The sequence below is a fragment of the Nitrobacter sp. MLSD-S21 genome, assembly GCF_058809865.1.
On record NZ_JBXASZ010000002.1, the window covers coordinates 1 to 56,087 of the forward strand.

The 56,087-nt window shown below is 58.9% G+C and carries 55 protein-coding genes, 1 tRNA gene and 1 pseudogene (1 of these 57 running past the window's edge); 27 read left to right on the forward strand and 30 right to left on the reverse strand.

The features are described 5' to 3' along the window. Window positions 1-643: 643 nt before the first annotated feature. Window positions 644-1,096 carry a tRNA (N6-threonylcarbamoyladenosine(37)-N6)-methyltransferase TrmO gene (gene tsaA, locus AC1RT6_RS05680; RefSeq protein ID WP_079447857.1) on the forward strand — a complete coding sequence of 151 codons (453 nt, stop codon included), beginning with the start codon at window positions 644-646 and terminating at the stop codon, window positions 1,094-1,096. Window positions 1,097-1,173: 77 nt separating this feature from the next. Here tsaA and AC1RT6_RS05685 read toward each other — a convergent pair whose 3' ends face one another. Next, window positions 1,174-2,442, reverse strand: a complete 1,269-nt coding sequence (locus AC1RT6_RS05685) for a P-loop NTPase family protein (protein WP_079447858.1) — start codon at window positions 2,440-2,442, stop codon at window positions 1,174-1,176. A gap of 396 nt (window positions 2,443-2,838) precedes the next feature. On the opposite strand from AC1RT6_RS05685, the gene AC1RT6_RS05690 reads away from it, so the two are divergent. The 3 genes from AC1RT6_RS05690 (at window position 2,839) to AC1RT6_RS05700 (ending at window position 5,068) form a co-directional block, all read left to right on the forward strand. Next, window positions 2,839-3,036 carry a hypothetical protein gene (locus AC1RT6_RS05690; RefSeq protein ID WP_158081545.1) on the forward strand — a complete coding sequence of 66 codons (198 nt, stop codon included), beginning with the start codon at window positions 2,839-2,841 and terminating at the stop codon, window positions 3,034-3,036. A 438-nt stretch (window positions 3,037-3,474) separates the two neighbouring features. Further along, window positions 3,475-3,747 carry a hypothetical protein gene (locus tag AC1RT6_RS05695; protein ID WP_079447859.1) on the forward strand — a complete coding sequence of 91 codons (273 nt, stop codon included), beginning with the start codon at window positions 3,475-3,477 and terminating at the stop codon, window positions 3,745-3,747. Window positions 3,748-4,015: 268 nt separating this feature from the next. Further along, the gene (locus AC1RT6_RS05700; protein WP_079447860.1) at window positions 4,016-5,068 is read left to right on the forward strand and encodes a CobW family GTP-binding protein; all 1,053 of its coding nucleotides are present in this window, start codon (window positions 4,016-4,018) and stop codon (window positions 5,066-5,068) included. A 935-nt stretch (window positions 5,069-6,003) separates the two neighbouring features. On the opposite strand, the gene AC1RT6_RS05705 is transcribed toward AC1RT6_RS05700, so the two are convergent. Together AC1RT6_RS05705 and AC1RT6_RS05710 are read right to left on the reverse strand one after the other, a co-directional pair. Beyond that, on the reverse strand, window positions 6,004-6,165 hold the full coding sequence (locus tag AC1RT6_RS05705) for a hypothetical protein (protein WP_244553541.1): 162 nt from the start codon (window positions 6,163-6,165) through the stop codon (window positions 6,004-6,006). Between the two features lie 1,382 nt (window positions 6,166-7,547). Beyond that, on the reverse strand, window positions 7,548-8,228 hold the full coding sequence (locus AC1RT6_RS05710) for a hypothetical protein (protein ID WP_244553542.1): 681 nt from the start codon (window positions 8,226-8,228) through the stop codon (window positions 7,548-7,550). A gap of 756 nt (window positions 8,229-8,984) precedes the next feature. On the opposite strand from AC1RT6_RS05710, the gene AC1RT6_RS05715 reads away from it, so the two are divergent. After that, window positions 8,985-9,392 carry a DUF59 domain-containing protein gene (locus AC1RT6_RS05715; RefSeq protein WP_079447863.1) on the forward strand — a complete coding sequence of 136 codons (408 nt, stop codon included), beginning with the start codon at window positions 8,985-8,987 and terminating at the stop codon, window positions 9,390-9,392. A 658-nt stretch (window positions 9,393-10,050) separates the two neighbouring features. On the opposite strand, the gene AC1RT6_RS05720 is transcribed toward AC1RT6_RS05715, so the two are convergent. The 4 genes from AC1RT6_RS05720 to argH form a co-directional block, all read right to left on the reverse strand. Further along, window positions 10,051-10,605: a c-type cytochrome gene (locus tag AC1RT6_RS05720; RefSeq protein WP_079447864.1), complete on the reverse strand. Its 555-nt coding sequence runs from the start codon at window positions 10,603-10,605 to the stop codon at window positions 10,051-10,053. Between the two features lie 376 nt (window positions 10,606-10,981). Then, on the reverse strand, window positions 10,982-12,247 hold the full coding sequence (gene lysA / locus AC1RT6_RS05725) for a diaminopimelate decarboxylase (RefSeq protein ID WP_079447865.1): 1,266 nt from the start codon (window positions 12,245-12,247) through the stop codon (window positions 10,982-10,984). Between the two features lie 158 nt (window positions 12,248-12,405). Then, window positions 12,406-12,687, reverse strand: a complete 282-nt coding sequence (gene lptM / locus AC1RT6_RS05730; RefSeq protein WP_374708889.1) for an LPS translocon maturation chaperone LptM — start codon at window positions 12,685-12,687, stop codon at window positions 12,406-12,408. 92 nt (window positions 12,688-12,779) lie between these two features. Continuing rightward, window positions 12,780-14,168 carry an argininosuccinate lyase gene (gene argH, locus AC1RT6_RS05735; RefSeq protein ID WP_079447867.1) on the reverse strand — a complete coding sequence of 463 codons (1,389 nt, stop codon included), beginning with the start codon at window positions 14,166-14,168 and terminating at the stop codon, window positions 12,780-12,782. 111 nt (window positions 14,169-14,279) lie between these two features. Between argH and tlpA the strand changes: the two genes are divergently transcribed. From tlpA to AC1RT6_RS05750, 3 genes are all read left to right on the forward strand, one after another. Next, a complete protein-coding gene (tlpA, locus tag AC1RT6_RS05740; RefSeq protein WP_244553543.1) occupies window positions 14,280-14,951 on the forward strand; it encodes a thiol:disulfide interchange protein TlpA in 672 nt (223 codons plus the stop codon). A 90-nt stretch (window positions 14,952-15,041) separates the two neighbouring features. Beyond that, window positions 15,042-15,401 carry a DUF1428 domain-containing protein gene (locus AC1RT6_RS05745; RefSeq protein WP_079447869.1) on the forward strand — a complete coding sequence of 120 codons (360 nt, stop codon included), beginning with the start codon at window positions 15,042-15,044 and terminating at the stop codon, window positions 15,399-15,401. A 26-nt stretch (window positions 15,402-15,427) separates the two neighbouring features. Further along, window positions 15,428-15,826, forward strand: a complete 399-nt coding sequence (locus tag AC1RT6_RS05750; protein ID WP_079447974.1) for a VOC family protein — start codon at window positions 15,428-15,430, stop codon at window positions 15,824-15,826. Here AC1RT6_RS05750 and AC1RT6_RS05755 read toward each other — a convergent pair. The 6 genes from AC1RT6_RS05755 to AC1RT6_RS05780 form a co-directional block, all read right to left on the reverse strand. Further along, window positions 15,823-16,014, reverse strand: a complete 192-nt coding sequence (locus AC1RT6_RS05755; protein ID WP_079447870.1) for a YjfB family protein — start codon at window positions 16,012-16,014, stop codon at window positions 15,823-15,825. The genes AC1RT6_RS05750 and AC1RT6_RS05755 overlap by 4 nt on opposite strands. Window positions 16,015-16,169: 155 nt before the next feature. Then, window positions 16,170-17,042 carry a 3-hydroxybutyryl-CoA dehydrogenase gene (locus AC1RT6_RS05760; RefSeq protein ID WP_079447871.1) on the reverse strand — a complete coding sequence of 291 codons (873 nt, stop codon included), beginning with the start codon at window positions 17,040-17,042 and terminating at the stop codon, window positions 16,170-16,172. A 112-nt stretch (window positions 17,043-17,154) separates the two neighbouring features. Next, entirely contained in the window at window positions 17,155-18,099 is a 945-nt protein-coding gene (locus tag AC1RT6_RS05765; protein ID WP_079447872.1) for an electron transfer flavoprotein subunit alpha/FixB family protein, read from the reverse strand. Next, complete coding sequence (locus AC1RT6_RS05770; protein WP_079447873.1) at window positions 18,099-18,848, reverse strand: electron transfer flavoprotein subunit beta/FixA family protein; 750 nt, start codon at window positions 18,846-18,848, stop codon at window positions 18,099-18,101. The genes AC1RT6_RS05765 and AC1RT6_RS05770 overlap by 1 nt, the downstream gene beginning before the upstream one ends. 149 nt (window positions 18,849-18,997) lie before the next feature. Beyond that, the gene (locus AC1RT6_RS05775) at window positions 18,998-19,570 is read right to left on the reverse strand and encodes a cob(I)yrinic acid a,c-diamide adenosyltransferase (protein ID WP_079447874.1); all 573 of its coding nucleotides are present in this window, start codon (window positions 19,568-19,570) and stop codon (window positions 18,998-19,000) included. A gap of 29 nt (window positions 19,571-19,599) precedes the next feature. Continuing rightward, window positions 19,600-19,794: a twin transmembrane helix small protein gene (locus AC1RT6_RS05780; RefSeq protein WP_079447875.1), complete on the reverse strand. Its 195-nt coding sequence runs from the start codon at window positions 19,792-19,794 to the stop codon at window positions 19,600-19,602. 143 nt (window positions 19,795-19,937) lie between these two features. On the opposite strand from AC1RT6_RS05780, the gene AC1RT6_RS05785 reads away from it, so the two are divergent. Beyond that, window positions 19,938-20,831, forward strand: a complete 894-nt coding sequence (locus AC1RT6_RS05785; protein ID WP_079447876.1) for a YihY/virulence factor BrkB family protein — start codon at window positions 19,938-19,940, stop codon at window positions 20,829-20,831. Here AC1RT6_RS05785 and AC1RT6_RS05790 read toward each other — a convergent pair. Together AC1RT6_RS05790 and gluQRS are read right to left on the reverse strand one after the other, a co-directional pair. Then, the gene (locus AC1RT6_RS05790; protein ID WP_079447975.1) at window positions 20,758-22,014 is read right to left on the reverse strand and encodes an ATP-binding protein; all 1,257 of its coding nucleotides are present in this window, start codon (window positions 22,012-22,014) and stop codon (window positions 20,758-20,760) included. The genes AC1RT6_RS05785 and AC1RT6_RS05790 overlap by 74 nt on opposite strands. A 120-nt stretch (window positions 22,015-22,134) precedes the next feature. After that, window positions 22,135-23,007 carry a tRNA glutamyl-Q(34) synthetase GluQRS gene (gene gluQRS, locus AC1RT6_RS05795; RefSeq protein ID WP_079447877.1) on the reverse strand — a complete coding sequence of 291 codons (873 nt, stop codon included), beginning with the start codon at window positions 23,005-23,007 and terminating at the stop codon, window positions 22,135-22,137. Between the two features lie 45 nt (window positions 23,008-23,052). On the opposite strand from gluQRS, the gene AC1RT6_RS05800 reads away from it, so the two are divergent. From AC1RT6_RS05800 to AC1RT6_RS05815, 4 genes are all read left to right on the forward strand, one after another. Then, window positions 23,053-23,706, forward strand: coding sequence for a DNA-3-methyladenine glycosylase family protein (locus tag AC1RT6_RS05800; protein WP_079447878.1), 654 nt, complete (start codon window positions 23,053-23,055; stop codon window positions 23,704-23,706). A 107-nt stretch (window positions 23,707-23,813) separates the two neighbouring features. Further along, on the forward strand, window positions 23,814-25,334 hold the full coding sequence (locus AC1RT6_RS05805) for an ATP-binding protein (protein ID WP_472791389.1): 1,521 nt from the start codon (window positions 23,814-23,816) through the stop codon (window positions 25,332-25,334). Between the two features lie 304 nt (window positions 25,335-25,638). Continuing rightward, on the forward strand, window positions 25,639-26,196 hold the full coding sequence (locus AC1RT6_RS05810; RefSeq protein WP_079447880.1) for an HNH endonuclease: 558 nt from the start codon (window positions 25,639-25,641) through the stop codon (window positions 26,194-26,196). A gap of 129 nt (window positions 26,197-26,325) precedes the next feature. Beyond that, window positions 26,326-27,297 (forward strand): S1C family serine protease, encoded by a 972-nt coding sequence (locus tag AC1RT6_RS05815; protein ID WP_079447881.1) that lies wholly within the window; start codon window positions 26,326-26,328, stop codon window positions 27,295-27,297. A 79-nt stretch (window positions 27,298-27,376) separates the two neighbouring features. Here AC1RT6_RS05815 and AC1RT6_RS05820 read toward each other — a convergent pair whose 3' ends face one another. Further along, window positions 27,377-27,829: an RrF2 family transcriptional regulator gene (locus tag AC1RT6_RS05820; RefSeq protein WP_079447882.1), complete on the reverse strand. Its 453-nt coding sequence runs from the start codon at window positions 27,827-27,829 to the stop codon at window positions 27,377-27,379. Window positions 27,830-27,933: 104 nt separating this feature from the next. Here AC1RT6_RS05820 and AC1RT6_RS05825 point away from each other — a divergent pair, with 104 nt between their 5' ends. Both AC1RT6_RS05825 and AC1RT6_RS05830 read left to right on the forward strand, forming a co-directional pair. Beyond that, entirely contained in the window at window positions 27,934-28,116 is a 183-nt protein-coding gene (locus AC1RT6_RS05825) for a hypothetical protein (RefSeq protein WP_158081546.1), read from the forward strand. 17 nt (window positions 28,117-28,133) lie between these two features. After that, a complete protein-coding gene (locus AC1RT6_RS05830; protein WP_472791508.1) occupies window positions 28,134-28,535 on the forward strand; it encodes a group III truncated hemoglobin in 402 nt (133 codons plus the stop codon). Window positions 28,536-28,686: 151 nt separating this feature from the next. Here AC1RT6_RS05830 and AC1RT6_RS05835 read toward each other — a convergent pair. Beyond that, window positions 28,687-29,353 (reverse strand): annotated as a pseudogene (locus AC1RT6_RS05835) (DsbA family protein). A gap of 6 nt (window positions 29,354-29,359) precedes the next feature. Next, window positions 29,360-29,797 (reverse strand): hypothetical protein, encoded by a 438-nt coding sequence (locus AC1RT6_RS05840; RefSeq protein WP_079447976.1) that lies wholly within the window; start codon window positions 29,795-29,797, stop codon window positions 29,360-29,362. A 184-nt stretch (window positions 29,798-29,981) separates the two neighbouring features. On the opposite strand from AC1RT6_RS05840, the gene AC1RT6_RS05845 reads away from it, so the two are divergent. Then, complete coding sequence (locus AC1RT6_RS05845; protein ID WP_079447886.1) at window positions 29,982-30,245, forward strand: PsiF family protein; 264 nt, start codon at window positions 29,982-29,984, stop codon at window positions 30,243-30,245. Between the two features lie 245 nt (window positions 30,246-30,490). Here the strand turns inward: AC1RT6_RS05845 and AC1RT6_RS05850 are convergent, their stop codons facing one another. Next, window positions 30,491-31,030 (reverse strand): disulfide bond formation protein B, encoded by a 540-nt coding sequence (locus AC1RT6_RS05850; protein ID WP_087881201.1) that lies wholly within the window; start codon window positions 31,028-31,030, stop codon window positions 30,491-30,493. A gap of 216 nt (window positions 31,031-31,246) precedes the next feature. Here AC1RT6_RS05850 and AC1RT6_RS05855 point away from each other — a divergent pair. Further along, a tRNA-Leu gene (locus tag AC1RT6_RS05855) sits at window positions 31,247-31,331 on the forward strand. Between the two features lie 373 nt (window positions 31,332-31,704). Here AC1RT6_RS05855 and AC1RT6_RS05860 read toward each other — a convergent pair. Then, entirely contained in the window at window positions 31,705-32,523 is an 819-nt protein-coding gene (locus AC1RT6_RS05860; protein WP_244553547.1) for an AMP nucleosidase, read from the reverse strand. Window positions 32,524-32,901: 378 nt separating this feature from the next. Between AC1RT6_RS05860 and AC1RT6_RS05865 the strand changes: the two genes are divergently transcribed. Both AC1RT6_RS05865 and AC1RT6_RS05870 read left to right on the forward strand, forming a co-directional pair. Next, window positions 32,902-33,102 (forward strand): hypothetical protein, encoded by a 201-nt coding sequence (locus AC1RT6_RS05865; RefSeq protein WP_079447896.1) that lies wholly within the window; start codon window positions 32,902-32,904, stop codon window positions 33,100-33,102. Window positions 33,103-33,250: 148 nt separating this feature from the next. After that, window positions 33,251-33,394 (forward strand): hypothetical protein, encoded by a 144-nt coding sequence (locus AC1RT6_RS05870; RefSeq protein WP_472791388.1) that lies wholly within the window; start codon window positions 33,251-33,253, stop codon window positions 33,392-33,394. A gap of 301 nt (window positions 33,395-33,695) precedes the next feature. On the opposite strand, the gene AC1RT6_RS05875 is transcribed toward AC1RT6_RS05870, so the two are convergent. From AC1RT6_RS05875 to AC1RT6_RS05885, 3 genes are all read right to left on the reverse strand, one after another. Continuing rightward, window positions 33,696-33,914 (reverse strand): hypothetical protein, encoded by a 219-nt coding sequence (locus tag AC1RT6_RS05875; protein ID WP_493029282.1) that lies wholly within the window; start codon window positions 33,912-33,914, stop codon window positions 33,696-33,698. A 42-nt stretch (window positions 33,915-33,956) separates the two neighbouring features. Then, a complete protein-coding gene (locus tag AC1RT6_RS05880; protein WP_139372926.1) occupies window positions 33,957-34,172 on the reverse strand; it encodes a hypothetical protein in 216 nt (71 codons plus the stop codon). 266 nt (window positions 34,173-34,438) lie between these two features. Continuing rightward, entirely contained in the window at window positions 34,439-36,001 is a 1,563-nt protein-coding gene (locus tag AC1RT6_RS05885; RefSeq protein ID WP_079447899.1) for a L,D-transpeptidase, read from the reverse strand. A gap of 261 nt (window positions 36,002-36,262) precedes the next feature. Between AC1RT6_RS05885 and AC1RT6_RS05890 the strand changes: the two genes are divergently transcribed. From AC1RT6_RS05890 to AC1RT6_RS05910, 5 genes are all read left to right on the forward strand, one after another. Further along, window positions 36,263-37,363, forward strand: a complete 1,101-nt coding sequence (locus tag AC1RT6_RS05890; RefSeq protein WP_079447982.1) for a M15 family metallopeptidase domain-containing protein — start codon at window positions 36,263-36,265, stop codon at window positions 37,361-37,363. 1,058 nt (window positions 37,364-38,421) lie between these two features. Continuing rightward, window positions 38,422-38,838: a DUF1236 domain-containing protein gene (locus tag AC1RT6_RS05895; RefSeq protein WP_079447900.1), complete on the forward strand. Its 417-nt coding sequence runs from the start codon at window positions 38,422-38,424 to the stop codon at window positions 38,836-38,838. A gap of 298 nt (window positions 38,839-39,136) precedes the next feature. Further along, window positions 39,137-39,385, forward strand: a complete 249-nt coding sequence (locus tag AC1RT6_RS05900) for a hypothetical protein (RefSeq protein WP_079447902.1) — start codon at window positions 39,137-39,139, stop codon at window positions 39,383-39,385. Between the two features lie 138 nt (window positions 39,386-39,523). Continuing rightward, complete coding sequence (locus AC1RT6_RS05905; RefSeq protein ID WP_079447903.1) at window positions 39,524-39,841, forward strand: hypothetical protein; 318 nt, start codon at window positions 39,524-39,526, stop codon at window positions 39,839-39,841. 66 nt (window positions 39,842-39,907) lie between these two features. Continuing rightward, entirely contained in the window at window positions 39,908-40,231 is a 324-nt protein-coding gene (locus AC1RT6_RS05910; RefSeq protein WP_472791387.1) for a hypothetical protein, read from the forward strand. A gap of 50 nt (window positions 40,232-40,281) precedes the next feature. Here AC1RT6_RS05910 and AC1RT6_RS05915 read toward each other — a convergent pair whose 3' ends face one another. From AC1RT6_RS05915 to nirB, 3 genes are all read right to left on the reverse strand, one after another. Then, window positions 40,282-40,761 carry a VOC family protein gene (locus AC1RT6_RS05915; protein WP_079447905.1) on the reverse strand — a complete coding sequence of 160 codons (480 nt, stop codon included), beginning with the start codon at window positions 40,759-40,761 and terminating at the stop codon, window positions 40,282-40,284. A 335-nt stretch (window positions 40,762-41,096) separates the two neighbouring features. Further along, complete coding sequence (gene nirD, locus AC1RT6_RS05920; protein ID WP_079447907.1) at window positions 41,097-41,426, reverse strand: nitrite reductase small subunit NirD; 330 nt, start codon at window positions 41,424-41,426, stop codon at window positions 41,097-41,099. Then, the gene (nirB, locus tag AC1RT6_RS05925) at window positions 41,423-43,885 is read right to left on the reverse strand and encodes a nitrite reductase large subunit NirB (protein WP_079447908.1); all 2,463 of its coding nucleotides are present in this window, start codon (window positions 43,883-43,885) and stop codon (window positions 41,423-41,425) included. The genes nirD and nirB overlap by 4 nt, the downstream gene beginning before the upstream one ends. 1,498 nt (window positions 43,886-45,383) lie before the next feature. Between nirB and AC1RT6_RS05930 the strand changes: the two genes are divergently transcribed. From AC1RT6_RS05930 to AC1RT6_RS05940, 3 genes are read left to right on the forward strand one after another with little or no spacing between them, the layout of a single operon-like run. After that, on the forward strand, window positions 45,384-45,890 hold the full coding sequence (locus AC1RT6_RS05930; RefSeq protein WP_079447910.1) for a (2Fe-2S)-binding protein: 507 nt from the start codon (window positions 45,384-45,386) through the stop codon (window positions 45,888-45,890). After that, window positions 45,887-46,903 (forward strand): FAD binding domain-containing protein, encoded by a 1,017-nt coding sequence (locus tag AC1RT6_RS05935; RefSeq protein ID WP_079447911.1) that lies wholly within the window; start codon window positions 45,887-45,889, stop codon window positions 46,901-46,903. Before AC1RT6_RS05930 ends, AC1RT6_RS05935 begins: the two co-directional genes overlap by 4 nt. A gap of 34 nt (window positions 46,904-46,937) precedes the next feature. Further along, window positions 46,938-49,142 carry a xanthine dehydrogenase family protein molybdopterin-binding subunit gene (locus AC1RT6_RS05940; RefSeq protein WP_079447912.1) on the forward strand — a complete coding sequence of 735 codons (2,205 nt, stop codon included), beginning with the start codon at window positions 46,938-46,940 and terminating at the stop codon, window positions 49,140-49,142. 215 nt (window positions 49,143-49,357) lie between these two features. On the opposite strand, the gene AC1RT6_RS05945 is transcribed toward AC1RT6_RS05940, so the two are convergent. From AC1RT6_RS05945 to AC1RT6_RS05960, 4 genes are all read right to left on the reverse strand, one after another. Next, a complete protein-coding gene (locus AC1RT6_RS05945) occupies window positions 49,358-49,528 on the reverse strand; it encodes a hypothetical protein (protein ID WP_173816033.1) in 171 nt (56 codons plus the stop codon). A 134-nt stretch (window positions 49,529-49,662) separates the two neighbouring features. Then, entirely contained in the window at window positions 49,663-51,258 is a 1,596-nt protein-coding gene (locus AC1RT6_RS05950) for a serine hydrolase (protein WP_079447913.1), read from the reverse strand. 170 nt (window positions 51,259-51,428) lie between these two features. Further along, window positions 51,429-51,704 (reverse strand): hypothetical protein, encoded by a 276-nt coding sequence (locus AC1RT6_RS05955; RefSeq protein WP_079447983.1) that lies wholly within the window; start codon window positions 51,702-51,704, stop codon window positions 51,429-51,431. A 239-nt stretch (window positions 51,705-51,943) separates the two neighbouring features. Then, on the reverse strand, window positions 51,944-56,087 hold the 3' portion of the coding sequence (locus AC1RT6_RS05960) for a hypothetical protein (RefSeq protein WP_079447914.1). Its footprint extends 173 nt past the window's final position; 4,144 of the gene's 4,317 nt are visible here — the last part of the coding sequence; the start codon falls outside the window, past its right edge; its stop codon occupies window positions 51,944-51,946.

Below are 56,087 nucleotides of genomic sequence, written 5' to 3' on the forward strand. Positions count from 1 at the left end.
CCCAGAAACCGGCGGCCAAACCGGCGGCCAGACTGGCCCATCGACATCTTCATGCCGCTCGCGCTCCTTGTCATAAACCCGCACAAGCACCTGACGGCCTTTGATACGGGCCTAACAAGCGCGTTACGTACCGGCCGTTTTCTTAAAGGAGTATATTTTAAGATGCAAGCGCCGTTCATGCTGCTATGCGGCAACAACGAAAACGTTCCAATCGCGAGAACTAATTGCATCTTTGCGCTGTATCAAACGTCTCGCCGAGGTTTTTACGTCGATACGTCATCTCGATCGTACGATCAGCGACCGCAAATCTTCTTACTCTTTCTTGACCATGTGCTGAATTCTAATCATCGACGGCGCAAGCGGCGGCGGCGCTGAAACATTTACCGAAGTGCAAACGCGGCGCCTAGGCCCCTTGGAACTTGATCACAACTTGAACTTGATCAGAGCTTCATGTCTCGTTCGCAAGCTTTGACAAACTGAGGATGCGGATGCCGAATGACATCTCCTGTCCTGACTTCTCTCGTGTCTCTTGTCGTGACGCTCGATCTTGGAGCAATGTAAAATGCTCAGCAGACCACGGACCGCAAATGCCTCTCGCCGGACAACCGCTTTGGATCACTCAATTCCACACTGGTAGCCACCCATGACGATTTGTATGCGATCCATCGCTACCGTGCGCAGCCGATTCACAAACGAGATGCGAATATCACGCCGCGACATCGTCGCGGAAATCGTCGTGCGTGAGGATCTTGCGGAGGCGCTGACTGGCATTGAGGAATGGTCGCATCTGATCATCCTGTTTTGGATGGATCAGCTCGTCGGCAAGCCTGTCCCATTAACCACGCACCCTCGGCATCGCACCGACCTGCCGGAAGTGGGTGTATTCTGCGCCCGCGGCCCGGAACGGCCCAATCCGATTGGACTGGCCGTTGTCGAGTTGCTGAAGCGCCACGAAAATATTCTGACCGTCAAGGCTCTGGACGCCTACGACGGCACTCCCGTGCTCGATATCAAACCCTATGATGCATTTGACGCCATCACCGAACTTCGAGCGCCGCAATGGTGGATGACCGCAACGGGCCGGTTAACGCCGTGAGCGACATCGACTTTTCATGAGAACATCGCTCGGCACTCACCCGACGAATGTACTCTATGGCTCTATGGCATGCGCGATCAACGCGACCGCGGGCCCGTCGGAGCCGACTGGCGCCATTGTCGCGACAAGCTAATGAGTCGTTCCCGGGAAATCGTCCCGCCGTGATAGACCGCGCGCGACACAGCGTTCGCGCCGAGCACGGCATCACCAAATTCGTGCCTTCGCAAGAAGGGATGATGCGGCAGATAGATTTGCACCATCGCTCTGTATTTTCCCATGTCAGACGCCGAGAGCCTGACACGGCCGGCACCCTCGAGCGGCTTCGACTCGATATGTTGTGCAAGGAGCGCCAGTTGCTCCTCTACATCATAAACCGCGTTCGGCAACGAGGACTCGCATTGATCTCTCATCCGATCCCGCAACTTGTCCTGTTCGCGACACAGTATCTCGTACAGGACCGCCTCGACTACTCCCCATGCCTCGCGGCCACGGTTTGCTTTAAGGTTTCTGGCGACGGTTGTGAAATCGTCGATCACAGCCAGGATCGACCCTACCGCCGCAAGCAATGGCGCGTAGCCCGCGAATACCTTTCCTCTTCCGTCGTGCCACAGTTCGCCTGCCGACAAGCCAAGCGCAGCTTCGATCGCATCAAAGAAAGTCGTTATGAAATCCTCGGCGAGGTCCGGGTGCTCCAGATAGTGTGAGCCTGGCCTGGCGGCCGCCTTGGCATAAGCGTGGATAAGTTGCCGGGCACCCTCTTTGTCGTAGAACTCGACGTTCGCCGTGACGTGCTTAACTCCAGGCGCGGTGCGTTCAAATTGCTGTCGCGCCAGTTCAATCGACTCGAACCTTCCCAACAGGACCAGTTTGGGCCTTGATGTAACACGCCGGTCCCTCTGCAATAATTCGACACTTGATCCGAGAAACTGCTCGATCCCGGTCTCGTTCGACAGCAATCTCCCTTCGTCAAGAGCGTCGACAATGACGGGAATCCGCCCCTCGTGAAACGCCGCTATCGGTTCGCTCTTATCGGCGGCCTCCAGATCGGCCAACAGGGCATGGAGCGATCCGGCGGAAACGGGCACCTTTGCCAGATCGAGGATCGGGATCTCGAGCTGCGCTGACAATTGTCTTGCCAGGGTACTCTTGCCGGTCGCTGCAGACGCCTCGATCAAAATGATCTCCTTCTCCAGAACCGCCCGATCGCCCTCCTCCGTTTCGAATCTCGGTGGCACGAACGGGGTCGGCGGCTCCGCGATGAAGAGAGATCCAGTCTGGTCAAGCTTCGGAAAATGGACGGGCCGGTTCAATGCATCAACGAGTACGCTCAGCGCGGTATCCGGCATCAGATGACCTCTTGGGGTGAAGGTGGCACGTTTACAATCGCAAACCTTCGGGTTCAATGAATAATCCGCTGCCGAAGGCCAACCCTTGCCGCGCAACACGCTCGACCTGGTTAGTGGAATGCGCCTCCTCCCAAGTCGAGGGCTTGACGCGATAGACGGACGCAATTCGCTCAGGCATCACCAAAACGATCACTCATAGCGAATGAGGCGGCCAGGCGTCCGTTGTTGCTCCGCAATATAATTGTATATCCGTCGCTGCCTCATTCCGGAATAATTGACGGTAATGGTGAAGAACGGGAACGAGCATAACCGGCGTAAAACGAACCCGACGGGATTGTACGCCGGCGCGAATCCATGTCATACTAGGCTATGCTTAAAGGTTGGAAGATCAGCACCGTGAGGCCGGGCAGAGGCGCCAGCGGGGCGTTACGCCGGGAATTCATCCTTGTCGCCATCGCCGACCAGGACGCGGCTGTTCGCGCGGTCAAGGAGACCCTCCCTGACGCGGAAATCAAGGTCGATTCAGAAGCCACTCCAGAGCTTCTTGCCGAATATCAGGTCATCGACGGCGAAATGGTTGTACTCGCCGATTGAATTGATCCGGGAAGGTGCATGCTCGCATCCCTTTTGTAAGCGGCGAATTGCAGAAGCCTGAAAATGCGGCGCGAGGATAGTTCCGCGATCATAAGGTTGTAGCTGACAACCGATTTGGCGCTTTTGGATGGATCAGCCATAAGCGAGCCGAGGTTTATGTTCGGCGTTTACGATATTTGTCGTTTTGGTTGCGAGACGGGCCCGAATGAGGTTCCGTAAAGCGCCGGGATCTCCAAATTCTTCACGGCAGCTGAGAAAAAATAGTTTCCCACGTCGATCGACGGCGCGCGGCGGGAGCGACGCGCCCGGCCAGAGCCGGCGCTATTTCAAGACACATCCGGATCAGGTGTCGATCGCCCTCATGGACAAGCCGTACTCGCCTGTGATTAAGGCTGATGTCGGAGCCCCAGAAACACCTGTCTTAGGAGAAAATAGCCGATGCGATACCGCACCAACCAGGGACTGCTGATAGAGGCCGAAACGTCGGCCGGTGCAATCCGCCGCCTGCGAGAGTCGAGCTGGAACGAACAGAACCTCAGCGATGAGGCGTACATGGAAGCGGTTGCGGATCGCATGTTCCAGGAGGGTATCCACGTTTCAACGCTCAGCCCGGACATGTTCATTGCCGGGTTATTGAGGGGCGGACTACTCACGCGCGAACCGGATGATACGCAGCCGGATGCGGCGAACCAGGAGGCCGATCGCAAGTAGAGCCAGAATCGGCTGGCTCGCCAGGAAAACTGCTACGCTCTGACGGATATCCGTCGAGCCTCTGCTGCTTGCTATTACAGAGACCCAACTTAAGCGCAGCACCAAGCCTAACTTCAGCGGAGCGCGAGATCCGACAGCCCGCGCAAAATCAACATCGGCGCTCAAAGCAAGCGATGGCCGCCAAAACCAACGCCGAGGAAACAATCCCTCGTGATGATTGATGCAAAGAGGCTGGGTGCCTATATAGGCGAACCAGCGGAGGAACAAAATGACTGACAAAATCCCGGTCACCGTGCTGACCGGCTATCTCGGCGCCGGTAAAACCACACTGCTCAACCGTATCCTTTCGGAAGAGCACGGAAGAAAATACGCCGTTATCGTCAACGAATTCGGGGAAATCGGCATCGATAACGACCTCGTCGTCGGCGCAGACGAGGAAGTGTTTGAGATGAACAACGGTTGCATCTGCTGCACCGTGCGCGGAGATCTCATGCGCATCCTGGCCGACCTGATGAAGCGGAATGGCAAATTCGACGCCATCATCGTCGAGACCACGGGCCTCGCCGATCCGGCGCCGGTGGCACAGACCTTTTTCGTCGATGAGAATGTCGGGAAGAAGACCAAGCTCGACGCGGTCGTGACCGTCACCGATGCCAAGTGGCTCAATGACCGGCTCAAGGACGCTCCGGAAGCCAAGAACCAGATTGCCTTCGCCGACGTGATCCTGATTAACAAGACAGATCTCGTCTCGCCCGACGAGCTCAGCGAAATCGAAGCGCGCATCCGCGGCATCAATCCTTACGCGAAGTTGCACAGGACACAGCGAGCGCAGATCCCGCTCAACGAGATTCTAGAACGCAACGCCTTCGATCTCGACCGCATTCTTGATATCGAACCGACCTTCCTCGAAGGCAAGGACCATGATCACGATCATGACCATCATCATCATGACCATGACCATGATCACGACCATCATCATGACCATGGCCACGACCATCATGGCGGGCTCAAGCACTACCACGACGAGGAAATGCAATCGATTTCGCTCAAAACCGACAAGCCGCTCGACGCAGACAAGTTTTTTCCGTGGGTCGAGGATCTGGTGCAGAAGGAAGGCCCGAACATCTTGCGCAGCAAAGGCATTCTTTCCTTCAAGGATGAGGATCGTCGTTTTGTGTTCCAAGGCGTGCATATGATTCTCGACGGCGACCATCAACGGCCCTGGAAGGAGGACGAAAAGCGTCAAAGCCGGATCGTTTTCATCGGCCGCAATTTGCCCGAACAGATGATCACCGAAGGATTCGAGAGCTGCGTCGCTTAAGCGAGGCCCGACCGCGTGCTGTCACGATGAGAGGGTGCGCGCGCACGGGTCGCACGTTGCGATGATTCTGGATCGATCGACCCAAGAAACGCGATCGATCCCATTACTCTAGACCGGGATGCGGACGGTTAAACAGTAAAACACGTCCCCTCATCCCGGCCCAGTTGCGGGCGTACGATTGTTGACGTCCTGTCATTGTTGACGTCCTGTCTTAGCCGTGCCGTCGATGCCTTGCGCTTGGACGACTTGCCGTTTTCTCAACGCGGATGCCGCAAGCGGCCGGAGTCGGAATACGCACCGGACGCAGTGGATCGATACCGGGAAGAGCGGCCGCAATTGACATCGAGCGAAGTCCTTCCAAGCCGAGAACCTGGCACCTCGCGAACAAGTTTGATGGCGCCGGCAAGGATTGAAAATTCCGAGGAGCCAATCACTGCGAATCCTCACTTGTTTTTCGTCGGCTGGTAAAGATGCCCTGCGCGAAAGGCTGTCCGAGCGCCAGTGAAACGGGCCTGCAGGACGATGCTCAAGTAGAGGATGTTGAATCAGGCTCTCCTGCGTGCGTTGCAAATCGCGACAGCAGTCCACAGGGCTTGTGAGGATGTTGGTCCCGGGCGAGGGCAGCCCTGGCTTCAGCAGATCGCAAAAGCCGAAACGGGCAATGAGCCAAGTATCCGCAAGGCCGCGCTTGTTACGGAGTCGATCGCGGGTTGCGTACGATTGCACGCGATGCAGCCGCGCGCGCCATGCAGCGCAAGCGTCAAGACTCAATCAGGACGCTGAACTACGCGAACCCTATTGATGTCTATTCACCCTTCGAAAACACTGAAGCCGAGCTTCAGCGCCGATGACCGGGCGAATAAACAATCTTCTGAGGGCTTGCGATTAGAGCGGCGCCAGAGACGAGGGCGGTTGCAGCCCACCAGCTATGGCGCTTATGGTTCCTCGGAGGGCCTGGAAAAAATGATAAGCAAAAATCCGACGACAGCCATCGCCGCGCCGTAATAGACCCATTCGGTATGCCTGACTATGATGCCATCGGCAGGATAGCCGTAAAAGCGGAAGCCCTGCCCCATAAAGCCCAGTCCGGCGATCAAGGTGATAACTCCGACGATTCTGAATAGAGCGTGCATTCTAAGGCGTTATCCCGGATTATTGAATGAGACCAAAAGCGAGTATGCCATACTATGCGGCCTCGGCCTTCGCTTCAACTCCATTTACGATCGGGATTTCTTCCTCCCCAACACGGTAAGTCCGCATTGAGGAGAGGTCATCTTGGTGAGTTATTCAATCAGCGAGAAAAATTGGCATTCATGTGCGCTCTGGATGCGGAGCCTGAAGAGGTTGTCTCGGTTTGAGCGAGACCACTGATGGGTTGCTTTGAGTACTGTGGGGTCGGTGCCGGTTGTAGATATGTGTCCACATCGGCAGGTTCTGAGGTCCTCGATCCGAGGTTGGTATGCCCGAGCGTAGGCCATTCCCTGAGAGCGGCCTGGCTGAAGCGCTTGGTTCTGGCGTGTACTCATTTATTGTTGCTCGAGTCCATGTTTGCGACAAAGCCGCCCGCTTATCCCGACGCAGGAGGAGCTGATTGTTGGCGACGTGCAGCAAGGCCCGTCCCATGGGGCTCTTCGTGACTGATAACGCTCAAATTGATTGCGTCGTCAGAACGATGTCACCAAGGGCGCGGCGCGAGAATCGTGAACTTGACATTGGGGGAGCTTAGCGAGCACCGCATTGCCTGTGCTAGGCGCTGTGCCATGGCCCGTTTTCGTCAAAACCGCATCATCGCGCTCCAATCATCGCACCTCGGACGTCTCACTGGTCGTGTTGTCGCTTCGCGCTTTTGACCCGATGCGTTATCGCAACAGATGTCGGTGCGAGCATGTTGTTCTGGTTACCGCCTGAAAGGGTCAGAACCTCGTGCGATTGGGAAGAATTAGAAGGCGATCAAAGCCGCTCGACTCCCGCGTTCATATCCGAGAGATTTTGAGCCGACGTTTCCTACGTTGCGCTCGCATGAACTTATCGGTCGGGATGAACTCGCGCCCTACGCGTTGTATCGTGTGTTCGGCTGTCGCGACCCATCGCCGCATCAGAACGCGGCTCTCGCCGCAACGACGGCCACGTGCTTTTCGAATCGCCTAACGGCTTTGCCGAATTGAAAGCTAAGTTAAAGCTCACCCGTGGTCAGCGCGAACCAACCATTCGTGAGTCTGGCGGTCTTGATGGCGAGCTCGGTCAGCGAAGACTTGCAGTCACCATCAACCACGAGGGCAGAACGTGATACGCATCGCCCTATCGACAGGGTCCCATCAACCTATCTTCTGTTTTTTCTTCTGTTTTTGCTCGTTCGGTCGCATGCGCAACCATCTGGCGCCACGCTCTCACCAAAAAAATTAGCGCCCGCTTTTTCGCGGGCGCTAATTGATTTCACTAAGGCGTTCAGCCCTGTCAACTAAACAGCAGTCGAGGGCAACTAGACAGACGAGCCAGCCCTGATCTTTTTCTCCGGCTTCTGAGAAGCAGCCGTCGATGTAACTGTGGGCACGCCGTTCTCGAAGCTTACCTCAGCACCCATGCCTGCCGCCATTTCACCTTCAAGAATCGAAGGCTGCTTCGGCGCGGTGAGACGCTGGAACGACTCTGTCAAAGCGCTCGAAAGGTCAATGGCCCTGCCACGGACTGAATCCCACAACATTACCATGCCCTGGTTGGGCACAAACATTCCTTGCCTGGCAGAGCGGTTCAAGGCCAGACGCGCATCGCGCGCACGCCGACGTCCGGTATGCTCGTGATCGTGTTCGTCCGGCTGCGCATTGACAGGCAGCTGCAATACCGTAGCGGTTTGCCCCGCCACAAGCTGAGCAACCTTCAAAACCTGTCCATTCGGAAATTCCAGTGCGTCGTGCTGGACGTACGGATTATCCGTATCGACTTTACGGAAGCTCGCGACCTTGTGATCAACACGAGCTTTGCCGGAAAACTTTATCCCAAGAAAGCTCCGGGGTTGCTCATACTGAACATTCTCATCAAATGCGAGTTCCGTTCCAGGTAGCAAGCAGACCGCCAGCTCAGGCGGGCTGTCATGAATTACAAGCTTGGGACCGAGCTCGCCCACGGCGGCAAAGCCGCGCACGTTCGATTTTGCGAGCTCCATAGTGACCAGCTTATCGGCGACCTTGGCAGGCCGCGAAGAGACGTGATGCAGACTGTAGTCGCACATGAAGGGCTCCTCTGGTTGGGACTACGCATTACCGCACATCAATACAATACCAACGATGTGAACTCGTTCCGCCAATCTTCCTACCTTGGCGGCTGCGCATTAAGTCCAACTAATCCAACCATGCTAAATTGGTACGGTCCAAAACTTACCATGGTAACAACGTTCGCGTCAACTCAATTTCCCCAGCCCACTTCGTCCATTCGAAGCACAATTCTGCTTTAAAATCAGCGGGTGCGGCCCACGCGCTCGACCAAATCCCCTACTGTAGCCCACAGGCAAAAGCCGGGACATGGCTAGAATTGCTTTAGAATTTCGTTCCACTAAATTCTTCTCGGCGATCGCGCCGGGGGAACTCCATCCCCTTTGAGTCGAGATGCGGCGAGTTCCTTGGCCGAACACATTCTTGCGATCACCCAGGACCACGTGCGATCTCGTCTTATAAAGGGTTGGTCGCGACTTGGCGGCACGAATTTCGAGATGCAGCAAGGCCAACGTTGCTTGCTGCTTGGATAAGGCGGGCAACTGCGCTATGTAGGTTAAACACGCTGGCCTAGGGACTCCCAGTCGGCGAGCCGCTCCAAGAGACGTGCGGCGGAAGACCTATCCGAATTCGAACCTAGCGAGCCGAACTGGGTGGACCTGGGTCAAAGCTTGGCGCGAGCTTTTCGCCACAGCGCAGGAGTTTTTGACATGATGGACGAGGCGAATGTGGCTGGAACCGAAAGCGCCTGCCTAGTCGAGGCTCGCGCGAGTGACGCGACGGATCACTCCTCAAACACTCCGCCTGACGAAATGGCACGGATGGGCGAAGAAATCATCGCCGCGCTCAAGACAGTCTACGATCCGGAAATTCCGGCTGATCTCTACGAGCTTGGTCTGATCTATAAAATCGCAATAGACGACGATCGCGTGGTCAGTATCGAGATGACACTGACCTCCCCAAATTGTCCGTCCGCAGCGGAAATACCTGGCCAGATAAAGAACGCGGTGAAAGGGGTTTCGGGCGTGCACGATGCCATGGTCAACATCGTCTGGGAACCGACGTGGGATGCTAGCCGCATGTCAGACGAGGCACGCACCGTCCTCAACATGTGGTGATGGCCCGCGCTGGCTCGGGATTGATTCGTGAACACACCGCCGGCAACGATCCGGCGATCGATGTTCGCCAGAGGTTCATTTCTCCCTCAGCATGCAGTGTGATGGCTCGGCCTCGCTAACCTGCAGAGCAGCCCGAAACCTTTAGAAAAGGGAGCTTATCAGCCGCCCGGCAGCGGCCGGATCGACGCAAAATCGGATCTTTAAGACCGAAAAGGGAAGCTTGCATCGCGGCCAGCCCCTGCAATCGCAGCTAGTGGCCCATCGCTTGGCTGTCAGTGATTTACGGATAGACCATGGCGATAGAGATAGACCACGGCGAGAGAGAGAGAGAGAGAGAGAGAGAGAGAGAGAGAGAGAGAGAGAGAGAGAGAGAGAGAGAGAGAGAGAGTGGCAGACGTTAGCGTCAATTCGTAACGGCGTATCCGCTTCCGCTAGCCGCCTACCCTCGCTGCGCGAGGTTCTCGAGAAAATCAAAGCTGCGGCAATGATCCGCCCCAACTTTTCTCTTTGGCAAAGAGCAACGCCCGCCAGCAGCAGCCGGCGGGCGTTGTGTTTGACTCACCCTGGCGGTAATCGCGAGCGGAATGCTCGCGAGCGAGCGCCATCGAGTTCGGATCATGCAAGCCTTTTAAGTCCCAAGGCTTGCATGTAAGACGGCCTACTTCGGTAGCGCCGCCGGACTCTTGGAAAGGGTATTGAGATAGGCAACCAAGTCAGCGCGCTTGGTCTCACTCTTCAACCCAGGGAAGCCCATGGACGTGCCCTTGGCGTAGGCCTTCGGGTCATCCAGCCACTTGTTGAGTTCGGCAAAGGTCCACTTGCCGCCAGCCTTGCTCTTCAAGGCGGCTGAGTAGTTGAAGCCCTCCTCCGAAGCGATGGGCCGATTGACAACGCCGTAAAGGCCCGGACCAACCTTCTTGCCCTGGCCTTCTTCAATGGTGTGGCAACTCTGGCACTGCTTGACGAGCCCGGCACCGCGCTCGGCAGAGGCACTGGCTAGCGCCTTGTTGAACGACTCCGCGTCACCGGCGCTCGACGCGGCTGCGGCTTCCTTGGTCTCGGCCTTATGGCTGGCTTCAGCGTGCGACGACTCTGGCGCGCTGAACGATTCGTCGATGATGCGTACCGTTTGCACAAACAACAATGTTCCCAGCAGCGCGCCGAGAATCGCGTTGGACCGGTTCGAATGCACTGTATCACTACCAGAGCTCATTACTACAATACTCCCAGCGGTATGAAGGAGCCAAAGAAACCCGGGATGTCCCGGACGAACTGAAAAGATCGATGGCTGCGGCACCCCCGGCACACCAATCTCGAACAGCCCCACTCTAGCCCGTTTCGCGTGCCTAAAGGGAGCGGCGGGCACACCCATACCAAATAGATGTATATCGTGCAACGGACTCGGCCCGGCGTTGAAGGCCGGCGGATCTTGCCCTGCGAGCGCGGCTTTTGACTCGCGCTCTTGGGCCTTTACTCTTGCATTATCCTCAGCTTGCCCTCATTCGCATGCAGTCGCGAAGCGCCCTCATGTTGCAGCGCAACTGCACGATCGATAGTGACACCATTGGAATTGAGCGAGGCGGCGGCGATCACAGCCAGGGTGCAAGTTTGTCCATTGCAATGAGTTGCTCGACTTCGATGCGCGGGCGGACCACCGCATACTGGTCTTCTTTGACCAACACCTCGGGGATCAGCGCGCGGGTGTTATAGGTTCCTGACTGCACTGCTCCGTAAGCACCGGCGGTCATGATCGCGAGAAGGTCGCCGGCTTGCGGCTCCGGCAGATTGCGCTCGATCGCCAAATAATCCCCGGTCTCACAAACCGGACCGACCACATCGGCAACCATCACCGTGGCATCCTTGGATGCGGCGCGCACCGGCATGATCTGATGATAGGCCTCGTATAGCGTGGGGCGAATGAGATCGTTCATGGCCGCATCGATGATGACGAAATTCCGGGCATTGCCATGCTTCACGTAGATGACGCGCGTCACCAGTATGCCTGCATTGCCGACAATCATGCGGCCCGGCTCGAACATCAGCGTGCAGTCAAGATTGTGGGTCACGCGCTTGACCATGTCGGCATAGGCAAGCGGTTCTGGCGGCGCCGATCGATCCTCGTAATAGGGAATGCCGAGGCCGCCGCCAAAATCGACATGCGAGATGACATGACCATCGGCGCGCAGCGTGGAGACAAAATCCGCCAGCAAACGGAAGGCTGTTTCCATCGGACCGAGATCGGTGATCTGGCTGCCGATATGCATGTCGACGCCGGTGACCTTTATACCAGGCAGCTTCGCCGCTCTGGCATAGACTGCACGCGCCTGGGTGATCGGAATGCCGAACTTGTTCTCCAGTCTGCCCGTTGAAATCTTGGCATGAGTGCCGGAATCAACGTCAGGATTGACACGGACCGAGACGCGCGCGGTGCGACCCGTTTCAATCGCAAGCCGGGACAGCAGGTCGAGTTCTGGTTCCGATTCAACATTGATGCAAAGAACGTCCGCTGCCAACGCCGCGCGTAGTTCGGATTCGGTCTTGCCGACGCCCGAGAAGAGAATCTTGCTCGCCGGAATGTCCGCAGCGAGCGCGCGCTTAAGTTCGCCGCCGGAGACGACATCGGCTCCCGCTCCGAGCTTTGCCATGGTTCGCAGCACCGACTGATTGGAATTTGCCTTCACGGCGTAGCAGACCAAATGGTCGGTCCCTGCGAAAGCCTCGGCAAATACGCGGTAGTGCCGTTCCAGCGTAGCCGTCGAATAACAATAGAACGGCGTGCCGACGACCTCGGCGAGCATTGAAAGATCGACGCCCTCGGCGTGGAGCACGCCGTCGCGATAATCGAAGTGGTGCATAAAACTAGTTTCCCGAATCCGACGTTCGCTTCACCAATGTCGCACCTTCTCTAGGGAACTTCGGATTCAGAAGGACACCGGTTGCGCTTCTGTTGTGATCTCGGCTCATAGGAGTGCAGAGATCATGAGGCAAACGTCTGAACCGCCACGGCCGCATCTCAACGGCTGTCGAGCAGCGGGTCGAGGATGAAGGATTTCTTGGTGCCCTTGGACGCAGCCGGATCACTGTTCATCCCGTAAGACGGATCGAACAAGTTGCCATGGGTTGTATTAACGCGCTCATGGTCCGCCGCCGCCGGGGCGGCGGCTGGCGGCTGTTCCGACGCGGTCGAGGGAGGATCGAGCTCGCCCTTTCGCCCGCAACCGGCGAGCGCCAGCGCAGCTGCTGTCAGAAAAAATAGTGCCCATCTCGCTGAGACGGATCTCGAAGTGCTGTTCACGGCGATTTCCCCAATCAGGGGCACCATACAAAGAATGCCCTGTTCTGGCGAGACCGGAAGACAGGGAAATTCAAGCGAAAAAAGGACGGATTCTATTTTCGCTCTTTCAGCCGCTTGAGCCAGGCCTCGGCTTGCGCGTGAACATTTTTCGGCGCGGTCCCGCCGTAGCTCGTCCGGCTTTTCACCGATGCCTCCACGGATAGCACCATAAGGGCGTCGTGGGTGATGCGCGGCTCCACCTCCTGCATCGCAGACAGCGGCAGCTCATGCAGGGCGACGCCCTGCTTCGATGCAGCGGCAACGATACGCCCGGTGACGTGATGCGCATCACGGAACGGCATCTTCAGCGTCCGGACCAGCCAGTCTGCGAGATCAGTCGCGGTCGCATAGCCGTCGCCGGCCGCGGCCTTCATCCGCGTCTCGTCAGGCACGAGGTCGGCGACCATGCCGGTCATGGCGCGGATCGCCAGCGACAGCGCGCTGAACGCCTCCATCGCACCCTGCTTGTCTTCCTGCATGTCCTTTTGATAGGCCAGCGGCAATCCCTTCATCACGACCAGCAGCCCCGTGAGCGCTCCGACGACGCGACCGGTTTTGGCGCGCACCAATTCGGCAGCGTCCGGATTGCGCTTTTGCGGCATGATCGACGAACCCGTGGTGAACTTGTCGGAAAGTCGTACAAGGCCCACCAGCGGCGACGTCCAGATCACCATCTCCTCCGCGAAACGCGACAAGTGTGTCGATGCGATCGCCGCGGCCGATAGTGTCTCCAGAACGAAATCGCGGTCAGAAACCGCGTCAAGCGAATTCGCCATCGGGCGATCGAACCCAAGTCCCTTCGCGGTGGCATGGCGATCGATCGGAAAGGATGTACCCGCCAGCGCGGCCGCTCCAAGCGGGCTCTCGTTCAAACGCTTGCGCGCATCGGCGAAGCGCCCGCGATCACGGGCTGCCATTTCGACATAGGCCAACAGATGATGACCGAAGGTCACCGGCTGAGCAGTTTGCAAGTGCGTAAAACCTGGCATCACCGTCCCTGCAAACTCCAGAGCGCGCGTCGCCAGAACCTGCTGAAAGGCATCGAGCGCAGCATCGGTCTCGTCGATGACGTCACGGACATAGAGGCGGAAATCGGTCGCAACCTGATCGTTACGAGAGCGCGCGGTATGCAATCGTCCCGCCGCAGCCCCGATCAGTTCCCCGAGTCGGCCCTCCACGTTCATGTGAATGTCTTCGAGCGCTCGCTTGAAGTCGAAGGAATCGTTGCGGATCTCTGACAAAATCGTGTCTAGACCCTTGCCTATTTTTTTCGCATCATCCGCCGCGATGATGCCTTGAGCGGCAAGCATCTCAGCATGGACCTTTGACGCGGCGATATCCTGGGCGTAGAGGTGGCGATCCACGTCGATTGAGACATTGATCTCCTCCATGATCGCATCGGGTCCTTCGCCGAACCGGCCGCCCCACATCTTGTTGCTCATGCCGCGCGCTCATTTTCATCATGCTTGCCGGACGATTGATCCCGTCCGGTTGGTGTAGCCGTCTGAAGCCGACGCCTGCATACCCGTATCTTATACAGGATGACAAACGATATGACCGATACCCCCACGCCACCTCACCGCGCCGAAAGCAAGCTTCCCATAGGCCCGTTGGTCGCAGTCGCTATCGTCGTAGGGGTTACGGCCACTCTTTTAGGTGTCGGGCACCTCAGGCATGCGAAGTCCGCCGCTCACGCCTTCGTACCCTGCGGTACGGCGGTGGAACTGTCCAAAAAGCTCGCCCCGCAGGCCATAGGCGAAGTAGCTTCGCTGACCATGGCATCGAAACCACGTCAGATGCCGGACCTGGCCTTTATGGACGGCGACGGCCAACCCAGGAAGCTTTCGGACTGGCAAGGGAAGACCGTTCTCGTGAACCTATGGGCGACCTGGTGTGTGCCCTGCAGGACGGAAATGCCGGCCCTGGACCGACTTCAGGGCAAGCTTGGCAGCGATAAATTCGCCGTGGTCGCCATCAATATCGACACCCGCGACTCCGACAAACCGAAGGCTTTTTTGAAAGAAGCCAACCTGACTCATCTCGGCAATTTTCATGACGACAAAGCGTCCGTTTTTCAGGCGCTCAAGAGCGTTGGCATGGCGGTCGGAATGCCTACCTCGGTGCTGATCGACGGCCACGGTTGCGAAATCGGCAACATGGCCGGACCGGCTGAATGGGACAGCCCCGACGCGATCAAACTGATTGAGGCATCGTTGGCGCCATGACCCCGGTTCACTACTGACCGGTCAAGCATCACAACGAACGGACGGGTCCCCGCACCTGCGGCTCCCCTGAGCGCACCCGAAAGGAATTCCATGCAGTATGTCGATGGATTCATCGTTCCGGTGCCGAAGAAGCGTCTCAATGCCTACCGTACCATGGCACGCAAGGCCGCCAAGGTCTGGCGCGAGCACGGCGCGCTGGACTATCGCGAATGCGTGGCGGAGGACGTCAAGGTCGGCAAGTGGACGTCGTTTCCGCGCAGCGTGAAGCTGAAGCCGGGCGAAACTGTGGTGTTTGCCTGGATTACCTACAAGTCGCGCAAGCATCGCGACAGGGTCAACACCAAGGTGATGAAGGACCCGCGCCTCGCCGACATGATGGATCCGAAGGCGATGCCGTTCGATGCCAAACGTATGATCTATGGCGGCTTCGAGGTGTTCGTCAGCGCGTGATCGACACAGATACAAAGGAAGATCCAATGACGGGACATGGTCACTTTCACTGGACTGAATTCGTCACCCGCGACCCGGAAAGATTCAAGACATTCTACGCCCGAACGGTCGGATGGACCTATGAGGCGCAGACCCAACCGGATGGCGAATGCTACTGGGTGGCGCTAGCGAATGGCGAGCCGGTCGGCGGCATCTTCCCTACCAACCGTCCCGGCCTGGAGGGCATTCCCGATGGCTGGATGCCGTATCTCGCCGTCGATGACATCGATGCGCGCGTCGCGAAGGCGGTGGCCGCCGGCGCGCAATTGATGAAGCCGATTTTCGATATTCCAAATGTTGGCCGGCTGGCGATCCTGATGCAGCCGGGGGGCGTCGGTGTCGGCTGGATTACGCCGACACAGGACCAAAGCCCGAAATCGACCTAAACTGAAACGTCGAGATGACCGCCGATGCCCGGCGCGTTGTTCGTTGCCGGGCTGGTCTGCGATGGGACGAGCAACTGAAGCACCTGCGCCTGGGCGTCGAGGCTCATCTTCATGACCCGGTTCGCGACCTGCGATTGCGTATTGGCCGCCATCATGCCGGCCGCTGCCGCAACTAAACCTACATACATGTGGACAGCTCCACGTCCGTTCTAGAGGCGTTTTCGAGCGGGATACCGGTTCGCGTGAAGAAAACGCATCAAATCAAAACATAGAATCTTTCACCGTTTCCGTGAAAGGGTGAAAGACTCTAGCGAACTGTGGTTAACAAATCCTGGCGGAACGATTAGCGCGTGGGAACCGGCTTTTCACCGCGATAGTCGTAGAAGCCGCGCTGGCTCTTGCGCCCGAGCCATCCGGCCTCGACGTATTTCACCAGCAACGGACAGGGCCGATACTTGGAGTCGGCGAGTCCTTCGTGCAGCACCTGCATGATAGACAGGCAGGTGTCGAGCCCAATGAAGTCGGCGAGTTCAAGCGGACCCATCGGGTGATGCGCGCCGAGCCGCATGGCGGCATCGATCGCCTCGACGTTACCCACGCCTTCATACAGGGTGTAGATGGCCTCGTTGATCATCGGCAGCAGAATGCGGTTAACAATGAAAGCCGGAAAGTCCTCCGACACGGCAATCTGCTTGCCGAGCTTAATGACGAATTCCTTGGCCGTATCGAATGTCGCATCGCCGGTCGCGATGCCCCGGATGAGTTCGACCAACTCCATCAGCGGCACCGGATTCATGAAATGAATGCCGATGAACTTTTCCGGCCGATCGGTCGACGCGGCCAGCCGCGTAATCGAGATCGATGACGTGTTGGAGGCGACGATGGCCTCGGGCTTGAGCACCGTGCACAGATTATGAAAAATCTTCCGCTTCACTTCCTCCTTCTCGACGGCGGTTTCGATCACCAGATCGCAATCAGCCAACCCGTCGAAAGTTTGGGTTTGCGAAATCCGCGAAAGCGCTTTTTCGCGATCGTCGTCGGTAATGATCTTCTTCAAGACCTGGCGGGACAGGTTCGCGTTGATCGTCGCCATGGCCGAGTTGAGCTGATCGGCGGAAACATCGTTGAGCACGACGTCGAACCCCGAAAGAGCGGTCACATGCGCAATGCCGTTGCCCATCTGGCCCGAACCGATCACGCCGACTTTTCTAATCATTGCCGCATCTCGTCATCTCACCGGTCCTGAACCGCGCAGACCGCGGCGCACTCCATTCTTGCACAAACCCCGGCTGAAGTCCGTTGCTCCGGGAGCACTCCTCGGATCATCGTTAGCGGTCTAGCTTTCCCAGTTCTTCCGTAAGTTCAGGAACCGCCTGATACAAGTCAGCCACCAGGCCGTAATCCGCAACCTGGAAAATAGGCGCATCCGCGTCCTGGTTGATCGCCACGATGACCTTGGAATCCTTCATTCCGGCCAGATGCTGAATTGCACCGGAAATGCCGACGGCGATATAAAGGTCCGGCGCCACCACCTTGCCCGTCTGCCCGACCTGCCAGTCATTTGGCGCGAAGCCCGCGTCCACGGCGGCTCGCGACGCACCAACGCCGGCGCCGAGCTTGTCCGCCAGCGGCTCGATATATTTAGTGAAGTTGGCGCTGCTTCGCATGCCGCGGCCTCCGGAGACGATGATCCTCGCCGAGGCCAATTCCGGGCGATTATTCCTGGCAACCCGCTCGCTGACGAAACTCGACAGTCCCGGATCAGCCACCGCGACGATGGTCTCCACTGGGGCGCTACCGCCCTCACCGGCCGCGGCAAAGGTCGATGTGCGCACCGTGATGACCTTCTTGGCATCCCTGGACCTGACCGTCTGAATCGCATTGCCAGCGTAGATTGGCCGCTCAAAGGTATCGGGCGCGACCACCTTGATGATTTCCGAGATCTGCATCACGTCGAGCAACGCCGCAACGCGCGGCATCACGTTCTTGAAGCGAGAGGTTGCCGGCGCAATCAATGCATCATAACCAGACGCCAAGGAGCGGATCAGCGCGGCGAGTGGCTCGGCGAGATCGTGGCCATAGGCCGGGTTGTCCGCAAGCAGCACTTTCGCGACGCCCTTCAGTCTCGCCGCGCTCTCGGCGGCGCCCTTGGCGTTCTCACCCGCGACAAGCACCTCGACCGGCGAGCCGAGCTGAATGGCAGCGGTCAGTGCCTTGCTCGTGACATCCTTCAGCGACGCGTGGTCATGTTCGGCGATCAGCAACGTGGTCATCAGATTACCCCGGCTTCGTTCCTGAGCTTGGACACCAGCTCGGCGACATCCTTGACCTTGACGCCCGCCTTGCGGCCCGGAGGTTCGGTGGTCTTGAGGATTTCGAGGCGCGGCGCGAGATCAACGCCGTATTGGTTGGCAGCCCTCACGACGATCGGCTTCTTTTTCGCCTTCATAATGTTCGGAAGACTGGCATAGCGCGGCTCGTTGAGCCGCAGATCCGTCGTCACGATCGCGGGCCTTTTCAGCCTGACCGTCTGCAGCCCGCCATCCACTTCACGTGTCACATTGAAATAGGTCCCATCGACCTCGAGCTTTGACGCAAAGGTTGCCTGCGCCCATCCAAGTAGCCCCGCCAGCATCTGACCGGTCTGATTTGAATCGTCGTCAATGGCCTGCTTGCCGAGAATGATCAGCCCGGGGCCCTCCTCTTCGACAACTGCCCTGAGAATCTTGGCAACCGCCAGCGGTTCGACAGGTTCATCGGACGTGACAAGGATGCCTCGGTCGGCGCCCATGGCGAGGCCGGTGCGGATCGTGTCCGCGGCCTGAGACGGGCCAATCGACACCAATACGACTTCGGTGGCCTTGCCGGCCTCCTGAAGGCGCAAGGCTTCCTCGACCGCTATTTCGTCGAAGGGATTTATCGACATCTTGACGTTGGCAAGCTCGACGCCAGATCCGTCGCCCTTGAGGCGGATCTTCACATTGAAATCGACGACCCGCTTGACCGGCACCAGAATCTTCATCGACCTCTTTCGAACCGAGCGTTGGTTGGATCAACCGTGAGTGTGAGCTTCGGCGCGGAACCTAAAGGTCCCGTTTCCGGTGGTCAACGCGGGAAGGCCAAAAAACGCGTCCTCGATGATCCCGGCGCAGGCAGGCTATCGGGCCGCAATCATCTATTTTGACCGGGCACCCAGAGCACGTCGCCCGCGCCCGCGGCGTTCATAAAACGGCTGGCCACAAATAGAAAATCCGACAAGCGGTTCATGTATCTCACGGCGGCATCGCTGACCGGCTCACCGGGCCGCGCGGCGAGTTCCACCATCATGCGTTCCGCGCGGCGACAAACGGTTCGAGCCGAATGGAGATACGCGGCGGCGGGCGTCCCCCCTGGCAGCACGAACGACGTCAGATCGGGCAGCCCTGCATTGAGGCTGTCGATATCGTTCTCCAGACGCACGACCTGGCTGGACACCACGCGAAGCCGCTCGGCTTTGCCCTCGCGCTGAGGCACCGCAAGGTCAGCGCCGAGATCGAACAGATCATTCTGAATGCGGCCCAACATCCCATCAAGATCGGGCGCGCCGGAAAGATGCAACCGGACCACGCCGATCGCGGCGTTGGTCTCGTCAACAGTCCCGTAGGCGCCGACACGGAGATCGTATTTAGGGCGTCGCTCACCGGTGCCAAGCGCGGTCGTGCCGTCGTCACCTGTGCGTGTGTAGATTCGGTTGAGAACGACCATCGGTGCTCCGGTGCCAGGCTATCAATCCGTCACTGCCCAAGCATCCAGATCGTGACCATGGTGACGATGATCGCAACGAACTGCAGGACAACCCGCATTCGCATAAGCTTCTGCGAGAGGTTGGGACTACCGCCCCGCATCATGTTGACCAGACCCATCACCAATACAGTAGCGACCGAGGCCACCGCGACGGGAACCAATACCATGCTGAAAAACACTGTCATGGTTCATACATATCATCGCAACCGCAGCTGCGCCATTGTCGGCAACGAGATTCAATTCCACGCAACAATCTGGTCTTTTATGTATTGATATCAGATAGTAAACGGCGCCGAGGCGGCGCCCCTCGACGTTGTCAGGGTGAAACGTGAGACAAATCCGATACCTCTGTCTGGTCGGAACGGACGCCTTCTACACGTTTCTTGCCGACGACGGCTGGGCAATCGCAAGCCATATCGCGCTATCGGCGCTGATGGCGCTATTCCCGTTCCTGATTGTCCTGACGTCCCTGGCAGGCTTCTTCGGATCCAAGGAGCTCGCCGACCAAGCGGCAGACCTGATGCTACAGATTTGGCCGGATCAGGTCGCCAATACGTTGTCGCGCGAAATCCATGACGTGCTGACGACATCGCGCGGCGATGCGCTGACAGTCGGTCTCGTGCTCGCGGTCTACTTCGCATCGAACGGCGTCGAAAGCCTGCGGGTCGCCTTAAACCGCGCCTATGCGGTGATCGAGATGCGCCGCTGGTACTGGCTACGACTGGAATCGATCGGATATACGCTGGTTGCCGCGGTGACAACGTTGGCGATGGCGTTCCTGATCGTGCTCGGTCCGTTGATCATCGCCGCCGCGAAACGCCATATCCCGCTGATCGTCGAATCGAATGAGAGCCTGCTCAACCTCGCCCGCTATGGCATTACCATCCTTGCGATGTTTGCCGCGCTGCTGATCCTGCACGCGTGGCTGCCGGCGGGTCGGCGATCCTTTCTGCAGATCATCCCCGGCATCATCTTCACCATGCTGGCCTCACTGATGTCGGGCGTCGGCTTCGGCCTTTATCTTGCACGCTTCGCCAACAATTACGTCACAATGTATGCGGGCCTCGCATCGGTCGTCATCGCGCTGGTATTTCTCTATTTCATCGCCGCGATCTTCGTTTTCGGCGGCGAACTGAACGCGGCGATCATCAAGTCGAGGTTGCCGCGCGGTGTTTCGCTTCAAGCAGCGCAGTCGCTAAAGCCCGAGGAGAAACAGGCTTGACCAGAAACGCGTCGCCGCCGGCTGCGCGCGATGCCGCCTCATCGTCGCTCCTGCCGGACACGCCGATGATGGCAACGCGCCCCACGGGCGCATCAAGCGCCCGGATACGTCCGATCGCCTCAATCCCAGTGATCCCAGGCAGCACCATGTCCATCAGCACCGCATCGAATCCTCCTTGCGCGATACGCTGAACGGCATCCTCGCCTCGTCCGACGAACTCGGCCTGATGGCCAAGTTCGGTGAGAATTGTGTTGAGCACGACGCGCCCGAACGGATTATCCTCGACGCTGAGAACGCGGAGTCCGCTCGAAACATCCGAAGACCTATCGAGGTCGTCGCCAGACTGGATCGCTACCGGTCCCTTGGCTGGCGTCAGCAGAACGGTGAAGGTGAACGTGGTGCCGCCGCCGCGCCGCTGCGTCGCCGTGACATCTCCGCCCATCGCGCGCGCCAGTTGCTTCACCGAGGAGAGCCCGAGGCCGGCGCCGCCGAAGCGCGATGCGATAGAGACATTGGCCTGCGAGTACGGCCGGAACAGCCGCCGGATTTCGGCGAGAGACAAGCCGATCCCGCTATCGGATACCACGAAGGTCACGCCGATTTGTTCTCCTGACCGCCGCGGCGCCGTAACCTTGAGGACGACGTCACCCTGCTCGGTAAACTTGACCGCATTGTCGATGAGATTCTCCAGCGCCGCGCGCAGGCGGACGGCATCGCCGGTCACGAACACCGGCAACCTGTCTGAAATTTCGACAGCAGAGCGCAGGCCCTTGGCCGTTGCGCGGCCGGCCAGCGAATCGCCAGCGTTGCGCGCAAGCGCTCGCAGATCGAAGAAATCCTGCCGTCCGCCCGGCGCTGAACGGCGGCTTCGCGCCGCATCGACGAACAACGTCGCCAGACTGGCGAGATGGTCAGCGCCGGCCTTGATGGTCTCAACCCAGCGCCGCTCGCGCTCGCCGAGATCGGAGGTGGCGAGCAGATCACTGATGGCGAGAATCCCGGTGAGCGGTGTCCGCACTTCATGCGCAAACGCGGCAAGCGCAGCCTCGACGACGCCAGACGTGGATTGAGAAGGCGGCCGCCTGGTCTTTGCAAGCTTCGAGGACTTCTTCAAAACCCGCTTTCTCGCCGGTCGCCTTTTAGGCTTCGGCGACCTGCGCAACCCGCGCGATGTCGGCGCCATGATTTTGCTTTCCCCACCCCGCGCCAGCATGCCACGGCTCGAACGCGCGAGTCACGTCGGGGATGATTTGTCGTGCAAAGATGCTTTACGGCCAACCAACGCAGCCGCGTTGCGGCAGTTTCAAGGCAGGCCGACAAAGCTGCGGACCTCCCGGGGCGTCATTCCGCGGGTGCGTAGCTCCCCCAACCCGATCGCCTCTGACGACTTGGACAACTTCTTCCCGTCGCTATCGCGGATTAGATCGTGGTGGTTGTAAACCGGCTGAGGCAAGTCCAGGATTTTTTGCAGCAGCCGGTGCACGGCGGTCGACCCGAACAGATCCTGCCCGCGCATCACGTCGGTAATCCCCTGGAGCGCATCGTCGATCACAACCGACAAATGATAGCTGGTCGGAATGTCTTTGCGGGCGAGAATGACATCACCCCAGACTTCTGGTCGCGCGAGAACCTCGCCGGTCTCCCCGTCCGGGCCGGAGCCCCTCTCGATCCACGTGAGACGGCCTGCGAGCCGGCACGCCGCCTCCATATCCAGGCGCAACGCGAAGGGCGCGCCGGACCGCAGCCGCCGTTCGCGCTCAGTGGCCGCGAGCGATTTCGCTGTACCCGGATAAAGTGGTACGCCATCGGGATCGCGCGGCCAGGCGCCATCTACTTCGCGAGCTTTGACGAGCGCTGCAATCTCGGCGCGGCTCTCGAAACTCGGGTAAAGCACTCCAAGCATAGCGAGGCGGTCGAGCGCTGCGCGATAATCGGCAAGGTGCTCTGACTGCCGCCGCACCGGCATCTCCCATGAAACGCCAAGCCAGGCGAGGTCTTGGTAGATCGCCGTTTCAAACTCGGGACGGCACCGGGTTGCATCAATGTCCTCTATCCGCAGCAGAAAGCGACCTTTCCTCCGCTGGGCGGATTCAAAATTCATGAGCGCCGAAAAGGCGTGTCCGAGATGCAGAAAACCGTTCGACGACGGTGCAAAACGGAGAACGGGTGGCGGCATTGATCTTTGCTTGCATAACCGACCGTGACGCTGAAGTACTAACGAATGACGGTCCGCCTGGAAACCCAATCCGATCTTGACGACGCGGTCAGCGCGTTGGTGAAGCAGGATTCGCGGCTGAAACCGATCCTCGCGCGCACCGGCCTTCCTGCCCTGCGCCGGCGCGAGCCTGGCTTCGAAGGTCTCGCCGCAATCGTCTGCGGCCAGCAATTGTCCACCGCAAGCGCCGGCGCGATCTGGGGACGACTCAGCGCCGCCTTCGAGCCGTTCCACCACGACGCGATTCGCACGGCGCGCACCGACCGACTTGGCCGGCTGGGATTGTCAGCGGCAAAGATCGCCACGCTGAAGCTGCTCGCACGCGAGATCACGGCGAGCCGGCTCAACCTGGATGTGCTCGCCGAAGAGGATGCCGACGCCGCCCATGCGACGCTGGTCCGGCATCGCGGCATCGGACCGTGGACCGCTGACGTTTACCTGCTGTTCTGCCTTGGCCATGGCGATGCCTGGCCCGCCGGCGACGTCGCGCTCCAGGAGGCGATCAAGGTCGGCCTCGGGCTGACGATGCGGCCCACGCCGAAACAGATGGCGCCGCTCGCGGAGCCATGGCGACCCTTGCGCGGCGCTGCAGCGCATTTGTGGTGGGCATACTATAAGGTTATCAAGCGCAGAGAAGGTATCGTTCCCGAACCGAAGTAGACAGGACTGGCGTCGGCAGCGCGGACGGCCTGCGCTCATGCGCAAGATGGGAACTTTTCGACCGAACGCAGATTATACCGACGGGCTGTGGAGTTAAGCGTCGGGAAATGCCAAAAAAACATAATAACAACAAAGGTCTGTTCGACAGCGAGCATCGAATTCTTGTTCAAGGGGTTATCGACTACGCGATCTTCATGCTGGATCCCAAGGGGACCATCATTAACTGGAACGCGGGTGCAGAACGTATCAAGGGATATCATCCCGACGAAATCATCGGCCAGAACTTCGCGCGTTTTTATACGGACTCAGACCGCGCCGCCGGGCGACCCGCCCGGGCTTTAAACATTGCCAGTTCCACGGGGCGATACGACGAAGAAGGTTGGCGAGTCCGTAAGGACGGTTCCTTTTTCTGGGCCAGCGTCGTTATTGACGCCATTCGCGACGACTTCGGAAATCTCATCGGTTTTGCAAAGGTCACGCGGGATATCACGGAACGCCGTGAGGCCCAGCAGAAACTCGAGCGCGTGCAGCGGCAACTCGCAGAATCGCAGAAGATGGATGCGCTCGGCCAGCTCACGGGCGGTGTCGCTCACGACTTCAACAATCTGCTGATGATCGTCAGCGGCAACATCCAAACATTGAAAAAGATTGTCGAGAGCGAACCGAAAGCGCTGCGGGCGGTTCACGCCATCGAGACAGCAACCAAACGCGGGGCCTCGCTCACCAGGCAACTCCTGACGTTCTCCCGACGGCAAAGCCTCAACCCCTTGCCGACCGATGTCTCTGAACACATTCAATCAATCGCCGACGTTCTCCGGAGCGGCCTTGGTAAGGCGATCACCCTGCATATCGACACGCTCGACGACGCGTGGCCGGTCACGATCGACGCAACCGAATTCGAGACGGCGCTGCTCAACCTGGTCATCAACGCGCGCGACGCTATGACCGATGGTGGGCAGGTCATCGTGAAGGCGCGAAACATAACCAAAACGGACGAGCCCGAAGGACGCTATGTCGCCATCTCAGTTGAGGATACCGGAGACGGTATTCCGACAGATATCCTTGCAAAGGTGTTCGACCCGTTCTTTACAACGAAACCCGCCGGAAAAGGAACGGGTCTCGGATTGTCACAGGTGCATGGTTTCGCTCATCAAGCCGGAGGGCATGTCGGCATCGAGAGCGAACTCGGTTATGGTACCACAGTTACGCTCTATCTTCCGCCCACCGACACGCTTTGCGCAGAGGAAAGCGGGTCGAGCCGTCGCGGCACGAGAGCGAGAGGCGGCACCGTCCTGCTCGTCGAAGACAATCCGGATGTCGCGGAGGCGAGCGCGGGACTGCTTGAACAGCTTGGCTATCGCGTGCGAGTCTCCAACAATGCAGAGGCTGCGTTGTTAGAGATCGAGCGTGATGGCATCGATTTGGCCTTCACCGATATCGTGATGCCGGGAAAAATAGATGGTCTCGGTCTGGCCAAGATGCTCCGCGCGACGTATCCGCACTTGCCGGTGTTGCTGGCCACCGGCTACAGCGAAGCTCTTGCTGGACGCAAGCTGGACTTTCACGTTCTTCGAAAACCCTACGAAATTCATGAGCTGAGCCAGGCTCTCGCTAAGCTGTCCTCCTAGCGATTCCGCAACAAGGGTTGGCGGTTTTTGCTTCTTGCCGCGCCGGGAGTGGAAGAGGTCCAGACCAGCTGACGAGCTGGCCCAGCAGAAAAGCCGGGCTTACGCTCTTCACAATCCCGTCACGCTGACTGTACTATGCCATCGTAAGCCGCCTCAAAGCCGATGCGGCTGAACAGGGAACTGGAGCGTGCTCCGCAAAAACGCCGGTTTGCGATCAGAGTGCGCTCAGTCATAGATATTGGATGCATTTTCCACGGCAAACCGGCGTTTCACTTTGTCGGGAAAAGTGCTCTGGAGGCGCTAATTGAACGCGCATGTCTCGCAGGGCGGCTGGCCGGTGCTGGTCCTGAACGCAGACTTCCGGCCGCTGAGTTACTATCCGCTGTCTCTTTGGTCGTGGCAGGATGCGATCAAGGCGGTGTTCCTCGATCGCGTCAACATTGTTGAACACTACGACCGCGCGGTGCGCAGCCCCTCGTTCGAAATGCAGCTTCCGAGCGTGGTGTCGCTGAAGTCTTTCGTGAAGCCGTCGACCCACCCCGCCTTCACCCGCTTTAATGTATTCCTGCGCGACAGGTTCATGTGTCAGTATTGCACAGCTGTCGAGGATCTCACCTTCGACCACATCATTCCGCGCAGCAAGGGCGGTCAAACCACCTGGGACAACGTTGTCGCTGCCTGCTCACCGTGCAATCTGCGGAAGGGCAACCTGACGCCACAACAGGCCGGGATGTTCCCGCGTCAGGCACCGTTCGCGCCGACCGTGCATCAGTTGCACCGAAACGGCAGGTTGTTTCCACCGAACTATCTGCACGACAGCTGGTTGGACTATCTCTATTGGGACACCGAGCTCGATCCTTAGCCGCAACGTCGCCATGCCGCTTTCACGGAGAACGCTTAGCTCACAAGCTGATTGCTCGCATAAGGCATTGCTACATCTTCTGATGCCTACGAACGGCCTGTCCGCATATGCACCGCACGGAGAATCCGCATGGCTTCATTGACCGAATGGAAGGTGCCAAGCTCCGCCCAGCCGCGTCCGGAGGACTACCGCTTCGATCTGGACCGCGCGCTGTCCACCGTCGTCGGACTGCATTCTATTGTTCCGCCCGATGCCCTCACCGCGGACACCCTCGGCACCGAGCGCGCCGGGAATGGCGTCGTGATCGCCGATGGCCTCGTTCTGACGATTGGCTATGTCGTCACCGAGGCGGAATCTGTATGGCTGCATCTTGCGGACGGCCGCGTGGTGCAGGCGGACACGGTTGGCGTCGATCGGGAAAGCGGCTTCGGCCTGGTACAAGCCCTGGGTGATCTCGATCTTGAACCGCTGCCGCTAGGCTCATCGGCCGCCGCCAAAGTCAATGACCCGGTCGTGGTCGCCGGAGTCGGCGGACGGTCCCGTTCGCTCGCGGGCCAGGTCATCTCAAAGGAGGAATTCGCCGGCTACTGGGAATACCTTATCGACGAAGCCATCTTCACTCGCCCGGCGCATCCCAATTGGGGCGGCACCGGCCTGATCTCGGCAGCTGGCGAATTGATCGGGATCGGCTCGTTGCAGCTCGAGCGGGAGGACGCTCGCCGGAACGAGCATCTCAATATGAACGTGCCAATAGATCTGCTGAAGCCCGTTCTCGACGACCTGCGGAAGTTTGGGCAGGTCAACAAGCCGGCCCGACCCTGGCTCGGCATATTCACCGCCGAGATCGAAGACAGGGTGGTCGCCGTCGGCATCGTGCCAAAAGGACCGGCAGACCGCGCCGAACTGCGCGCTGGCGACGCGATCCTCGCGGTGAAGGGAGAAAAGGTGTCGGACGCGGCCCAGCTCTATCGCAAATTGTGGGCGCTGGGTCCCGCCGGCGTCGATGTGCCGCTGACGCTCCATCGCGAGGGAGACACCTTCGACGTGGTGATAAAATCCACCGACCGTGCCCGAATGCTGAAGAAGCCAAGACTTCACTAAGCAAGGCTTCTCCACTCACGGCGTCGTGCGCCTCATGACGCTGTCTTGCCGGAAGCCGCGCCAGTCCGCCATCTGACCTTTATTGCGTTGATGCGTTTGGAGAGATGCCAAGCAGACCTGAAAGGCGCGCGCGGGGAGCCGCGAGATCGGCCAGCGTATATCCTTCCAGAACCTCCATGAAAGCCCGTTGCGCCCGCTCCAACGCGCGCTTGAGCACGCAGCTCGGATTGATCATGCAGGGCGCGTTAAGCGGCTTCAAGCACGACACGATCGCCATATCCGGCTCAGTCGTACGAATGACCTCTGCCAGCCCAATCGTCTCGGCGGGCTTAGCGAGGCGCAGTCCGCCGCCGCGGCCGCGCACGGTTTCGATATATCCCGCTACCCCCAATTGATGAACCACCTTCATCAGATGAGCCTCGGAAATCTTATAGCTCCCGGCAATCTCCGCGATTGTCGACAGCCCATCGGACCTGAGCGCGAGATACATCAGTACCCGCAATGCGTAGTCCGAATAGGTGGTGAGGCGCATGCAGATTTTCCCGTGACGACGGTCACGCAAAAGCTATATTTTAGATATTGCTTTTGCGCAACTGCACATGTATGGACATGCTGACTTTTGTAAAGGAGCGTTTCATGCGCGAGAACGCCACGATCAGTGACACCGTCGCAAAGCCTTTCCTGTTGCCGGGGACGGTCGTCTGCAACGCTCTCGGAATCCGCAATAACTCCGGGGATTATTCCCACCTGGTCCGCATGTTGGTTAATTCACTGATTTGGACAGTGGCCGGAGTCATCGTCATGGCTTTTCTCGCATGACACTCGTGTCCGACAAAATGGATCACGTGACCGAGGACGGCATTCGCCAGCTCGTCGACGCTTTTTATACGAAGGTGCGCGTCGATTCCGAGTTGGGGCCGGTTTTCGAGAACAAGATCAAGGATAACTGGCCCCATCATCTTGAGAAGATGTACGCGTTCTGGTCGTCGGTAATGCTGACCACCGGCCGCTACAAGGGCAACCCTATGATGAAGCACATGGTGATACCGGGCATGAGGCCGGAGCTGTTCACCCAATGGCTCGCACTGTTCGACGAGACCTGCGGTGAACTGTGCGACGAGCCGATCCGCGCAGCCTTCATGGAAAAGGCCGAACGCATCGCTGAAAGCCTGAAAATTGCGGTGTTCTACCGGCCTGACCGGCCGTGGCCGCCGCAGGCTTCCACGAATGTGACGTGATCCGACGAACTGACGCTACACTCGAGTCCAATTCAACTGCGTTGAATCAAACTCTGTTCATTCTTTCGATTGAGCATCACTCATCCGAAAATCGGTTTCACTTTGCGCTGGTGCGGTCCTTCGGGTCGGGATCATGCTCTAATCGTGGCTTTCATTTTGTCTTCGTAGCCGCTGCTTTGCGCGCATCCGCGATGGCTTGACCGAACTGCGTCGTGGTCAATACGCCAGGCACACGGAATTTCCCGATAATAAACGCAGGTGTTCCGTTGAATCCGAAGGCGATCGCCTGATCGCTGTTACGCTTCAGAATGGAGTCGATCGCGCCGGCGTTGGCGACCATGTCCTTGACCGCGCGATCGACATCGATCTTCGCATCCGCCAGCAGTTCGCGAATGCGCGGCTCGGTCAAACGTGAACTGGTACTGATCAGAGCTTCGTGCGCGACAACGAATTTACCCTGATACTTGGACGCCAGCGCCAGACGCGATGCATAGACCGAACCGGGGCCAAGGATCGGCCAATCCTTGAGAATCAGCCGAACCTTGCCGTCGTCATGCACCACCTGAGCGAGCTCCGGCGCAAGCTTGCGGCAATAGGAGCAGTTGTAATCGAAATACTCGACGATCGTGATATCGCCATGCACGTTGCCCGCCGCCGGAATCTCCTGATCGCGCAACACTTGTGCTTCAGTCAGAACTTCGTCAGAGGTCTCGGCAAGCGTCGGCGCGCGCGTCAGACCTGCCGTGACCTCCCAGGCCGAAGGCCCGCAGCAGCCCGCGTCTTGTCGGGTTGCCGGACGTGTCCTGCGATTTTGGCATGATCGATCAGACGCCCTTGAGCCGCTTGCTACATTCGCTGTAGTAGCCGCCGCCCTTCATGATCCATTTCAACCCGCCATTGGAGTTGGTGGTCTTGTTGGCCTTGTATTGATCAAGGCAAGTGTGCCTGCGCCCCTTGCCAGCTGATTCGCTGGCATATTTCGACGACACCGCCGATGGGAAAACCGCGTTGCCGGCTGACGTGGCCGAAGGAGCTGCGGTCTTGGGCGCTGGCGTCTCGGCTGCCTCCGGGGCAGTTGCCGCCGCTCCGCACTGAGCCTTACGGAAGTCGTTCCACTTCTGACCGTTGAGCGTGCCCGCTGATTTCGCGGCCTGATACTTTGCGCTGCACTCCTGCGCGGTCAGTGCTTTGGCGGGCAGTACCGAAAGTCCAAGCAGACCGGACACCGTCGCGGCGCCCAGCAGTTTCAAATAACCTGTCATGTGTTTGTCCTTCCCGGACATCGAGGATGGGCCGACATCCTAGCGTCGCCCACGGCCGTTTCAACGCCGCGCCCGGACCGACTCCAAAAAAATGCTTCATGTGGGGGATCGGCTCAAGGCCGTTCAGCCACCGTTCAGGCCGGCTCCGCGACGTTGAAGCCGTTATCAACCTGAGGAATTTTTCATGACCACGTCTTCCCGCTTCATTGCGATCCTCGCTGCGTCTCTGCTGCTCGGCGGCACGGCATTCGCCCAGACTGCCGCGCCTACCGCACCCGCAACGCCCGCACCGACTTCAAAGATGGCGCCCGCCACCAAGAAGGTCCAAAAGCCGCGCACCGCAGCTTCGCTCGAATGCTCGAAAGAGGCCACCGCCAAAGGCCTGCACGGCAAGGAACGCAAGAAATTCCTCTCTGGGTGCAAGGCCAAAGCGGCCAACCCGAACTGATCCGCTCGCCCGTTAGTGTCGACAGGTCAACCAACCTGCGACACTATCGGGCTTGCCATCCGCCAGCCTGATCAAAATGTTCGACCGCAAGCGAGTCCGGGGTCGGTTCGCGTAAAGAATGCGGCTCAAAACAAGCTGTTGGAGCTCTACCTTGATTGCTATCAAGGTTGGATGTCACTGGATCGCGATGAGCGGGATGCGAGCGGAAAGCCGCGACACACTTTTCATCCCGTACTGCGCAGAGTTTACCTGACCTTGCCTGCCAAAGCTGCGATGCCCCACCCCGAGATTGCCGCCATCAGCAGCGAGATCAGCGCATTGTAGCCAGCCAGCGACAGGCCGAGGAAGCGCCACTGCACCTGGTCGCAACGCACCACCTTCACTCTATCGAGATTCTCAAGCAGACTTCCCTTGCCCAGATCGAGCACCGTTCCGCTGCACTCGGTCGGCCCCAGCCAGAAGCCCCATTCCACCCCGGCGTGATAGGCGCCGAGCCCGGCGTTGACCAGCACAACCAGCGTAAGAACGGCGAGAGGCGGTATGATGAGGCAACGTGGTGCGCCTTTCGCGAGGGCAAATGCCACGAGCAGGCCGAAGGGGAACGCAAAATAGTAGGCATAGCGCTGCTCGAGACAGAGCGGGCACGGCAGGATCTCCAGCACGATCTGAAAGAACCACGCGCCTGCGATTGTCGCTGCGGCGATGAAGGCCACGGCCAGCGTCGTCGCGAAGGCGGTTTTTCTACCGACTCCGGAGGCGGATTTCACGACAGCATCGAGGGTCACGGCTTCCTCCGGCGAAGTGCTTGGATTGCACCATGCGTCCTAGCTTGCGAGCCTTACCGCTGTCGAGCCGGCAGCCATCACACTGCAGTGTTTCGAGACCAAATGATCCTGTTGACGGGGGACGCTTGGCGCACCGGGTTGACCGGCAGGGATCGGCCGCTATAGTCCGCCCCGCTTCGCAAGACCACCGCCGCACTCGGCGTATGACTCGCGAATGCCCCTGTGGCGGAACTGGTAGACGCGCTCGACTCAAAATCGAGTTCCGCAAGGAGTGCTGGTTCGATTCCGGCCAGGGGCACCACGAAGCATTTCCAGACGTTCGTCACCGTTCGCGATCACACAAAAGGCTGCGAAATCGAGCCCGTTGAGGTTCTGGCTCTCCTTGAGCCGGTCGAGGCAGCCGGAAAATTGGAGACGGCAGCCCGTGCGAGGCACCATCGGCGCGATGTTTCGGCACGCCATCCAGACGACGCGGGCAAAGGCCGGTCCGACGCAAGCATTGCGAGGAGCCATTGCCACGCATAAGGTCAAACCACGCGAAAACCGATCAGGACACAGGTCCAGATGGTCGCCGCCACAGCTGCTATATCTCACGAGGATAAGGCCACCGCGCGCTGCTGTGAAATGTCGGCACCTCGAACGATGGTGGCCAAGCGATCCAGGGCCGCAACGCCTTATGGCTCACGTGATCCTTCGAATTCGCTTTCGAAGCGCAGATGCTTCACGCTTCGGCCATGACGCCGCACCAGTTTGAGGGCCTCTGTTCCAACCCTGATGTGCGTCTCAACATAGTTTGCGGTCACAACCAAATCCAACGCTTCGGTTTTCACACCCTCAGGGATCATAGGCTGGTCGGAAACGAGAAGCAGCGCACCGGTCGGGATGTGGTTGGCGAATCCGGCGGCAAAGATTGTTGCAGTCTCCATGTCGATCGCCATGCTCCGTGTGCGACGCAACTTCTCCTTGAAAGCATCATCATGCTCCCAGACACGACGGTTCGTTGTGTACACGGTGCCTGTCCAATAATCATGACCCAGGTCGCGGATCATGGTTGACACTGCGCGTTGCAGTTGGAATGCGGGAAGCGCAGGAACCTCCGGCGGCAGGTAATCGTTCGAAGTGCCTTCGCCGCGAATGGCCGCAATGGGCAGAATGAAATCGCCAGTCTGATTCTTGCGTTTCAAGCCGCCGCACTTTCCGAGAAATAGAACAGCCTTCGGGGAAATGGCGCTCAGGAGGTCTATCACGGTCGCGGCATTCGGGCTTCCCATGCCGAAATTGATCAAGGTAATGCCATCGGCAGTCGCATTGGGCATCGGTCGATCCGTCCCCTTGATCGATACCTCGTGCTGAGCGGCGAACCACGCGACGTAGCCGCTGAAATTCGTCAAGAGAACATATTGTCCAAATTCGCCAAGCGGCGTGCCCGTATAACGCGGCAGCCAATTTTCGACGATGTCCCTTTTCTCTTTCAGTTTCTGCTCCCACGTCAAATTGGCCGAAGCTAGATGCGCGTTTTCCCGCTGAAAGACACGGTTGAATGGATCGTCTCAGCTCACGAATCCTGCGGCTAGCAACAATCCTTCATTAGCTGATCCGGGACCGCGCGCATACCGCGAAACATTCATGCGTGGGGTTCGCGGAGAGGGACAAGGGCGCGCACTGGTCTAAGTGGAGAAAGGCGATGGATGGGTCCAAGGGAAGGCCCGTGGCCTTCAAGCGGTTGTGAACCGCGCTATGTCCACTAGTGCGCAGAACTCCGCTTTCGAATACGCGATGATGGCTGATCACCGCACGGATCATCGTGGCTTATCTCGGTGATGAGAACGCCCGATTGCGTCCCGCCTCTTTCTCACGGACAGGAGCGCGCCATGCAGACCCGGCGTCGTTTCAAGCAGACCACGTCGTTTCAAGACCGTCTTTCGGACTTCATCGCGGGCGCACGATCTGAGGCGGACGGTGGGCCGGGCGGTGCGGATCACTACGAGTTGCTGAAGAAAATTCGGCAGGCCGAAACTGCCGCAAACATCGAGAGGTGGGCGACCTCGCCCGAACTGCAGCCGCCGAAGTAATAGGAACAGAGACGGGCTCTCGACGTTGTCTGCCCGCGATGAAGTTTGACAGACTTTGCCCGCCGCGGCCCTTGAGCCCGGCGGGTTTTTCTTGCCGCACGATAAGTTGCGATACGAAACAATCGCTTGGCGCCGGCGTTGACAACGCATGTCGCGCTATTTCCTTATCGCTATGGCAGGAGGCTTGGCGGCGTTGATCGCGCTGCTGCTCGGCTTAGGCTCATTCTCCAAGCAGCAGGTGCCAAGCGGAAAGGAACTGTCCCCCGCGAAGTACATTTCTATCCCTGACTGAAACGAGATACGCTTTGATACGCAGGGCTCAGTTTTTACGGTGAATCGGAAACGAAAGAGATCAGAACCAATCGTTTGGTTCTCTCCGAAACTACTTCCGGCTTTCAAGCTGACCCTCGTAGCGCTTATCGATTTAGCTTCTCCGATAAACACGTGTATTTTAAGGTCGTGCGCGTAGACCACATAAACGAATTAGCCGGAGAAATGGCGTTGGGGTTTGCTTCTTAGAGGTTTGGAAACGTCGCGGGCAACCGTCTTGCTTCGACCTTCCGGCTCAGCCCCGCCTCGTCAGGTAGGCCTCGTCAGGTAGGCCTCGTCAGGTAGGCTATGTAATCGGGGTCCCAACCTTTCATACGCTTGAGCAAGGCCTGGCGGCGCTGGTCGGGCATGCCGGGGCCGTGCTCGAGGAAGTCCTGAATTGCCCTCTTTAACTCCTCCACCTGCGGCTCCTCTCCCGTGACCAGGTCGCCGTACTCCGCCATGATGTCCTGCACGCGCTCTTCTATGTCATTCACCGCCACGGTCCTCCCAATGCTCCCGTCCATAACCGCACGCCTGTGCGGCTAGTTCCGCTTGCTCCGGAAGTCATTGAACGAAGCATCGATCAGAAGGAGCTTGTCGAGCACGATCAGCTGCCGCTCCTCCCGCGTGCCGGGTCCGCTCTCGAGGAACGCCTCCAGGGTATCCTTGACCTGCTGCACCTTCGCGTCCGTGCTTTCGGGGCCGTCGCTGAACCGCGCCAGTATCTCCTGAATCTGCCGCTCATGATCGTCGCTCATCTTCATGCTCCTGATAGCCTGTTTTCTTAGATAGGCGGCACCCGCTACGAGGCTAGCCCTCCGTTGAAAGCGGCGCACCTTCACACATCGATTGCCCATAGCGCCGGACGCTTTGCGTAACCGAACCGGCTTCTTTTCCTGCGTCCAATACACCCAAGGACTTCTACCGCGCGTTGTTTGCGGTTGCCCAACCGAACATGCTGCGGACATGCCCAATTCGAATGGCCCGAAGCGGACAACCGGGCCAACACGCAGCGTGCCGCGTCTTACCACCAGCCTCCTTGCATCGGAGGGAAGAACTGACCGCCGCCCCTGCGCGTATTGCTCGGGTTGGGATTCGGACTGCGCTGGAAAAAGAAGCCGAAGCCGTCGTCTCCCTGCGGGCTATCGTTGCTCCAGCCGCTATCGTCCGCCACGACGACCTCGCTCGGCTTGCGCGTGATGAAGCCGCCCTGTGGCTGGTCGCTCAGCACTGCAACAAACTCGGTGCGATAGTTTGTCTCTTTGCTCAGTGGCTCGTCGGAGACGACGATTGAGGATCGCGGCAACGCGGCCGGCGCGATGCGATCGAGGACTTCCTTCGGGATGGTGATGCGGTCGAGCGCGTTTTTGGCGTCATCCCCAGTCTCGATCGTGACGGCGGTCCAACGCAGGCCCGCATCGTTGCGCGCCACCGCCGTGAACACATGCGTGCCCAGTGGTGTGCCGGGATCGCGGATCGTGACCGGGACCTCGATGGTTGCATCGAATACCTCGCCGCCTCCGTCGGGCGCCGGTTCATGTGTGTTGCGCCGAACGTAAAGCGTTTGCGTCGCTCGGCTGATGTAGATCGAGACCGGCTCGAGCGCGAGCTTCGCGTCGAGCGCCGCCTTGGCGATGCCGCCCTTTTTTGTCTGAGCCGCCTTGGCCGCTTCCTTTGCGGCGTTGGCTGTGTCGAGCTTTGATTTCGCGTCTGCCTTGGCGGTGTCTAACTGGGTCGCCAACTCCGCCGCTTTGGCAACGGCCTTTTGCTTGCGGTCTTCAGCCTTCGTCCTGGCTTGATCGGTCTTGGCCGCGGCCAGCGCCTTGTCGGCGGATACAACTGCGGCGTCGGCCCGGACTTTGATTCGCTCCAGCTTGCGCAGAGACGCTGCGAGCGGTGCCAACTCGCGAGCCGCTGTGGCCGCAGTCTTTTTGGCCTCATCGGCCGCCTTGGCAGCCTCGGCGGCTTCGCGGGCGAGTCTCTCGGCAGTCGCCGGAGCATCTGCGACGATTTCCGCCTTCGGCATGAAGAGCGATAGCGTCGGGTGAGAAAAGTTGACCGGGGCCGCATCGTCCGGCGAGATGATCACGCGCATCCCGATCCGCGTCTTGTCGAACAGCTTCTCCGCAAAGCCATAGGGCATTCGCACGCAGCCATGTGAGGCCGCATGACCAGGCAATGGCCCGCCATGCAATGCAAGGCCGTTCCAGGTGATGCGCAGCATGTTCGGCATCCAGGCATCGTCATACATGCTCGAGTGGTGGTCCTTGTCCTTCTCTACGATGGCGAAGACGCCGGCCGGCGTCTCGCGCTCCTTGATGCCGGTCGATACCGGGGCGCGCAGGATCCAGCCCTCGGTGTCATAGAACGTGACCTGCTGGCTCTTGATGGACACAATTGCCATGATCGGCTCGCCGGCTTCGCGCGGCGCCGTGGTCTCGGCGGGTTGCGCGCGGCGCGCCTGTTTCGCCGTGGCTTCAGCAATCGGTGCGATCAGCGCGGCCATCGCCGCGAACATCACGACGGCCGAACGTCCCCAATGGTGCATCGCCACCGTAGATCGCACCAACGTCAATCGATTCACCATTCCATTCCCCGTCGCAACGCATGTCCGCTGCCGTGACCGACCTCACAGATAGCCGACTCGTGAAAAACAAGCATGCTCGCAGCTGAAATTGGCACAAAACGGACAGAGAGCGTTCGCAAGCCTTCAGTTGCACACAGGCAACACTTCGGGGAAAAGGACACGGTCTGCCCGGTTGCGCCATTGCGCGGCTATTTCCTTCCCGAAACAATCGTCGCGTCCACATCCTCGGCTATGTAATCCGGTTCCGATGAGGCTGGCATGATGAACCCGCGGCAACTTTCAACGCTGACGCCCGCCTTGCTATGGGTCGTTTTCGCGGCAGGCATTTACGCTCTGCTTGCGATGGGATCAGAGGCACGCCAGACCACGGGCGGGGCGACACCGATCACTATCAGCACGCCTTCTTCCTCCGCTGCACAGGAACTCACCAAGGCGTTGCAGCCGAGTTCAATGTCTCGTCACGATCTGAGTCAAACCGATCTGCAACCCCCTTTGATATCTCATGTGGCGATGACCGAACTCTCGCTTGCGGGAGATATCGCCCACGAACCGATGGCACCTGTCGAAATCTCGCCTGCCGAACCAGCGTCCGTGCAAATCGCAAGCGTGAATCCATCGGATATCGAACCTGTCGATATCAACAAAGCCACGAAGTCCATCGAGATGGTCGACAAGTGCCAGGTCGTGGACATCTGCGTCGATCGCTATCTGTGGGCGCTTTATCAGCGCACGCCCAAGGAAGATACTATCAGGATACGTGAATGGAAGAGCGTCACGATCAAGAGGAAGGGCAAGAGGGTGAGTGTTTCCAGAGCCTTCACCAAGCTTGTCGATCAAAATTTCGGGTGGAAGGATCCCAAGGCGGCGGAACGCGTCGGCATGTCCATGATGGACTATGTGATCGGCGGCATGGACCGGAGCTTCAAACTAAAATTGTTTCGTATGTTTCATGCGGCGGAGGCAGCCGGGCTTTCGCCGGGCATCACCAGCGCATTCCGTGACGACTACCGCCAATCGATCGCAAGCGGCCTCAAGGCGGCGAGCAACAGGTCGTATCATGGCGGCAGCTTGCGCGGTGGTTATGGGCATGGGCTCGCGGCCGATGTGGTGAGCGTCGAAGGCGGAACGCGCAACCAGCGATTTGCTTCCTCGGAAAAATTCTGGAAGTGGGTTGATGCGCACGGGAAGGAGTTCGGAATCGGACGCCCATATCTCGGCAGGGACCCGCCGCATGTCGCACCGGTCGACGGCCAGGAATATGCGAAGCATAGCGGCGGTACAAAACAGGCGGCATCGGACGCCAAGGAGACCAGCCTGAAGAAGAAGGCGAAGGGCGTGGCCACACGCGATCACTCACGCTGAGCCAAGCGCCCGAGAACTGCAGCCGCCTCAAAGCCGAAAGCGAGCTGAGTGGCTTGGCCGATATCAGGCTCCAAATGAAATCTGGGAATCCGTAGCGTCCGTTGCTGGCCCTCTTTTGCATTGTCGTCGCCAGCCAGACGGAAAGGTTATTATAAATAATAATCAAATATAATCAGATAGTTATCAAATAACTCGTTTCCGGCCAGAGCAACAGAAGCTTCTCCGCTACCGTTCGCTCAGGTCCGATTCTGATCAGCAAATACACGGACACTTCCCACATCGCTGAGTGGCAATCCCCCTCCATTCCCGTTGATATCCGATTGGTAAACGGAGCTGTTGGTATGCCATTTCACAGCCGCAGCAGATACCCGGACAGGTCCACGCGACTGGGCCGTTGATGTTCAGCGACAGCCTAAATATGCACCCTATCTGGAACGCTGCGGTCCGAGCTATATATTTCCTGCGATACCAACATTGGAGTGAATAATGAAAAACGCAATTGCAGTAGCTGCCCTGGGCATCGGGCTGGCTTTTGGTTCGGCTTCCGCTTCGTTGGCCGACAATGTCGACGGTGGCGCTCATCCGCGGAGCGGAGTGCCCACCGTCGCGGAGCACGGAGCCAGCACCGCCAGGGGAGTAAGCAGGTCCCAAACACCGCATGTGTCCGACACAGACGGCTATCATACGAAACAGTATCATACGACGAAACATAAGAAGAAGAAGAGAAACAAGAGGTAGGCGGGCGGACTCATCGACATTGATCTACTGGTCGCGCGAATTGTAGCGCGGCCAGTTCACGTCACCCATTCCGTTAGTCGGCTGATGCCGAAGCGGAGTGTGAGCCAACCAAGGCACGCGGGCCCTAGGATCGGAATGAGCTCAACATGCCACTCATGGCCTGTCTGCGAGTGATGACCTTCCCCATCAACTCGCAGAAGACCCCAGGTTTCGTTCCAAATGAACGCCTTTTTTCGAGCCTTTTTTGAGCTCGGATCGGTGGAACGAAAACGACGATCTCCGACTTTGCTCCCCGTGTTTAAAGGTCGGAGGAAAAATTTATGGCCCGTTCGTTGATCAGAGCCGCAGCGATTTCAGTTGCGTTGATATTGCCCGCATCGGTCATGGCCCAGGGTGTGATTGGAGGCATGGAACATGGCGCGCGCGAAGGTGATCGAGCAGCGGGTCCGGTCGGTGCCGTGGTCGGTGGGGCCGTCGGGGCCGTTACTGGCGGTGTAGCCGGCGTGCTCGGCATCGATCAGCGTCCGCGCTTCCGGCAATACGTGGTCGAGCAGCATCATCCTTCATTTCATTATCGTGAACCGGTGCATGTTGGCGTAGTCCTGCCGGATAGCGGCCTCACCTACTACGAGGTGCCTGCCGAATATGGTGCGCCGCACTATCGATACACCGTTGTGAACGACCAAACCGTGCTGGTCGATCCGCGGACGCATAGCGTGGTCGAGATCATTGACTAGGTGATCGATCCGGCGGGCTGCCGGGCCTGCTCGCGCTTGCTTGAACCTTAAGACCCTTGCTTCGAATGGAGACTCCCGAACTTCCCCGCGGGATCCCGTTCGAGGTGAGTGCCGGCTTGAGGCACCTGCTTTTCGTATGCACAAAACGCCGGCGGCCGCTTTGATAGAGCCGTAGTTAGCTGCAGTGCAAGCGTCGGCATCCCACGATCAATGATCGCCAACCGAGCAAACGCCATTGAGATCACCAAGAGAGGGAGGCTATTATTGATCCGGGACAAGCCGAACGGAAGGTACGACCATGACCAACGAAGACCAGATCACTGGCTTCATTAAATACCGGGGAAAAAGACGGATATACTCGGCAGACTATGAAGCCGACAAAAGTGACGATTTAGTCCGACTGTTTCCTGAGAACTTCACGGCTGCGGTGCCGGCGATCAAGAAATTGCCGGACTTATCGTACGAGGAAACCGCGCTCTACCTGCTTAAAAAAGTTGTCGACGAAGAGATCGAAAAGGCGGGACAATCCAGGCCTTTTTATTCCTGAACGCATTCCCCGCCTTGACGGTGATTGCCGAAACGCGACCTACTGATAGGAATGAAGCTCATCTGAAAACCCGAATATTGCGAGAACTTTCCACCCTCATTGCGGTTTAGTCCTGATGCATTCAGGCAGGATGGAAAGATGAAAAGGATCGAAAAAGAAGACCAAAGACGCGGGACCATCACGTATCAGTTAGACGACGGTCGTTACGTGACGCTCGATGAAAACGCTGTGGCGCAATTTGGAGCGGATAATCTCATCCAATGGCTGGGTATCGAACGTGTCCCAGTTATGCACCACGGTCGTCGTGTCGGGACGCTCCCGGCAGACTTTGAACCTCTCAACGCCAAAAATGTCCACCCCGGTGATTTTAGGCGCGAAGGCGATGGTTGGGTTGCAGAAGAAAAGCTGGCTCCGGAAAACCTGGACGCTGTCGTGGGATTTGAGCGGGATAAATGACTCAACCAGCTTCCTGATGGCGGTTCCAGCCCTATGATTCCGGGACGTTCGCCCTAGATTCGGGCCATGGACCTTTCCCTCCGCCCTACTCTCAACGCCGGCGACAAGTTGACAGACGACTATTGCGTGATGCACGACGGCCGATCGGTCGGTCGGATCAGGCTTGCGGGGGAACGGTCACGGCAGGGTGTCGCCGCGTGGGAGTGGCGCATCAATCCGCCTCTTCCTATCCCGCCGTGGTGCAGCGGCACGGCTGCTAGCCTTGAGGCCGCGAAGGACGAATTCAGGACCGCGTGGGAGCGGTTCTATGCGTCCCTGACGCCGGAGCGGATCAGGCGCTGGCATCTCATTGAGGGCATGGGCACGTCGAATGAGTGGTGGCTGGAATGAGCCGGTCCCCTTGCGGTCAAAACCAGTGATGCAAGGTCTCCGTAGGACCATCAACCGCCCCTAGCCGCCTTGATCGCGGCAACATCGATTTTCTTCATATGCATCATCGCATCAAACGCGCGTTTTGCTTCAGCGCCGCCGGCCGCCAGCGCCTCGGTCAGCACGCGCGGCGTGATCTGCCAGGAGATGCCCCATTTGTCCTTGCACCAACCGCAAGCACTTTCCTGACCGCCATTGCCGACGATGGCGTTCCAATAGCGGTCGGTTTCTTGCTGATCGTCCGTGGCGATCTGGAATGAGAAGGCTTCGTTATGTTTGAACGCAGGTCCGCCATTGAGCCCCAGACAGGGGATACCGGCCACTGTGAATTCGACTGTCAGTACGTCGCCAGCCTTACCGGATGGGTAATCGCTGGGAGCACGGTGGATGGCACTTACCGAGCTGTCAGGAAAAGTCTCGGCGTAAAACCGGGCTGCAGTCTCGGCGTCCTTGTCGTACCATAGACAGATCGTGTTCTTGGCGACGGTCATTGCTTGTCCTTTTGCTTTTGAAACCAATTCACCCCCGTCCCATGCATTTGTGGCCGGTTCACAGCCGTCTTAGCGGATACGCGAACGTAGAATGGCATATGACGCTCCTCCAGCAACACGCGATCTACAACCAGGGTGCACCCAGTCGCGGTCAATAGTCTCGACCTGAGCTTCGTCAAGAGGAACGCCGAAGACATAAAAGCCCCGTATGGTGACTTTTTCGGGTCTTCAGAGGTTAAGAATGAGCGGACGGGTTGGCTGGAGCGCGAGGAATCGAGTTCACGCTCTCCCGGTCGAACGGAGTATCTAACGCTGCTCAGCAAAATCTCTTCGCGTCATGCGGTCATGCTGACGAGTGCTTCTGAGGAGATCAGGAGCTTTCCGCCCTCCACCTTCAGCGCAAAGGTGCGTACAGAACCCTCGTCGGCCCCAACAGCCATGCCTGTCTCGAGCGAGATGACCCAGTTATGCAGCGGACAGGTGACCTGAGCGCCGTGCACGATCCCCTGGCTAAGCGGGCCTCCCTTGTGGGGACAGCGGTCCTCGATAGCGAAGAAGCGATTTTCGATAGTGCGGAACACCGCAATCCGCCCCTGCGGCGTCGCCACACAGCGCGCACCGCGAAGAGGGATATCTGCCGTTTGGCCAATAGCAATCCAGCTCATCGTGCTCCCCCCGCCGCAACCGGAAAACCGATAGTCGCCATCGGCCGGAATTCGTGCTTGTCCTTGCCAGACACGCGTTCAGACCACGGATCGACCTGAGCGAATTTCCGACTGAAGTCGAAGCGATCGAAATAGTCATTGCGCTTCTGGGGGTCCTCCAGAATCTGGCGGCGGATCTCGTCAAGGCCGACGCGCTTCGCCCATTTGTAGATGCGCTCGAGATAGTAGGCCTGCTCGCGGTACATCTGGACGAGCGCTACGATATGCTCCAGCGCTTCATCCTCGGTCTTTACGACACCCAGAACCTCCGTGCCCTTGATGTCGAGGCCCGCCGCGCCGGCGAAATGGATCTCATAGCCGGAGTCGACGCAGATCACGCCGACATCCTTGCAAGTCGCCTCGGCGCAGTTGCGCGGACAACCCGAGACCGCCATCTTGACCTTGGCTGGAGTCCACGAGCCCCACATAAATTTCTCGATGCGGATGCCGAGCCCGGTTGAGTCCTGCGTGCCGAAGCGGCACCAGTCGGTGCCAACACAGGTTTTTACTGTGCGCAAGCCCTTGGCATAGGCATGACCCGAGACAAAGCCGGCCTTGCCGAGATCAGCCCACACCGCAGGCAGGTCTTCCTTCCTGACGCCCAACATGTCGACGCGCTGGCCGCCCGTGACCTTCACGGTGGGAATGTGGAATTTATCGACCACGTCGGCGATGGCGCGCAATTCCTTCGCACTGGTGACGCCACCCCACATGCGCGGCACAACCGAATAGGTACCATCCTTCTGAATGTTGGCATGGACGCGCTCGTTGACGAAACGCGACTGATAGTCATCGGCGTATTCGTCCGGCCAGTCGCATACGAGATAGTAGTTGAGCGCCGGCCGGCACTTTGCGCAGCCGCATGAAGTCTTCCATTCCAGTTCCTGCATGACGGCAGGAATGGTCTTCAAACTCTTCGCCTTGATAAGCCGGCGGACATCGCCATGTCCGAGCGTGGTGCAACCACACACGGGCTGTACGGCGCCGGGATTGTAGCCGTCGCCGAGCGTCAGCGTCATGAGTTGTTCGACGAGACCCGTGCAGGAGCCGCAGGATGCGGATGCTTTTGTGTGGGCGCGCACGTCGTCGAGCGACGTCAGGCCTTTGGCAGTGATGGCCGAGACGATCTTGCCCTTGCAGACGCCGTTGCAGCCGCAGATTTCGGCATCATCCGGCAAGGCTGCGACCGCCGCCATAGGATCGAGGGACGTGCTCCCCTGACGGGATTGACCGAAAATCAGCGTCTCGCGCATCTCCGAGACATCTGTCCCCTTGCGCAGCATATCAAAGTACCAGGCGCCGTCCGCGGTCTCGCCGTAAAGGACCACGCCGACAATGCGGTTGTCCTTCAGCACAAGCCGCTTGTAGACTCCCGCGCCCGAATTCCGCAGCACGATATCTTCCCGATCAGGCGCGTCGGTGAAGTCGCCCGCCGAGTAAAGGCTCACCCCGGTCACCTTTAACTGGGTCGCTGTTTCGACGCTGCGGAACGTCGCTTCGACTCCTGTCAAAGTCTTCGCCGCGACCTTGGCCATGTCATAGAGCGGCGCGACGAGGCCATAGCAAATGTTGTTGTGCTCGCAGCATTCGCCGAGGGCGAGGACATTCTTATCAGAGGTCAGCATCTGGTCGTCCACGACGATGCCGCGCTCAACATGGAGGCCCGCATCGGTTGCGATCCGCGCCTCCGGGCGGATGCCGACCGCCATCACCACGATATCCGCCGGATAAAGGGTGCCGTCATCGAGCAGCACCGCTTCGGTGCGCCCGTGGCCGAGGATCGCGTTGGTCTGTGCCTTGCAGTGAATTTTGATGCCGCGGCTCTCCAGTTCCTTCTGCAAGAGATAGCCCGCCGCCGCGTCCAGCTGGCGCTCCATCAGGTGGCCCATCAGATGCAGGACCACCACCTCCATACCATGGAGCCTGAGCGCCGCCGCGGCCTCCAGTCCGAGCAGACCGCCACCGATGACGACAGCCTTGGCGTCCTTTTTCTTGGCTGCGGCCACCATCGCCTGGACATCGTCATAGTCGCGAAATGCCATGACACCCGGCAAGTCCCGCCCGGCAACGGGAATCATAAAGGGAGCGGATCCGGTCGCAATCACTAGCCTGTCGTAAGGAGTTTCGCTGCTCGCCGAGTGCACCGTCTTCGCCGCACGATCGATGCGCGTAATCGTCTCGTCGAAGCGGCATTTGATCTGGTGGGCGTCATACCAAGCCGCATCATGCGTAACGATCTGATCGAACGACTTCTCGCCTGCCAGCACAGGCGACAACATGATACGGTTGTAATTTCCGCGCGGCTCCGCTCCAAAAAGGGTAATGTCGAAACGTTCCGGGTCAGCTTCGAATAGGTGCTCGAGCATCCGTCCGGAGGCCATACCTGCGCCGACGATGACGAGCTTCTCTTTCTTGTTCATCTTGATTTTGCTCCGTCGTCCTTAGATAGCGAGAGCCGTCGCGGATCACTAACGCAAGACTCGTGCCAATCCTGAAAATGCACTACGCTGCCCTCAGAACATTGCGGAGATCGACCGCTCCCAAAAACGACCGGGCAGGATCGCTCGCTACGGAAGCAGACGGTGCTGAAAAATTGTGCAACGCAACATCGGCCTATCAGGGACGTCCGCCAGCGCCGTTAACTCTTAGGCAAGTATGGGAAGCACTGAGAGGCAGTCACCTTGGCTTCCCTGCCTTACACTTTTCATCTTGCCGCCTTGCTGAGGTCAAACCCAAAGCCTTCATCTCGACATATAGACCAGCCGGAATCCGGCCGCGCAACATTGTAACCTGGAACTCAAATGCTATTCAGATCACAACCTGCTGGTCCTCAAGCCGATCCGCACGACGCGATAGCCGCGCAACTTCGCGACTTGGCGCCGCGAATCACGCGTGATCCTCAAATTGAAGCCAATCACGAGCCGTCACAGGTTGAAGAGACGTCGCTATCGACCGCACCATCCCTGCCGGCAAGCGAACCCTCGTTCCACCCTGCGCCGTCGAACGACAACGTTGACGCACTCCTAAAAGATATCCCCCGCGCACGGTCTTATCGCGGTGTCTTAACCGTACTGTCAGCCATCTGTATCGGCGTTGCCGCAAGCGTGGCCTGGCATTCCTATGGTGAAGAGGCCAAACAGAGGCTTTCGACTCTTATACCGCACCTTTCAATGGAGGCTCCCGCCTCTACGCAGGGCGTAAATGCAGTTGAAGCGCAGGATACGGCGACCCAAGCCGCCGCGCCTCAACCAAATGCCGAAGCGGAACCTGCGCAAGAGACTGCGACCGCAGCCCAGCCATCAACACCGTCAACGGATCCCATCACGCCCCCGACGCAAGCTGCACCAACTCAAGCTGCGCTTCCGGCCGAAATTGCACAGTCGCTTGAGGCAAACGCAAGCGAGATTGCTGCGCTGAAAAGCGCGGTCGAGGATTTGAAAGCCAGCCAGCAGCAACTGCGCCGAGAGATCGCAGCGGCCGCAGAGCGCGAGGCTCACCCCAAGCCCCCCGTGCAGCACCGGGCTAAGTCTGTTCCGCCACGGCCACAACGCCCCTCGCCTCAAGCGGCAACATACAATCCTCCTCTTCCGTCCCCTTCGCCGCCACCGGCGACCGAAAGCCGGATCCCCCCGCAACGCGACGCCTACATTCCGTCCCAAGCGCCGGTACCCGCCCGACTTCCGGCACAGCCTGGTGACGACAGCGCTCCCCGGCCGCCGTTGCCGGTGCGGTAAACGACGCAAGCCTGAACGCGACGACGTGCGGCATTCAAAATCGTTTAATATCCGCGTGAACGACTGGCCGGCATCGCGACATGCCGGAGTAGCCGGTCCGGGCACGCAAGGGATTATCCCCTGTGGGAACATGTGCGGCGGGATCGCGTTATAGCCCGTCCTTCTTTACTGGCGGGGGTATCGGATGGCTCGGTCAAACACCGCTCCGGCAACCGTTTCGTTTCCCGGCTTGATCACCATTGAACTGACCGTCAACGGCACCAAGGAAAAGCTCGATATTGCTCCTTGGACAACGTTGCTCGATGCATTGCGAGATCGCCTTGGCCTCATGGGTACCAAGAAAGGCTGCGACCACGGTCAATGCGGTGCCTGTACAGTGCTGGTTGACGGCCGACGGATCAATTCCTGCCTGACGCTTGCGGTGATGAAGGACGGTGCCGAGGTAACCACCATCGAAGGTCTTGCGACTGATGGCGTCCTCCATCCCGTGCAGCAGGCTTTCATCGATCACGACGCATTCCAGTGCGGTTACTGCACACCGGGGCAGATTTGCTCGGCGGTCGGCCTGATCGCCGAAGGCAAGGCGAAGACGCCCGATGACATTCGCGAACTGATGAGCGGAAACATCTGCCGCTGCGCGGCCTATCCGAACATCGTCGCTGCGATTCAGCAGGCCATGGATGCGTCATGAACAATTTCCAGTACTCGCGGGCAACGGATGTTGCTGACGCCCTGAGCCAGATTGCGGCCGATGCCTCGGCAAAGTTTATTGCCGGTGGCACCAATCTCATCGACCTGATGAAATATGACGTCGAACAACCCAGCCGGCTGATCGACATTTCGCACCTTCCTCTCGCCAAAGTCGAGGAAACGACTGCCGGCGGCCTGCGCATCGGTGCGCTGGTGCCGAATTCTGACCTCGCCTGGCACCCACTGGTGACGGAACGTTATCCGCTGCTCTCAAGCGCTATCCTCGCCGGCGCCTCGGCTCAACTGCGCAACATGGCGTCCACCGGCGGCAACCTGCTGCAGCGGACCAGATGCTTCTATTTCTATGATGTCGCGACACCATGCAACAAACGAGATCCCCGTTCTGGCTGTTCGGCAAAAGACGGCATCAACCGGATCAATGCGATCCTTGGCACCAGCGATGCCTGCATCGCCACCCATCCCTCCGACATGTGCGTCGCGCTGGCGGCGCTTGATGCCAAGGTGCATGTCGCCGGCCCCAATGGTGAGCGCGCCATTGCAATGGTGGATTTCCATCGCCTGCCCGGCGATACGCCGCAGCGTGACACCAATCTCGACCCGAAAGAAATCATCACGGCCATCGAATTGCCGGCGCAGGGCTTCAACACGCACTATACCTATCTCAAGATCCGGGATCGTCTGTCCTATGCCTTCGCGCTGGTCTCTGTCGCGGCAGCTCTCAAGATGGATAACGGAACGATTCGCGACGCGCGACTGGCGCTCGGCGGCGTTGCCCATAAACCGTGGCGGAATCCGGAAGCCGAAGCGGCGTTGAACGGACAGCCCCCCACTCACGATGCCTTCGCTCGCGCGGCCGACATCGTTTTGCACGAGGCCAAGGGTTTCGGCCACAACACCTTCAAGATCGGCCTCGCCCGTCGAGTCATCACCCGAGCGCTGACGCAAGCCGCGAACGGTACACCGCAATCTCAATCCGATAAGAAAATCGCATGAGCCGGTGCTTCACCCCCATCCATCGAGCACAGCCATGACGACCTATATCGGTACGGCGACATTGCGCGTCGATGGACGCGACAAAGTCACCGGCGCCGCTCGTTACGCCGGCGAGTACGACGCACCCGATCTTGCACATGGCAGCGTGGTCACGTCGACCATCGCCAAAGGCCGTATCAGGCGGATCGACACCAACGAAGCCATGAAGGTGGATGGCGTCCTCGTCATTCTCACCCATGAGAATCGGCCGCCGATGGCCGATAGCGACAAGGCATACGAGGATGATGTCGCGCCCGAAGGCTCGCCCTATCGTCCGCTTTATGACGGCGAAATCAAATTCAACGGCCAGCCGGTTGCGCTGGTGCTGGCGGAGGATTTCGAGACCGCGACTTATGCAGCGTCTCTCGTGAAGGTCGACTACGACGAGCAACCGCATGTCACCGATCTGGAGCGCCAACTCGGCAACGCCGTTGCGCTCGATCCACCGGCCAAACCGCGTGGCGACGCGGCCAAGGCGTTCGCAACGTCGGATATCAAGCATCAGGCCGACTATTCCGTGCCCATCGAGCATCACAATCCGATGGAGCTGTTCGCATCGACCGCCGTGTGGCACGACGGCAAGCTCACGGTTTACGACAAGACGCAAGGGGTGCAGAACGTTCAGCGCTATCTATGCGGCGTGTTCGAGACCAAGCCCGACGAAATCAGGGTGATGTCGCCGTTCATGGGCGGCGGCTTCGGCTCCGGTCTGCGGCCGCAGTATCAGGTGGTGCTCGCGGTGCTAGGCGCCCGCGCACTCAAACGCTCGGTCCGCCTCGTCCTGACGCGGCAGCAAATGTACATGATCGGCTATCGCCCGGCGATGATTCAGCGCATCCAGCTCGGCGCAAAACCGGACGGCACGCTGAATGCGATCACACACGACGCCACCACAATGACGTCGCAATACGAGGACTTTCATCGCAATGAGACGACATGGTCCGGTCTGCTCTACAAGAGCGAAGCCGCCAGTTACGCGCACAGCCTAGTCCGCCTCGATCTTCCGACAGCGTGCGACATGCGCGCGCCGAGCGCGGCAACCGGCGTTTACGCGCTCGAAGCGGCGATGGACGAACTTGCGGTTGCGCTGAAGATGGATCCGCTCGAACTGCGGCTGAAGTGTTATTCGGACAGCGACCAGTCTACCGGCCTGCCCTTCAGCAGCAAGAACCTGCGCGAATGTTACAGCCAAGGTGCGGAGGCGTTCGGCTGGAACAAACGCAGTTTCGAGCCTCGATCGATGCGTGACGGTAACGATCTGATCGGCTGGGGCATGGCCACGGGCATCTGGGAAGCGCTGCAGGTGCCTATCACGGTGCGGATCACGCTGACTGGAAACGGCCACGCCGAAGTGGCGTGCGCGACGTCGGACATCGGGACCGGAACCTATACGATCATGGCACAGGTCGCCGCCGATATGCTCGGCCTTCCGATCGATAACATCACTGTCAAGCTCGGTGACTCGACGTTGCCACCGTCTCCTGTCGAAGGAGGGTCGTGGATCGCCGCGTCGGTGTCGAACGGCATCGTCACCACCAGTAACGCCATCCGCGACGAACTCCTGAAGATGGCGCAGGCCATGCCGAACTCGGCGCTGAAAGGCGCGCTGGCCGACGATGTGATGCTGACCAACGGCTCGATCATGTCCAAGAAGAATCCGCGCAGCACCGTCATGGTCGCCGACGCCATGCGTCACGCCGGTATCGAGCGCGTCACTCAGGAAAAGGCCACAAAGTTTAAGAAGGGAGGCAAGCACGCCCACAACACCCATTCAGCAATCTTTGCCGAAGTAAAAGTAGACGAGCAGTTGGGGGTCATACGCGTCACTCGGCTCGTCGGCGCGGTCGCTGCGGGACGTATCCTCAACCTTAAGACCGCGCACAGTCAGGTGATGGGCGGTATGATCTGGGGCATGGGTATGGCTTTGCACGAGGAAACGCTCGTCGACCACCGCTTCGGCCGGATCATGAATGCCAATATCGCCGAGTATCATGTGCCGGTGAATGCCGACGTCCACAACATCGAGGTGATCTTCGTCGATGAGCAGGACGACATCGTCAACCCGATGGGCATCAAGGGGCTGGGCGAGATCGGCATCGTCGGCGTTCCCGCGGCGATTGCCAACGCGGTTTATCATGCCACAGGCAAACGTGTGAGAGACCTTCCGATCACTCTCGACAAGTTAACACGTGACGCCTAGGCGCATTTCATCTTGGCAGCTGGCGAGCGCAAGCCGACAACTTCTTGATCTCATATGCTGCAAGCAGCGAGACCGAACTTTGCTCGCAGGTTCCTTTTTTCCAACTTTGATAAAATCTTCCCATCTCAAGCGACATAAACTCCTATAAGAAAAAGGCCGCCCGTTGGGGCGGCCCTTACCATGGCTGCGACCTTTACCATGGCTAAAGCAGCCTATCAGGTGCCGCCGCTGTATCCGGTTTTCTCTTGGCCCTGAGGCTTGTTGTCAGGCATATCTTCCTGGACACCCTTCCGGATTTCGGACTTCTGCTTGGTTTCCGTGTGCTGGCCTGCCTTTTGGCCTTGATCACGCTTCTGGTCCGGATTTTTCTCATTCGGGTTGGTCATTGGAGAACTCCTTCGTTTGCAAAGGACAATGGGTTCCCCTCCGGATTGGTTCCGATGAAACTTCGGGCTGGCAGTTTATCCTGGCGCAACTCGCGTGAGGATTGCGGATCAGAAGCTCACCCGCACAATGTTATTCAGCGCCTCATAAACTGGCCGAGCCCGTTGCCGTTGAGATATTCGATCGTCAGTTCGCGGGCTGGCTCGTCACCAGCCCGTTTGAACGTAACCGACGACAACGAACCGTCGGTTTGGTTTTCGCTGGAAGGGCGGACCGAAAACGCATCACCATCCCAGTGCGTCAGCACATAGGATTGGCTCAAATGGCCGATCTTTAATTCTAGATGACCATTTGCATCGACGATCTCAGCGTCTCCGAAGTAAGGATTGCCGTAGCGACCAACATAGGATGAAGAACGCGCAGCCGGTGCTGGCGCGGTGAGCGGCGACTTGCCGACGAGATCCCCCGCCGGGGCCGTGAGCTGCGTCATAGCCGTGCCATAAGCAGCAAACCAATCCCGCGTCACCATCCCGAACTGGACAATGTCCGTGAAAGAGGTGCCGACTGCCTCCGCTGCGCCACCTGGTTCTGCATTGGTCAGCACGACAATTCCAATCCCGGCCGAGGGGATGATCGCGTAATAAGTTCCGGCACCCAGCGCGAAGGCTCCGGAATGACTGATCGTTGTCCGGCCCGCCGGCGTGATTCCGACGCCGAATCCATATCCGTACAGGCTGGGCCTCGCATCGGCTGAAGGGGAGTGAATAGAAACGACTTCGGCCGTCATGGCTGGAAGCAGCGCATCTGCCGGGATGATCTGCCGGCCTTCGAATTCGCCGTTCTGCAGCACCAACGCTAACCATCGCGCAAGATCGTTTGCCGACGAGCTGACGCCGCCTGCGGCTGACTGCGCATCGGGCCGGCGTTGATATTTGGGCTGGAAGCTGTTGCCGACCTTTACATGTCCAATGGCGCGATTGGTCTGCTTTTCGAAATCAGCAAAGCGCGAACTGGTCACGCTCATGCCGAGCGGTTTGTAAAGGACTTCTTCAGACAGGCTTTCCCAGTCCTTGCCCGATGCGGCAGCAACGGATTCCGCCGCCGCCATCAACCCGAAGTTTGTGTAGGCATAGACGTCCCGGAATCCGCGAAGCGGTAGCAGACGAAGGCGCTCCAGCACCGTTCGACGATCATAGCCGAGATCCTCGAGATCATCGCCGGCATGCTGCGGCAAGCCCGAACGGTGGCTGAACATGTCGGCAATGGTGACATGCTGCGTCACCCACGGGTCCATCAACTTGAACCAGGGCAAGTGCGCTTGGACAGGCGTATTCCATTTGACAACGCCCACGCCGACCTGGCGGGCCACGACGCTGGCCGCAAGGGATTTCGAAAGCGATGCGATTTGAAAAACGGTATTCGCGTCAATCGGCTGGTTCTCGCCGACTTTCCGGACGCCAAAGCCTTTCGCGTAGGCGATCTTGCCATCATGGACCACCGCGATCGCCATGCCCGGAATGCCGCTCTTCTTCATGATGTCGCCGACGATCGCGTCGAGGCTCGTGATCGCCTTCTCGATCTGATCATGGGTAATGGGTACGCCGGAGGTCTGAGGCGGAGAGGTCTCCGCAAAACTCGATGTTGTCGCGCACGCCCAGACTAGGCAGGAAGCTACCAGCTTGACGAGGATTGCCCTCAGGCGAAATGCGACAACAGATTTCTGCAAGAACATATGCGGCCTTCAGCTGTTTGTACCGTCACTTTGATGCATGATGACGTTTTGCGATTACCATCGGTCCACTGCAATCACAAACGCGAAGGCTTACATATCATTTCAGAGATGAACCTCTGGCAGACGCGATGCCCACCTGCTGCGCGTTGCGTATGGGGTAGCGAGCGGGTTTATCTCAATCCCAAGGGCGAGCGCCGGTATCCACTATCGCGGGCCTCATTCCTGCACACGAAGCTGCCGGTATTTCCCGACGCATAGCGTCGTTGGCCTTTCAGATAATAGCGTTCTTTTCTGAAATCGAGCCAGACGATCGTATCGCCGGGACAATTGCGTTGCGCTTGGGATTCATACCGGAACGGCGTGAGAGACTGCGCCATCGCGCCATTTGCCGCACATGAAATGAGGACCACAAGGGCAGCGGAATAACCGTAGAAGTTTAACCGCATGTCTTGCATGTTTCGTTGACCTCGAACTGATCTCGGGAGGATCCTTATCCAATCGCGCACATTCAATATTATTTACCTGCGCGTGTCGGCGTTGATTAAAAACGATCCCGGCAGTGGACACCTCACATCGGTCCGGATGGGCCACTCTCCAACCTGTTACACTTATAATCCGTTTCAGGATCGGCAGCGCCAAAGCCATCGTGACATTGACGCCGCTACGGAACGGAAAACGGGTCCGGCTATTGCGCCGGGCAACTGCCGGGCAGTCTTGGATAGAAGCATTCCGTCTCGACCCCGTCTTTGGCATGACTGGCGTTGTCGGGGACGGCTTTGGTGTTGAGGAAGCGCGTTGCAAAGTCACCCGTCGCGGGGAACGCGACCGGGGTCGGGCGCGCCGCCTGTCCCTGATTCTGCGTCTTGAAACCGGCCGGGAGCGTGAACGAGAAGCCGAAACATCCGGCCGACGGACAATCGAGATCCTTGACAGCCCAGGTCCGGCAAACAGCGTCCGCTTCCTTGGCCAGCGCCGGATCGGCGACAAGCAACGGCTCCTTGCCCGGATCTGTGGCCGCGAGCTTTGAACCGCAACTCCCGTCCTTCTTCCAACCGCAAAAGGTCGCCGGACCGCAAAGCCCGTTTTTCGGTTGCTTCGGATCGAGCTCGGACTGGCCCGCGAAATTGGTCTCGATGGTCAAAACGCCCCTGGAGACTCCTTTCACGGCGAACCACTTCCCCGCATTGGGTGAGGCGTCCGGGCTGAACTTGATCGGCGCGGTCGCCAGGCTTCCACGCACGGGCTTCACTGTTCCCGTATCAAAGCCCTCGCCGACATAGATCTGGTAGGTCTGGGCCGTGCTCGGCTTCGCATAGAGGAAGAACATGTAATAGGTCTGGCCGGGGGCGAAGACATTCACGTCCCGCGGCTTCATTGTCGTATAGTTCTCCGTATTCTGCGTGGTCTTGGAAACGGACGTGTCGACGTAGTAGACACCGTTGTTCACGGTCAGCGTTTCGCGCTGATACATGTTCTGGCCGCCCATGCGCATGAAGGGCCAGCGGCACGCGGGCGTATCGGGATTTCCGACGCAGCCGTTGGTCTGCCAATGACCTTGCTCGGACGTGGTCAGATACTGGCGGTACAGCGGCACGCCGTAGCAGGCTCCGTTGGAGCACTCGCTCGACCACTCGCCTCCCTGACCGAGATCCGGCGAGTCTCCGCAGCGGCCATAGGGTTTCGACGGATCAGGTGGGGACTTCTCCGAGCACCCCGGTGCGATCGCCGTGGCCACGTAATCATAGGGACTCGTCTTTGCGGTCGATGGCGTCGGCGCGGGCGGCGGCGGCTTCTGCGGACATACCAGCGAGGGACTGACCCTCAGGTTCGATTTGCACTCGGAGGTTTCAAGCTTGGCGGTGAAGAACTGATCCTCGTTGATCGACACCGTCTCGCCGCCGGGCTTTGAACTGATGAGTCCCGTCAGCGTCCCGTCGTCGTCGGTGAGCTCGGTCTGCCGGTCGATACCGCTCCAGCCGTCGAACATGTTTTCCGTCGAGGTGCAATAGAAATTCTTCACTGCGTTGGGGCCGGAGGTCGCCGTGCGATAGGTGCCGCCCTGACCAAAGTCCTTTTCACCCGTCACGCCATCGGGCGCCCGAAACAACGGATCGAATACGAAATGACGGATGTCGACGTTGCTGAAAAAGAGATTCGCCGAGTGAAAAGCGGGTGGATAGAAGAAGCCGTTGTTCTGTTTCCAACCGATGGCCGCGTTCGGCAGATAGCATTGCCCGTTCAGTGGATCCTTGGTGACGCCCAGGACCACGCCTGAGCCATACATGCAGCCCGGATCGGTACTCAGCTCGGTAATGGGAATGGGACAGTCTGATTTTGTGATGTCGAGGTAGGCGTTGGAATCCTGATAGGCGGGACCGTCGTAGATGTTGAAGAGACGCTGCCCCGAGTCGAAATTGACCAGCGGAATGGAGACGCCCTCTTTCGCGCTGAGGCAATAATTGCTCGGCGCAAGGCCCGCCACCTGCCAATCGCAGCGGAGCTTCGAACGCGCGTTGAAGGGTCCGGCATCCAGCGCGAAGGCATGGATGTCGTCCTGCGGCTGGGTATGGCCGATGAAAACACTCTTGCGCGCAAGCGCCCAATAGCCCCGGATCACCGACGCATGGGTATAATCGCCGCCCGTGATGAAGGTCAGGCCGCCGTTCTGAACATCCGACAGCACGCTGTTGGCGACGAGATACCACTGATTGCGCAGCCAGATCGCCGCGACATTGTGCTGGGCCCAATGGAACATCGACGTGAACTTGTCAATGACGGTCACCGCGCAATTTTCAGGGTGACCCGGATCGCAGAATTTGATGCCCTCGCAATCATAAGTGCCGTCATCCTTCCTGTTGCAGGCCGTCGCGTGCCGGTTTCCACCGACCGCATGCGGATAGTAATGATCGTTGGCCTCATTATCGTTCGGATCCGGCGCAAGGCTGCGAACCGCCGTAAGAACGTTGTTGGCGGGCGCGCTCACCTTTGCTGTGTCAGGCTTGACGACGCCCGAACACTCCGGTGCGTCGCCGGTCGTCTGAAACGACATCATCGTCGATGTGGCAAAATTTCCGACGAATGCCTTGAGCGGCGTCGAGCCTCGATAAGCGCCGTCCTTTTGCAGTCCGGCATAACCGGACCACTTCATATGCCGTTGATCGGGGCTGTTATTCGGGGTCATCACATCCGGTCTGTCGCTATTCCAGGTCGGCACGAACCAGTAGGCCGATCCGCAGGCCGTGGCGCCGGCCGCCATATTGCCGATGAACTCGTTCCAGCCGTTCGTGATCCAGAACACCGACGGATAGGTCGAGTCGGTCAGGAACGGAAATTTCGGCACGGGTTTGTGATCTTCATTAGCCGCAAGAATTCCAGGAATCCGTCGCGGATTTTGTTCATTGGCGACCGCGGCGCGCGCGAGGATCCCGAGATTGCCGTAAAGCTTGTTGTCGGTCTCGGTGCCGTCCTCAAGATAAAAGCCGTGGCCGATGGACTTGTAGCCGACGTTGCCGGCAAGCAGGACGCCTTGCGTCGAGTGAAGGACGATCCAGCGGGTCATCGATTCGTTGACCGACGAATCCTGCACGTATGTTCCTGCCGGTGTTTGGCGAGCCATATGGAAATGCACCGGATAGTGCGCCATCCGCCCGCCCTGCCCGAGCTCCTTGAATTCAACTCCCTTGACGTGCACCGCCTTGAACCCCTGCCGGAACACGACATGGCCGCCGAGCGAATAGCACGGCCCTTTGCCGTCCTGGGCGACGCAGGGGTTCTCGGGTGTCGAGGCCGGAAACTCCTCGCCCGGCCGGTCGCCTCCGGACACGATCCGGATGCTACGATTCAGGATGGCGACAGCGGCGCGGGTCTCGACGCCGTTCTTGACAAGATCGGGATCAAGGTCGAGGCGCCCCTGCGATGGCGCCAGCTTGTCGGTGAGCGCGTAGCGTTCGCCGTTATGGTGCCACCCCGCGCCGTGATCGACCCGGATTTTCTCGAGCCATCGTCCCGCCGGACCAACGCCCGTGCTGGCGTCCTTGACAACGAAGGTTTCGGAATGACCGGGCAGATAGTCTGTCGTCGTGACGACAATCTGATCGCCGGCTTTGACATAGAGGTTTTCCGGATGCTCGTTGCTCGGACCGGCGACGACGAGCGGATCATTCGCCCCAGTGCCGCCGCCAGCCGCGACCGAACCTTCCAGCCGGGTCCAGCTCGGATGGGTCAGTTGCGGATTGGAGCAGCCCATCGAGTTGCAGGAGCCTGTTGCGCCCCAGAGCTCAAGACTCCCGCCATAGGAAACGGCAAGAACCTTGTAGCCGAAATACCCAACCTGCTTGCCTTGACTATCATCGCAAGGCGATGTGCTCGACCAGACCGAGCCGTCGGAGCATTTGCCATCGCCGTGCAGCGGGCCGTAGCGGTAGAAGAAGTCCGAGACGCCGCCAGGCAATTCAAGCTTCGTCTTGCCGTTGTCGCTCCATGCCGACTTGGGGATACCGCAAGGGCCCGTATCGGCATTTTGCGCGGTCCGGCAAAGCGCGCCGAGCGCGGGACCACTTGCGTTGCGGTCGGCTCCGTAGAGATGAATGGTCAGAACACTGCCATAATTCCCATAGGGCTGTCTCGCTGAACCGGCGGCGATTGTCCCGCCATTCTCTATCACCATCGATTGAGCCCAGAAGTGAGTGGCCGTGGGCTTAATCGTCTTATCAAGTTCATCGAACACGAGCCGACCTTTGTCGAGAACGTTGACGTTCTCGAAGTAGTACGTCTGATTAGGTTTGACGTGGCACTCGCCGTTGACCAGAAGGTCGGGCGGATTATTGACG

Coding starts and splice junctions, on each gene's coding strand:
- AC1RT6_RS05905 (WP_079447903.1), top strand. CDS start 39,524: ATGAAAAGGATCGAAAAAGAAGACCAAAGACGCGGGACCATCACGTAT.
- AC1RT6_RS05880 (WP_139372926.1), bottom strand. CDS start 34,172: ATGAGCGACGATCATGAGCGGCAGATTCAGGAGATACTGGCGCGGTTC.
- tlpA (WP_244553543.1), top strand. CDS start 14,280: ATGACCGATACCCCCACGCCACCTCACCGCGCCGAAAGCAAGCTTCCC.
- lysA (WP_079447865.1), bottom strand. CDS start 12,247: ATGCACCACTTCGATTATCGCGACGGCGTGCTCCACGCCGAGGGCGTC.
- AC1RT6_RS05840 (WP_079447976.1), bottom strand. CDS start 29,797: ATGACAGGTTATTTGAAACTGCTGGGCGCCGCGACGGTGTCCGGTCTG.
- AC1RT6_RS05780 (WP_079447875.1), bottom strand. CDS start 19,794: ATGACAGTGTTTTTCAGCATGGTATTGGTTCCCGTCGCGGTGGCCTCG.
- AC1RT6_RS05750 (WP_079447974.1), top strand. CDS start 15,428: ATGACGGGACATGGTCACTTTCACTGGACTGAATTCGTCACCCGCGAC.
- AC1RT6_RS05805 (WP_472791389.1), top strand. CDS start 23,814: ATGCCAAAAAAACATAATAACAACAAAGGTCTGTTCGACAGCGAGCAT.
- AC1RT6_RS05710 (WP_244553542.1), bottom strand. CDS start 8,228: ATGGAGCTCGCAAAATCGAACGTGCGCGGCTTTGCCGCCGTGGGCGAG.
- AC1RT6_RS05700 (WP_079447860.1), top strand. CDS start 4,016: ATGACTGACAAAATCCCGGTCACCGTGCTGACCGGCTATCTCGGCGCC.
- AC1RT6_RS05715 (WP_079447863.1), top strand. CDS start 8,985: ATGATGGACGAGGCGAATGTGGCTGGAACCGAAAGCGCCTGCCTAGTC.
- AC1RT6_RS05935 (WP_079447911.1), top strand. CDS start 45,887: ATGAACAATTTCCAGTACTCGCGGGCAACGGATGTTGCTGACGCCCTG.
- AC1RT6_RS05830 (WP_472791508.1), top strand. CDS start 28,134: ATGGATCACGTGACCGAGGACGGCATTCGCCAGCTCGTCGACGCTTTT.
- AC1RT6_RS05870 (WP_472791388.1), top strand. CDS start 33,251: ATGTCGCGCTATTTCCTTATCGCTATGGCAGGAGGCTTGGCGGCGTTG.
- AC1RT6_RS05755 (WP_079447870.1), bottom strand. CDS start 16,014: ATGTATGTAGGTTTAGTTGCGGCAGCGGCCGGCATGATGGCGGCCAAT.
- nirD (WP_079447907.1), bottom strand. CDS start 41,426: ATGAGCTGGATTGCTATTGGCCAAACGGCAGATATCCCTCTTCGCGGT.
- AC1RT6_RS05910 (WP_472791387.1), top strand. CDS start 39,908: ATGGACCTTTCCCTCCGCCCTACTCTCAACGCCGGCGACAAGTTGACA.
- argH (WP_079447867.1), bottom strand. CDS start 14,168: ATGAGCAACAAGATGTGGGGCGGCCGGTTCGGCGAAGGACCCGATGCG.
- AC1RT6_RS05775 (WP_079447874.1), bottom strand. CDS start 19,570: ATGGTCGTTCTCAACCGAATCTACACACGCACAGGTGACGACGGCACG.
- AC1RT6_RS05940 (WP_079447912.1), top strand. CDS start 46,938: ATGACGACCTATATCGGTACGGCGACATTGCGCGTCGATGGACGCGAC.
- AC1RT6_RS05915 (WP_079447905.1), bottom strand. CDS start 40,761: ATGACCGTCGCCAAGAACACGATCTGTCTATGGTACGACAAGGACGCC.
- tsaA (WP_079447857.1), top strand. CDS start 644: ATGACGATTTGTATGCGATCCATCGCTACCGTGCGCAGCCGATTCACA.
- nirB (WP_079447908.1), bottom strand. CDS start 43,885: ATGAACAAGAAAGAGAAGCTCGTCATCGTCGGCGCAGGTATGGCCTCC.
- AC1RT6_RS05895 (WP_079447900.1), top strand. CDS start 38,422: ATGGCCCGTTCGTTGATCAGAGCCGCAGCGATTTCAGTTGCGTTGATA.
- AC1RT6_RS05945 (WP_173816033.1), bottom strand. CDS start 49,528: ATGACCAACCCGAATGAGAAAAATCCGGACCAGAAGCGTGATCAAGGC.
- AC1RT6_RS05770 (WP_079447873.1), bottom strand. CDS start 18,848: ATGAAGATTCTGGTGCCGGTCAAGCGGGTCGTCGATTTCAATGTGAAG.
- gluQRS (WP_079447877.1), bottom strand. CDS start 23,007: ATGCCGCCACCCGTTCTCCGTTTTGCACCGTCGTCGAACGGTTTTCTG.
- AC1RT6_RS05815 (WP_079447881.1), top strand. CDS start 26,326: ATGGCTTCATTGACCGAATGGAAGGTGCCAAGCTCCGCCCAGCCGCGT.
- AC1RT6_RS05695 (WP_079447859.1), top strand. CDS start 3,475: ATGCGATACCGCACCAACCAGGGACTGCTGATAGAGGCCGAAACGTCG.
- AC1RT6_RS05825 (WP_158081546.1), top strand. CDS start 27,934: ATGCGCGAGAACGCCACGATCAGTGACACCGTCGCAAAGCCTTTCCTG.
- AC1RT6_RS05865 (WP_079447896.1), top strand. CDS start 32,902: ATGCAGACCCGGCGTCGTTTCAAGCAGACCACGTCGTTTCAAGACCGT.
- AC1RT6_RS05930 (WP_079447910.1), top strand. CDS start 45,384: ATGGCTCGGTCAAACACCGCTCCGGCAACCGTTTCGTTTCCCGGCTTG.
- AC1RT6_RS05800 (WP_079447878.1), top strand. CDS start 23,053: ATGACGGTCCGCCTGGAAACCCAATCCGATCTTGACGACGCGGTCAGC.
- AC1RT6_RS05890 (WP_079447982.1), top strand. CDS start 36,263: ATGAACCCGCGGCAACTTTCAACGCTGACGCCCGCCTTGCTATGGGTC.
- AC1RT6_RS05720 (WP_079447864.1), bottom strand. CDS start 10,605: ATGAGCTCTGGTAGTGATACAGTGCATTCGAACCGGTCCAACGCGATT.
- AC1RT6_RS05885 (WP_079447899.1), bottom strand. CDS start 36,001: ATGGTGAATCGATTGACGTTGGTGCGATCTACGGTGGCGATGCACCAT.
- AC1RT6_RS05845 (WP_079447886.1), top strand. CDS start 29,982: ATGACCACGTCTTCCCGCTTCATTGCGATCCTCGCTGCGTCTCTGCTG.
- AC1RT6_RS05900 (WP_079447902.1), top strand. CDS start 39,137: ATGACCAACGAAGACCAGATCACTGGCTTCATTAAATACCGGGGAAAA.
- AC1RT6_RS05745 (WP_079447869.1), top strand. CDS start 15,042: ATGCAGTATGTCGATGGATTCATCGTTCCGGTGCCGAAGAAGCGTCTC.
- AC1RT6_RS05765 (WP_079447872.1), bottom strand. CDS start 18,099: ATGACCACGTTGCTGATCGCCGAACATGACCACGCGTCGCTGAAGGAT.
- AC1RT6_RS05790 (WP_079447975.1), bottom strand. CDS start 22,014: ATGGCGCCGACATCGCGCGGGTTGCGCAGGTCGCCGAAGCCTAAAAGG.
- AC1RT6_RS05760 (WP_079447871.1), bottom strand. CDS start 17,042: ATGATTAGAAAAGTCGGCGTGATCGGTTCGGGCCAGATGGGCAACGGC.
- AC1RT6_RS05955 (WP_079447983.1), bottom strand. CDS start 51,704: ATGCGGTTAAACTTCTACGGTTATTCCGCTGCCCTTGTGGTCCTCATT.
- AC1RT6_RS05685 (WP_079447858.1), bottom strand. CDS start 2,442: ATGCCGGATACCGCGCTGAGCGTACTCGTTGATGCATTGAACCGGCCC.
- AC1RT6_RS05820 (WP_079447882.1), bottom strand. CDS start 27,829: ATGCGCCTCACCACCTATTCGGACTACGCATTGCGGGTACTGATGTAT.
- AC1RT6_RS05950 (WP_079447913.1), bottom strand. CDS start 51,258: ATGTTCTTGCAGAAATCTGTTGTCGCATTTCGCCTGAGGGCAATCCTC.